The organism is Photobacterium japonica (genome assembly GCF_050337005.1).
GTDB classification, from domain to species: Bacteria; Pseudomonadota; Gammaproteobacteria; order Enterobacterales; family Vibrionaceae; genus Photobacterium; species Photobacterium japonica.
Map to the genome: position 1 here is coordinate 1 of NZ_JAKJSN010000019.1, position 57671 is coordinate 57671.

Below are 57671 nucleotides of genomic sequence, written 5' to 3' on the forward strand. Positions count from 1 at the left end.
GCATTTAACAGTATTGGCTATTTACCATAAAATAGGTAATTAACATCGTTATTGAAGCTCGGCTGCAAATGGTCAGTTTGCTTTGTGCTTCAATAACAACGGTTAATTACTCTGTTCGAGCTGGAACGATTGATCAATGTGGTTTGTATCATGTCGCAGTTGTATTTGGTGTTGGTCATCGACGTCGAAAACACTATGGCGTGAAAACAAAAAGCCCGAGATAAACTCGGGCTTTCGGTGTCGGCTTGGTTCTGGTTGGTGTGAATTAACCGCCAGCCAATTTCACTGTGTGGCCTTTTTTCTCAAGCGCGGCTTTGATGACATCACGCTTGTCGCCTTGAATTTCAATCGCGCCATCTTTTACAGAACCGCCACAGCCACAGACTTTCTTCAGTTCAGCGGCCAGCAGTTTAAGTTGGGTGTCTTCCATGTCTAGGCCAGTAACGATGCACACGCCTTTACCTTTACGGCCTTTGGTTTGACGCTGAATACGAACAATGCCATCACCTTGAGGACGCGCTGGCGCCACTTTTTCTTCTTTAATGCGGCCTGTTTCTGTTGAAAATACTAAGCGGCTATTATCGTTCATTGCAGAAATCTCGTTAATTTTCTTGGATCTGTGAGTCAGGCACGCTCTTCAAATGTCTCATTTTCCGATTCCCTGACCCAAAATTATCAATAAGTAATACTGTAACGGAAACGCACATGATTAGAAACGTGATATTTGACTTTGGCGCGGTATTGTTTGATTGGCAACCCAAAAATATCGTCAAACGTTTTACCTCTTCGCCGGATGAGCAAGCTCTGTTGCTCAGCGAAGTGCTGCAACACCCTGACTGGTTGTCGCTAGATCGTGGCACGATGTTGATGGCAGAAGTCATTCCTAAGTTCGCAGCCAGAACCCAGCTCACTGAAAACCGGATGCAAGATTTTATCGATCATGTCTTGGATAACCTGATTATGATTGATGAAACACGGGCTTTGATTGATCAATTAAATGATCGCGGCTTTAAGCTGTTCTACTTAACGAACATGAGCAGCGCCTTTTTTGAAAACTTGAATGAACGCCATCAACTTGAAACGCTGTTTGAAGGCGGCTTAGTCTCGGGTAAAGAGTTGGTGATCAAGCCGGAAACCGCCATCTTTGAAATCATGGTCGAGCGTTTTTCGATTGTGCCGGCACAGTCGCTGTTTATCGACGATCAAGCATTGAATATACAAGTGGCTAAAGAAGTCGGCTTTCAGGGATATGTGTTTAATGAGCCGGTTAAAAGTTGCGCGGAAATTCGTAATTTTCTCATTAATAACTAGTATTTCTAGATATGTCACAGCAATTCATCTAACGTTCAGTGCGATGCTGAGATACTGTCTCGTGTTTTCATTGAATCTGATGACTAGGAGTTTTCGTGAAGAAACTGTTCATCCCTGCCCTGTTTTTCCTTTCTTTATTTAACATCAATGTCGCGATGGCAGATTGCGATGGGGGTAAATCGATTGTCGGTCAAGTTGAAACCATTAAGGTGTATGAACTTGATATGGATTACTTAGCGCGTATCGATACAGGCGCTGCGACAACCTCCATCCATGCGAAAGACATTAAAGTGTTGGGTGAAGACAGCGACAGTGAGAATATGCGCGATCACCTTGGGCATATGGTTGAGTTTACGTCTTACAACGAGCAAGGCAAAGAAGCCAAGTTCAAAGGCAAGATTGTGAAAGTGAGTAAGATCCGAAATGCGCAAGGCGTTGAACGCCGGTACGCGGTGAAGATGGACCTCGGCTGGAACGGTGAACACAAAACGGTGAACGTTAACCTTCGCGATCGCAGCAAGTTAGAATACAAGCTGCTGATTGGCCGAAACTGGTTAAGCGGCAACTACCTGGTTGACGTCGATAAAGAAGACGATGCCGATTAATACAACAAGCTGTTGATACGCATCTATAAAAAACGCCTTCTAGGCGTTTTTTATTTTCGGATTGTTTATCCTAACGTGTTTGCTGTTTTGATAACGCGGCATCTAAATGTTTTTTTATGGCTTCTACGTTGCCTTTGAGTAAGCGCGTTCCTGCGATGACATACCATTGATTGTGTTCACCACTGTCATTGCGGATCTTGAATCCTTTATAGTCAACCACACGCGCCTGCTGTGGTTTTCTCGTGGTGGTCGTCACCAATTTTTCAGGGTGCATGAAGGTGTTCATGTCATACCACCAATCAATGCTTTTCTTAACGAGCGCGAGAGAATGCGTGATTGAACGCCCTTCAATCACAGCCGTCCAGCCATTTTCCGTATTGGTCACGTTCTCGATGTGGTGGCCTCTGTGAAATAGCCTCTTTTTCATCCTACACCTTGTTTGTCTCTTTTTGTTCAGGACTTATTGTTAATAATTTAATCATTAATGTCACACATTGTCTGTGAACAAGCATAAAAAACCGTTAATTGACTTCCGAATTTTATCATTTGTATTTGACCTATCAGTGTTTATGCTAGACTAAACTATAAATTATGATGCATTAGGATATAGGGATGACGAAGAAAATTTCACCCATCGAAGATGAACAACTGCGCGATATCAGCCTAAAGCAATTCAACAAACCGTTGCCGTCTTTTGATGCTATGGCTGAATTAACGCGTCATCAATATGCCAAAAATACGGTGATTTCATTCACCAATGATTGGAATGCATTTATCACATTTTGCCTCGACTGTAAGGTGCCCGCTTTACCCGCCAACGCGGATACAGTTCACCGTTACATTGAGAAGATGTCTGAGACGCGTAAACTAGCAAGCCTAAAACGTTACATTGTCACTATATCATTAGTGCACCGCTGCCACGGTTTGCCCGACCCTTGCGCAAAGACAGAAATCCGTTTGGCGATGAAAAAACAGCAATTTGAAAAGCACGATGATGCACAAAATGCCGCGGCTTTTCGAGATGAACATTTACAGACCTTGCTAGAAAGCTATGCCCTATCAACCAAAACCAAAGACGTCCGCGACATGGCAATCTGGGCGGTTATGTTTGAAGCCATGCTCAAACGCAGTGAATTAGCAGCACTCACCATTGACGATGTCGTTCTGCACCCGAACGGGTTGATCGATATCATCGTGGGACCGAATACCATCGCACTCAGTACGGTGGCATCAAAAGCGTTACAACGTTGGTTGGTTATCGGCATGATCCATGAGGGATTTGTTTATCGCCGCATCGATCGCCACGGTAATATAGGCAGTAATCCCCTCGACCACTCTTCGATTTACCGTGTTTTCCGCCGTGCCAGTGATGAACTCGGTATGGCAAAGGCGGATATTTTCTCCGGCCAATCCCCCCGCGTGGGCGCAGCGAAAGATCTTTCTGATGCAGGTTTGTCGATTGTAGAGATTCAAGAACAAGGTCGTTGGAAAAGCCCAGCGATGCCCGCGCAATATGTTGGCAACACGGATCGTCATGAGAAAGAAGTGGCGAAATATATCAAACCGACACCGTGGGAAAAGTAATTCCCCCTTCTTCTTGCGTGGGCTATTTGTTATTTGATAGCTCTGTTTTATATAGCGGATGGATGGTTATAGAATGACGACATATATTAAATTATAGTGCGTCAGGTTGTAACGAATATTACTCTAGCGGGGCATCATTCCAATGTGCGTCATACCCCTTTTCACGATCGATTGGCACCGTAATACGAGAAAAGAGCCCTTCCAGTGGCGCTAAATCACCAAAATACCCCGCCTGATTGGCATCGACCCATTCTTGCAAATGGATRCCTTCCCAGCAGATTTCATAACCGGCGTTAATGGCCAATATTTCAAAGAATATCCGTTGTACACGCCCGTTTCCTTCACGGAATGGGTGTATCACGTTCAATTCACAGTAGTAATGGGCGATACGTTGAATGAAATCTGCCAGCGGTAAGTCGTGTAAATGGCCTTCATTCGCAAGGGCGTCCAACAGCTTGGTGCTTTCTTTGTCGATATTCGTCCAGTGACAGAAACGGGTTTGCCCTTTTGTGATATCCACCTGACGGAGTTTTCCGGCCCAAAGGTAGAGATCTTGAAACAAGGTAAAGTGGATGGCTTGCAGATACGCCAATGTGACGTTATCAAATTGCGGGACAAAATGTTCAGCACGCACACGGGTAAAATCACGCTCTGCGACGTCCAGTTGTGCGTTATCCATGATGCCAAGCAGGTTAACTAACACATCACTGTTGGGATAACAGTCTGGATCTTGGTGAACATCGTATTTATCGGGCATAGTGTAATTTCAACTCTGCAATTTGTTCCGCTTCCGATAGGTTCTTGGGGTTATGCGTTGGTGTGGCCTCTACCCAATGAATCCCCTCCAGTCGCATACTCGCGATATAATTGCGACTTTGTAACCGTTTAAACCGTTGTTGCTTCTCTTCATTGGTCAGTGCGTTACCGTTTTTCATGCGACTGACACCCCCGTCGATACACAATGAAGCAAACTATACACAGTATAACGCTTCTGTTTTATTGGGATGAAAAAAAACCGAGACGCGCTCGGTTTTCTCAGGGTACTGACTTTTATTTCACTGCGGTTTTAATCGCGCTTTCAATGAAAGCCTTGAAATCGTGGCCGTGATGCTCCAGCATTTTCGGGAACATGGAAATCGGCGTCATACCTGGGAAGGTATTGATTTCATTTAGCAGAATCTCATTGTCTTCACTCAAGAAGAAGTCGATACGAGACAAGTCTTTCAGCTTCATGTGTACGAAGGCTTTGCGGGCGTATTCACGCATCGCGTTCACTTGCGCTTCTGTCACATTGCTTGCTTCTACAACGGTCGTTGAATGGCTTGCTGCGCTGTACTTTTCTTCGTAAGTGTAAAACTGATCGTCTGGGCACGTCACTTCACCCGGATTGGTGATCACCAATTCGTCACCGTACTGGTAAGCGGCAATTTCCAACTCACGCGGCTTAATCGCTTTTTCGATCAGCACTTGATCAGAATAACCGAAGGCGTCATTGACGGCTTTGGTCAGTTCGTCTTTATTAGTGACACGGTAACAACCAACCGAAGACCCTTGGCAAGCGGCCTTGATGAAGACGATGCCCCATTTCGCCAATGCCGCTTCTGCTTGTTCATGCGCAGCGTCGGTGTTTTCGCTTAAGAACACATACGGCGTATTCGGGATACCAAGTGCATCAAACCACAGTTTGGTGGTGATCTTGTTGAAGCAATTGGTGCTTGCTTCCGCACCGCAACCTAAGTATGGCAGTTTCGCCATATCAAGAAATGACTGCAGATCGCCCGTTTCACCAGGGAAACCATGCACACAGGGGATCACGTAATCAACCGTGAACTTGTCATCACCCACTTGTAGGGTGCGATCCAAATTCAACTGACACGGTTGGCTGTCAGCATTGAACCAACCATCGACCTTCATTTCAATGCGTGTGTAAGTGATGTCTTCGATCTGTTGGAGCTTTTGCTCAATGTAGTTTGCAGAAACGAGAGAAACTTCGTGTTCGGCGCTGCCGCCGCCACAGAGTAGTAATACGTGGATTGAGCTCATTATCATCCCTTGTTATCGTTACTGGCAACCTAGCCAGCAGCATTCTGGTGCAATTTTGTCCGGTACTGCCGATAGCAAAAATGGCGCGTAAGAGACAAAATAAATCTGCCCTAATAGTAATAAAAAAAAGGGCGCTATTGCACCTTATATCTCACTCAATAGTGATATCTTTTGCTTAAAAGGATCGAATAAGGCTAATTAACCAACAGCGATGCGTTTTTCACCCACCACGATACGCCAGCTGCATTGTCTTGCTTGTTAAACGCCCATTAAACAAAAGGCTTACAATGTGAATATTGATTCATTAAAGCAATCACATACCCACAATGCAAGCCAGTTGTTACACACTCATTAAATAATTATGCACTTTCAATAGCAAACTGATGCTTGGTTTTGTTTGCATATGCCACCAAAGACAGCATAACTGGCACCTCAACCAATACCCCTACAACCGTTGCTAATGCTGCGCCCGAATGAATGCCGAATAAACTAATGGCAACGGCGACGGCTAACTCAAAGAAATTAGAGGCACCGATCATCGCTCCTGGGGCTGCAACACGGTGTGGCTGCTTCGATTTACGCATCCAAATATAGGTAACGGCAAAAATCAAATACGTTTGAATCAGCAATGGAATAGCAATCAACACAATATCCACGGGGTTGCTGATGATTTTTTCGGCCTGGAAACCGAATAGTAGAATCACGGTCCCCACTAAACCCATGATTGACAGGGGCTTCATTGTTTTGGATAGCTTATCGAGCGTGGCTTGCTGTTTGTTAGCATCACGGTTTTTCACCAACATACGGGTTAACACGCCCGCAACCAGTGGAATAACCACAAACAAAGTGACCGATAGCAGTAAAGTATCCCATGGCACCATGACTTCGGTGACACCCAACAAAAAGGCAGCAATGGGCGCAAACGCCACGACCATGATCAGGTCATTCACGGCCACTTGCACCAAAGTGTAGTTCGCATCCCCTTTGGTCAGTTGGCTCCACACAAACACCATGGCGGTACACGGGGCAACACCCAACAAAATCATACCGGCAATGTATTCATCACCCAATGACGGCGAGATCCACGGCCCAAACAGGTAACGGATAAAGAAAACAGCCAACAATGCCATGGTAAACGGCTTAATCAACCAATTAACAACAATCGTGATCACGATGCCTTTCGGACGTTGATGTATTTTTTTGATGGCACCAAAGTCGATCTGCATCATCATCGGATAAATCATGAGCCAAATCAGCACCGCGATCACCATGTTGATTTGTGCGTATTGTAGGTTACCTAAAAACGTAAATACGTCTGGAAACATGACCCCACCGGCAAGGCCCAGTACCATGCCGATCCCGACCCACACGCTGAGATAACGCTCAAAAATGCCCATGTTGGCTCCTCTCTCATTCTGTTTTGTCTATTTGGGTATTGGTTATTCTATTTATTGATTCCTGCGGGGAACAAAAAGTCGATTAGCACCGCGGCATGAGTTGACGAGGATGGCACGCGGCCGAGCTATCATCATTACAACAGGCTTCTGTCATGTAGCCGATCAAATCCATCATCATGGGAATATTGGCACGATAGCGTTGGTATCGCCCTTGTTGCTCCACCGACACTAAATCAGCATGCAGCATCGCTTTCAGATGGAAAGAAAGTGCATTCGGGGCGACCTCTAACGCGGCAGCCATTTCCCCCGCCACGCGCCCTTCGTGGCCAGCTTTAACCAACAGGCGCCAAATCTCGAGGCGAACCCCTGAAGAAAGTGAATCAAATATACGTGTGGCTTGATCGCTGTTCATCATTAAAACATTCCGTATGGGTGAGCACGTCATTAATTCAATACTACAAGAAGTATTGAAATGATCAAGCCAAAAACAGGTATTTCTAGAAATTTAGAAACATCTGTATTTAGAGAATTAAAAATAGTAGACACAAAAAAAGCAGCCAGTGGCTGCTCATAATACGTGACAAGGTAACTACTTAGGCGATGTCAGTGTTAGCCGTTCAGTTGAGTTAGCTTGGGATACTGCGAGGTTTTGATTTGGCGTAAATCACGAATGAAAGGGCCAAAATTTTTGATGTCTTGCGGCAAAGCTTTCAATGCTTGGCGTGCGGCATCTTTGCTTTCGTACTGGCCAAACAACAAGGTGTACCACGGGGAACCGTTCAGGTCTTTTTCATTGACCCACACCGGTTGCTCGGCTGGTAGACGCTTTACATATTGGTTAAAGCCACGGTTGTGTGTACCCGCCAATACCTGAATGGTGTAACCATCAACGGCTTTCTTTGCGTATTTGTAGATAACTGGCTTTTCATCCGCTGGCGCGGTGATCACAACGGTTTCTTTCTCCTGAACCTGCTCAATCACCACAGATTCCGTGACAACCGGTTCCACTACGGCAACCGTGGTCGTTTCTTTTAACGGATCTTTTTCAAAAACAAACGAGGGCTCTGTTTGATATTGCTCTTGTGCTGAAGAGGTGACCCATTCGGTATTTCCAGATTCCGTTGCACACCCGGAAAGTATCGCTGCAGCAGCGAATACGGCGATTTTTTTCATTTTGACTCTGCCATATAAATTTTGCACACATAATGCCGTTGGTTTTTAACCCATTCAACCCTAAGTTTAAGATAGATCAATAACTCTCTGTCCTCTGTCACAGCAAAAGCGCGTAAAATACCCCCCTACATTTACATTCATGGAGCTATTCATGGCCGATCCTCATATTCAGTGCGAACTTGACGCGTTAGACAAACTGACTGTCATTCTCTACCGCTCTGCGCTTACCGCTTCGGCTGGTATCATGTCTATCGTGGCATGGGAACAACACGTAGCCACTCTAGGCTTAGTGATTGCCGCCCTGCTGGCAACAACCACCGTTCACATTTACGACAAACGCTTTCGTTGGTTAATTTTAGGCAGCGCCTTGTTTGCCACGGTGTGGCAATTGGTGGGCTTATGGCAACCACTGGCACTTGGCGCCGCCTTGTTTGCCTTTAGTGCGTTGTCGATTAAAGAGTATTTTTGTTTCCAAATTAAAGCATTGTTACTGACACCGCTTGCCTTAGCCGGCTTTTGGTTCTGTACCGTGTTCGGACAAGATCAAATCAGCATTGCGTTTAGCATGACAGGCGCGATTTTGCTGGCCGTGGCCGCCTTCTCTAAATGGCGTATGCCGCTGCATTACGACATTGGTGATAAATCTCGTTACCAAATCTAAACGCCAATCGATGCTAAGAGCGCTTTTAACGAGAAACCGTTTTACAGAAGGCGCTTTACAAGAAACGGGTTAACAAGGACGTTAACACGCCGCATTTCAATGCGACATGAAAGACACGCCACCATATCTTGCCGTTGATCACACCTCCTACACCTTAGTCAGACACCCGCTAACCGTTTCGATACACTCCTCTTTATCCGCATTTTTGCGAATCTCCCACTTGCCGCCAAGATAAGAGAGTTGTGCTATGGAAGGAATCGATAAGCTACTCAAACCGCAATCCATCACCGTGATTGGCGCTTCTGATAATCCGTCGCGTGCAGGCAATGTGGTGATCCGAAACTTGCTCTCTGGCTCGTTCCATGGGCCCATTATGCCCGTTACCCCTAAGTACGATGCCGTTGCCGGTGTGCTCGCCTATCCCACCATTGATAGCCTACCTCGGGTGCCGGATTTGGCCATTGTGTGTACTCATGCCTCACGCAATGTCGACATCATTGAACAACTGGGCAAGAAAGGCGTAAAAGTCGCGATTATATTAGCCGCGGGAATGACCCACATTATCCATGATGATGGCAGCACCGAAGAAGATCGCATGTTTGCTATGGCGCAACGCTATAACATGCGCATTGTCGGCCCCAATAGCATGGGCTTGATTTTACCTTGGCTGAACTTGAATGCGTCTTTCTCCCCCATTGCCGCCAACAAAGGCAACATCGCCTTTATCTCGCAGTCAGCGGCGGTATGCACCACGATCCTCGATTGGGCAAAAAATAAAAGCATTGGCTTTTCCACTTTCTTATCTATTGGGGATGCCTGTGACATCAACTTCGCAGAACTGCTGGATACCCTGTGCCGCGACAGTAAAACAGAAGCCATTCTGTTGTATATCGATTCCGTGAAAGATGCGCGACGCTTTATGTCTGCGGCCCGCGCCGCCGCCCGAAACCGCCGTATTTTGGTGGTAAAAAGTGGCCGCACGCAAGCCGGCAGTGCTGCTGCTATGCTGCATACTGGCGGCCCAGCGGGCTTAGATGCGGTTTACGATGCCGCTATTCGCCGTTCAGGGATGTTACGGGTGAATAATACGCACGAACTGTTTGCAGCAGTGGAAACACTGGCGCACTCTGTGCCCTTGCGTGGTGAACGCTTAGCCATTTTAACTAACGGCGGTGGCCCTGCCATTATGGCCGTGGATGCGTTATCCGATCGCGGTGGGAAACTGGCGACACTCAGTGACGATACCGTCACCAAACTCTCGGCCTTTTTGCCGTCATGCTGGTCACAGGCAAACCCCATCGACATCATTGGTGACGCGGATATTCAGCGTTACGAACAAGCGGTAAACGTGTTGCTCGACAGCGATGATTTCGATGCCTTATTAATTATGCACTCGCCATCCGCCATTGCGCCTGGCAACGCAACCGCACAACGACTGGCAGAAGTCATCAAACAGCATCCTCGCAGTCGAAAATTCAACATTCTGACCAACTGGGCAGGCGAAGATGAAGCAATACAATCACGAAAAATCTTCACCGAAGCGGGATATCCTGCCTACCGTACCCCTGAAAGTGCCGTGTCTGCGTTCATGCATTTGGTCGAATACCGCCGTAACCAAAAGCAGCTGATGGAAACGCCGGTGTCCTTTGGTGAGATCCAAGCCAACCCACGCCATGTGCATGACATCCTCAACCATTTGCTGGCGCAGGGAGTCCACCAGCTAGAGACCCATGAAATGCGTCCGGTGCTGGAAAGTTATGGGTTTACGACCTTGCCCACGTGGATTGCCAGCGATCCTGCAGAAGCGGCGCATATTGCTAATCAAATCGGGTATCCGGTGGCGGTTAAGTTGCGTTCGCCAGACATTCCGCACAAATCTGAAGTCCATGGGGTCATGTTGCATCTGCGCAGTGCCGATGAAGTCGCCAACAGCGCACAAGCGATTTTAGATCGCGTCTCTGTGGAATACCCAGGGGCAAAAGTGGATGGCTTGCTGGTTCAGCGCATGGCCAAACGGACCGGCGCACAAGAGTTACGGATTTCTGTGCATAATGATGCCATTTTTGGTCCCGTCATCTTATTGGGTGAAGACACGGCAGAATGGACTATCCATAAAGACGCCGCTGTTGCCATTCCGCCGTTGAATATGGCGCTGGCGCGTTACATGGTCATCAATGCAATTAAAACCGGTAAGATCCGTCAGCGCAACCGACCCGAAGGGTTAGATATTCACGCCCTGTGTAAGTTGCTAGTAAAAATGTCACAGCTAATCATTGATTGCCCCGAAATCAAAACCTTTGATATTCATCCATTGCTGGCCTCAGGCGATGAGATGACCGTGATTGATGCCTCAATGAGCATCAAAGAATTTAAAGGCAACAAAGCCGCGCGGTTGGCCATTCGTCCTTATCCAAAAGAATTTGAAGAACACGTAACGCTGAAAGATGGCCGTAAAATTTTGCTGCGTCCTATTCTGCCGGAAGATGAGCCATTGCATGCAGATTTCATTTCCCATGTGTCCGTCGATGATCTCTATAAGCGTTTCTTCTCGGATGTCGGCGAGTTGAATCACGAAGCGTTAGCGAATTTAACGCAGATTGATTATGACCGTGAGATGGCGTTCGTCGCCGTTGAGATGATCCTTGACGATCAAGGTCAGCCTGTGCCGTCGATCATCGGCGTGACGCGCGCGTTATCTGACCCGGATAATACAGAAGCAGAGTTTGCTATTTTAGTGCGATCGGATCTTAAAGGGATCGGGCTGGGTAGCATTTTAATGAATAAGATCATTCGTTACTGTCAGAAGACGGGCTTGAAGTACATAACCGGTATGACGATGCCCGCCAATCGCGGCATGATCATGTTAGCGCAAAAAGTCGGTTTTCAAATTGATATTCAAATGGAAGATGGCGTTGTCGAGATGCTGCTGCCGTTGCAATCGACGCACCAGTTGTAACTTCTATGCAATAGATCTCACTTCTTTTCAGCGTAATATATTATGATTCGGCCAAATCTTTTTAATTGATAGGGAATCATCATGATTAAAGCGCTTATTGCCGCGATTAATGGACGTAGAGAGATACACTTTAACTACAATGGGGTAAACCGAATTGCGCATCCGGTCGCAATCGGTGAATCTGATCAAGGGGATATTGTATTACGCTGCTATCAAGCGGAAGACAGCTTTGTACCATCAGCACAGGCGTGGGATGTTTGCCGTCTTGAAGACATATCATCGTTATGCGTCGATGATAACGTGTTCGCCAATGATCCTCCGGGTTATCGTCACAGCGATGAATCGGTAGAACAACACATGCGTAAAGTGTACGCGAGACTATGACTAGATCATGAATTAGGGATACCTCTACTCAGGAGCCGATACACGGATGGCTCCTGAGAAATCCCACCAGCCAAAGTTACTCACTGACGCGAATATCGCTATTTTTCCATAATGTTGGTAGTTGCTTAATACACCAGGTTTTCGCTTTCCCCATTTGCCCGCGATGCCACGCCATCACTATCTCGACTTCATTGGCCGGTTGTTGACCAATCATTGCCAGTTCTCCCCGTTCAATCGCGCTCTTCGCATAGGCATAAGGCAAGGTTGCGACACCCAGACCGGCTTTCAATGCCACCAGCTTGTCGTGCATACTCGATACCGTCAGTAAGGGTTGGTCATCAAGAATATTGTGTGTAATGGGCGGTAGACTGCGGGCGGTATCTGCCACGGCAATGCTGCGATATTGTTTACGTGTCGCCGGATCAAGCGGATTCGCCTCTTGATGGATAGGATGCGACGGATGGGCAACCCAAACCACATCAACGTAACCTATAGGCTGGGTTTTGACATCTTGCTGAGACAGCGTTTGAGAAGATGCCAGAATAATATCCGCCCGGTCTTGCGCCAAGGTTTCCCATGTACCGGCAAGCGCTTCTTCTTTTAATTTCAGTTTGGTTTTGCTTTGTTTCGCCAGCGATTCCACCAGCGGTAATAAACGATCAAGCGTGATCAGACTATCGTAAGCAATAGTGAGTTCCAGTTCCCAACCGTGTGCGAGCGCACTGGCATCTGCCACCATTTCATCCGCTGCGGCCAATAAGGCACGTCCGCGTTGCAGTAATAACTGACCCGCCTTAGTAAAAACGGCACGATGCCCTGAACGGTCGAAAATCACCAAATCCAAATCTTGTTCCAGCTTTTGCACCTGATAACTTAATGATGAAGGCGCTCTCCCCAATTCCTCTGCTGCAGCGGCAAAACTGCCTCGACGTTCTATGGCATCCAGAACCAAGAGGGCTTCAAAAGACAGTAACTTATTCACGCATTCTCCTAACAGCATTCGGCGATAACCGTTCAATCATAACGAAAAACGATACTCATTCAGTAAAAAACCTTTCTAACCCTGCGTTATCCCCGACTCATCGCCAAAAAGACACGTTAATTAGCCATAACACATCTTATTCACGCTACAGAATGAATATTCACAATATCTTGTACTACCCCGAGGATTTTCATACCAACATGATAACTTAATCATATAAATGACTACGTTATGCCATGCGAACAGAAAGATTCACGGGAAATTGATCTATGCCAATATTCCGTTTTAGACATTCCACTAGATTCATAGCATAAACGCTGAAACAGTCAAAAATATACAATACAACATCAACATAGCGCCACTTATCGTGATGTGTTGAATGTTCATCTTACCCATGGAAGGCTTCACGTTGCAGTGGATACGCTGTACGTAAGAAGTTGCAATAAGGAATGTTAAATGGAACACCTTTCGCAGTCACTCACGCAGACCATGACGTATATTAAACAGTGCACGTCGCAACTGATGGCCACCCACGGCGTTGCGCCTAATCAGATCTCTATGCAGCGTGTAACAAAAATTGCTTCGATTGAAGCGATTGAACTTGAGCATGCGGCAAAGCAAATCAACGCGATTCAAAAAGATCTGCTTCGCGCAATGCAAGCTCTTGAAACGAATCAGACCGACGTCGCTCACGCCGCGTTACGCCATGCCTTGGTGCAGTTGAATCATGAAAATCAGCACCAAACCGCCTTTCCCTATTCGCCGTTAGATGCCCAACATGCGCTAGCGAATGATCCGGCCTTGGCCGGTTAAGTGATACCCAAACACGCTCAATCCAAGCGATCTACCCGTTCGAACTGATATGCCCTTATTCATCTGAATTCTTATAACAATATGTAACCCACAAGGAATCTGCCGGATAGCGTACATTTTACTATGTCCTGTCTCTATCCGGCCTTTTTTTGCCGCTTTCAGTCACTAACGATTATGCTTAAAGATAAATACTCACTTATTTTTAAAGCCTTATCGGTTATGCATGGACAGTGACTCAACAGATATAAACGTAGCGCCGACGCCCGATAATCCTTCGATAAAGTCCACCCGTCGTCCCCCTAAACGCCGGAGGATCGCCTATGCGTTCATTTTGATGGGTATGTTGTGCCTTATTCCCGTCGTTGTCCTGCCTTTTTGGCTAGCCGCCATGGGGATACAACTTCATGCGTTGTCTGGCGTTTCATTGGGTAAGCAATCCCATATTCAATACCTCTCATTATCCATTCATGATTACACCGTGACCTTGCATGATCTGTCGTTAACCCATGCGATAGATGACAACGCGGCCATCTCTGGCGCTGCGTGGCAATTGCATGCGCCGCAGGTTGAGATTCAGTTACCGCTTTCGCTTAATCAGACGCTTGATCCGGTTAACGTAACATCGGTAACCCTCGCGGATGCCTCGATAACGCTGGTTAACCTGAATGCACCCTATGTCTTCAATGGTCATGCCCAACAGATAGTGCTGGGCTTATCAGGTCCAAATGAAACTAAACAAAATGAGGCTGAACAAAGCGAGCCGCACTATGACCAGATCCTGAAGGATGTCGACCTGGTGCTAACGACCGATCCCTTCGTGACACTGACGGGGACAATAAAGGGCGGACAACTTGATCTGTTCTTTCCACAAGATACCGCGCATAACCGCTATCCGATTGCCGTGCAAGCCGGACAGTTTTCGCTCAGCTGGCAAGCCCATGACACACCGCTTGCCGTGCACCTGACTCGCATTGAGCCGCAATGGCCGACCGTGATCCGTGATTTCGCACAATATGGCGAAGATATCACGCTACGCATGAATATCGAACAGCCCATCGCGACCATGAAGATCACGGCTAAATCGCTGGTGCTGGATCAACCCGTGCACCTGCCGACCTTCATCGAAACACCAGATACCCGCCATCAAGGAATACATCTCGGTCAAACCATTGCGCATCTCGCACAGCTTCCGTTGCGAAAAGTGAAAGTCGCACACTTCACTTATGGGCATTTACTGTTGCAATCCAAGGTGGTGATTGAAACGCCGCATTTTCGCATGAACAAACCTGATCGTAAGGCGCGCTTACACATTAAAGGGAGAGCGTTATGGCCCAATCCCTATCGCATCAATGTGCTGGTGAAACATCGTGATGCCGAGCAGGCGCATATCGCGGGGTCAGCCACCGGTCCAAAAGGCAATACGGTGCACTGTGAGGCGGAGGTTAGTTTTACCAGCCCATTGCCAAAACAGCTGTCATGCAACGCCGACATCAAACAAACCAAAGACATTACCGATAAATTTCAACTCGCAGCGATGCCGAATGTGATCCTCAATGCGCCCGTCACGCTAACGGCAACGCAAACAGCCATCACACAAGACACAGTCATTAAAGAAGCGCAGTATACGTTGCAGTTCTCACTACCCGCCCATATGCAGTTACACCTACCCACGGCCATCGTGCCTGATGCGTTATTTCGCCGCTCTCTGTCAGGCAACAACCAGAACCAAGCCAACGTTCAAAGCCGATCCAATACGCCGTCTCGGTTTGCTATCAAGACGGATAGAACCTTAGCCTTTACCGTGCACTATCAGCAGGATCACGTCCAACCCCAGCAAGGGCGACTCACGATCGACTTGAATCCTGTTCCTGAAGCACTCACCGTGTCGACCTTATTGGCCCAGCCCAGCACACAATCAAGCCATGATCCACACACTCAAACAGGCGACCAAGCCGATAACCTTCTAGGCATCAACATCACAGCATTGCACTGTAACATGCCGATCAATCATACCCTTGATGACAAACCGCCGCAGTGTCACTTGAAATCGACGATTCATGGGCAACTACGGGCCCTGTATCCAAGTCCTACCACGTCATTAGACAACATAACGCTAGATACCATGCTGAAAGGCTATTGGACGCCTCAAGGGCTGCATGCGGAATGGCACAATACCCGTTTGCAGATTGCACAGGCCAACATCAAGCAAGGGGGACGCTGGGTAGAAGCCAAAGCCGATAATATCCAGATCGATGCCAAACATTGGCACTTGTCGGTGTTAACCGAGGCAAAGCCTAAGCAGGCCAAGGTATCAGTCACATTACCCCACCAGCCACTTACCCTCAAAGCCAAATTATCGGCTAAACAGATAATCAGTGATGGCGATGACTCAGACAAACAGATTAAAGCCATTCGCCGCACCACCACGAAAGCGCAACTTCCGGTGCAGCACTATACGGGTCAGCTTGCGATGACCTTGTCGGAACTGCAGTTCTCGCTCCTCACATCTGACAATACCTCGCTTACTTCACCGTCTAGCACGGCTACTAACAAGACAGCAAAAAAGAGACTGACGCCATTTACGCTGCGCAGTGCGTACCATCTCAAGCTGACACCCTCTCAAAACAAACAACGTTTACCCACCTTGCAGACGGAAGGGCAAACCACGCTGAATCACCGTCATGTGGATCTCGATGGAACACTGTATAGCCATCGTTATACGGGGCTTCGCCGTGCTGATTCGCGTAAGACTGATTCACACCGCACCGATTTACTGAGCTTCAGCGCCCGCTACAATTGGCAGCGCAACAACGCCGACATAACGTTACACCGTAATGATATTCACTTTTCGTCTAAGCAATCGCTGAAGAAATTCTACTTACCGCATCTACCGGTAAATTATGATCTGCATGCTGGCAAGATCAGTTTTGATGCGCGCATTCAGTATCGCCCGTCTGCCAAGCCCAATTGGCAAGCGCGGTTCGGGGTGTTTACCCATAATTTAAGTGGCTATGTGGATAACATACACTTTGCTGATCTGAATCTGGCAATGACCAGTGAAGTGACGCCACAAGGCCTGCGTTCGCTACAACCCATTGGGCTAAACGTCGGCTACCTGCATGCCGGGATCCTCTTGGAAAACCTGTATGCCAACCTCTCATTTGATACCTCACGTTCGGCTTATCGTTTATATCGTGCTAATGCCTATATGCTGGGGGGGAGCGTGAGCCTGCACGATGTAAGCAGCGACAGTGTCATGAACATCCCCCCAGCCCCCGTGATCGTACAAGGGATACACCTCGACCAGTTGGTCGCGTCACTTGAGGCGAACGATATTGTGATGACAGGGGTTGTAGATGGACGATTGCCTTTGTCATTTCAGGATGGGAGCCCTGTGATCGAACACGGTTCGCTCCATGCCCGTTACCCCGGCGGGATACTCAAATACAAAGAAGAGTCTGCAATCGCCAAAAACATTGAAGCGGCGGGTGAACAAAACTTACTGGTAGTGGGAAAGATTCTCAAAAATTATAACTACCACACGTTATCCGTTCATCTAGACTACTCTAAAGAAGGAGAATTGAGGACGAAGGCCGCATTCAAAGGGCACAATCCTGATGTATTAGCGGGTCGACAAGTCAACGTCAACCTGAGTCTCCAAGAAAATATTCCAGCACTTATAAAAACCATGAACATGATAGATTCATCAAAGCTGGAAGCCTTGTTTTTAAAGCAGATGGGTGTGGATGAGTAGCATTTTGCGCTTGTATTTGACATTGATAACGATATCGCTGGGTATGGACATGCTGACCACGGGGTGTAACCCCCCTGTCGTACGCGCATGGCGTGCTCATTGAAGGTTGTAGCTCATGGATATTCAACTTAAGCTGTCTTACATACCGACTTACCTCACGGCGTACCTGCCGGTGCTCTGGCTGTTACTGCTTCTGCTCAGTAGCAACTTAATGGGGTGTACACCGACGGTTCAGGTCACCGCATCGGATAAACCGATTGAAGTAAACTTAAATATAAAAATAGAACATGAGATTCGAATCAAAGTCGATAAGGAAATTGACGAGTTATTCAGCGACGATGACGTCTTCTAACTGGGCAAGGAGTTTGCCATGAAACGCTTACTGCTATTTTTCATTGCCGTGTTCATGTCTTGCAGCGCGTTTGCGCTTGATCTCCAACAAGCCAAAAGCCAAGGCTTGGTGGGTGAAGCCAGCACAGGCTTGATTGCCCCGATAACAGCCAGCCCCTCTCAAACGGTGCGCGCCTTAGTGTCTGACGTGAACCAACGTCGCAACGCCAAGTTCAAACAAATTGCCGTCTCTCATGGGTTAAGCGTGAGAGAAGTCGGCCATCTTGCCTATAAAAAAGCGGTAGAACGGACCGTTCGCGGCCATTACTATCAAGACCCTTCAGGAAAATGGGTGAAGAAATAGTGATGAAGAATTAGCGAAGCTGATATAGCACACCCCCGTCAATCATCCCTACCGCCCTTTCTTGTTTCCCTGCCTCCCTTGTGTTAAATGTCTCTCCGCCCAGCATTCAATGCTGCTTTAACCCCTTTCAGATTTTCTTAACCCTAGCTTCAATATATTCAACTCTGACTTAACTATCATTGGCCCTATAATTGCTGTCCTTTTACTTCCCTTTTGTCTACTGATGAAACGATGACGACACGACATTCTCTTTTTACGTCGATTTTTCACCCTGCGCGGAAAACCGATTGGTTGTTTTACGGCGTTGCACTCCTATGTTTATTGCCTTTTATCAGCTCGCCAATTGCATTGGTATTGGGATTTAGCCTTGCCACGCTCGGGCTTGTTCCTACCCAATTTAACCTCGCGGCTTTAACCAAAAAACTGCTCTCTTATTCCATTATCGGTTTAGGCTTTGGGATCCACCTAGATCAAGCCATCAGCGCCAGCAAAGAAGGCTTTGGTTTGATCGTCGCTTCCATCTTTTGCACCTTGATACTGGGATTTGTATTAACACGGCTGCTAAAGATCGAACAAAAAACCGGTCACCTGATCGCATCAGGTACCGCGATTTGTGGCGGCAGCGCCATCGCAGCCGTCGCACCAGCGATCAATGCCCGTGACGATCAAACCTCTATCGCGCTGGGTACCGTGTTTGTGCTTAATGCGATCGCGTTATTTGTGTTCCCGATCATCGGTCACTTTTTTGAAATGAGCCAACACGCTTTCGGGACATGGGCGGCGATTGCCATTCATGATACCTCTTCCGTTGTCGGTGCTGCGGGCGCTTACGGTGATGAAGCGTTAAAAACAGCGACGACCCTGAAACTGGCGCGTGCGTTGTGGATCATCCCCATTGCCTTTTTGAGTGCCGTCTTGTTCAAGGGCGATAACAAGAAAATCAGCGTTCCATTTTTTATTCTTTTTTACTGCGTGGCTATTTTGATTGCACACTTCTTGCCCGATCTACAGTTGTTCTATGACATGGTCTTTGCTGCATCCAAACGTCTGTTAGTAGTGTGCTTGTTCCTCATCGGTTCAGGGATCACCATCCAGAAAATGCGCGCGGCCGGTTTTCAACCATTACTCTTGGGGGTCATGCTGTGGTTTAGCATTGGCGGGGGGTCACTCGCCTACATTTTGTGGCAGAGCTAAAACTCACGCCAACGCGAGAGACTGATGCAAAAACCAGCTCATAAAGCATATCGTTGAAACAAAGGAACCAGGCCACGTGCCTGGTTTTTTATTTAGGTAATGGCAATGACGTGATAAGGGATTACATTTTATATTTTGCGGAATCAGACGAATGGCATGATGGCGAAACCGGTTGCCCCGTCGCGCGTCGTACACCAACGATCAATAGAATCAAAAAGGCGGTAAAATCTAAAATCGCACTCGTTATCCCCGATGTCATCAATGATGCCACCAGCATACTGATCACAATGGCTATCCATAATAGCATACGTATTCCTCCCCCTGATTGAACGCTTTCTTTTCGTTTTGCTTTATGTCTTTTATGATTATTAACGAAATGCACAGCGTCAGAAATTCGCTTTCTCTCTATGACAGAGAGTTTAGTTATAACGGGATAAATGTGTTTTATCGATTCGTTATAATAGAGGGGCTTTCAGGCAATAAAAAAGCGGAAACACTCCGCTTTTTTATTGAATAGAAGTATAGAAACGCGTGTTGACCGAGGGGATGAATACCGCTTATTCCTCCCAGCCATATTTACGCACAAACATGGTGTAAGCCGCTAAAGAGTCATCATGCAATAAAAGATCATTTTCATCCGCATTTGGAACCACGGTCAGCGACTTTTTAATACCCGGTAACGCGTTATACAGATTCTGCGGTAACTCAACCGGTACCATGTCATCGTCTTCCGCCGCAAGCAGCAGCACAGGACCGTCAAAGGCTGTCAGCAATTCATAGTTATCTAACTGCTCTAACGAATCAGACATCGATACGTTGTGCTTAAAGGCTTCGGGTAACCAACTCTTCGGTAACCACGGGAAGCGATTTTTAACCGCAGTCAGTTCCTCAACGGTGGTCACCGCCCCTTCAAGGACCACGGCATTCACATTCAATTGCTGCTCTTTCGCGATTTCCGCCACCAAGAAACTGCTCATCGCCGTACCGTGTACAATCATGAACTCATTCTTGTAATTTTTCTTACTGTACTCAAACACGGATTTTGCATCTTGCTTCAATTGCGTCAGTGACGGCCATGTTCCGTGGCTGTCGATGCCCCGGTTTTTAAACATGATGACATTCAAGCCTAAGAAGGCAAATTGCCCCATAATATCAACGTCATTTTCGCCATCACGGAATGGTGAACCACCGAAGTAGATCACGGTGTTCTGACTGTCTTCTACCGTTAAGCGCACACCTTTACTGATGAAGCCATCGGGGTGAATGATACTCAAAGGATCCAGTTCATGCTTGCTCGGTTTATACCAGTCTGCGGTTTGGTATTTTTCCACATGCAATGGATGGCTAATTTTATGTGTTAATAAATCATCCGTTTGTACGGTTGAACTACAACCAAACAATACCAACATCAGCGCCCCGGATATCGCACCGCGACGTAAAGCAGAAAAAACCATGAGTGGAAAACCTAAGTGATTGAGTAATATCTATTAATATTACGTAGTTCATCGACTCAACTCACCTATCAATCTCTTTTTTCGCGACTGAAACCCACTAATTGCCGGCCTTGTTGCATACTTTATCATTAACACGTCATTGACGTATTACGTAATAGCAAAAGGCGGTTATCTGCGTTTAAACCGTAAAAACCAAACAATTATTTAAATTGCGCACGAAAGACAGAAGGAGTGATCCCTTTTACCGTTTTAAAGTGGCGGTTAAAGTTAGATAAATTATTAAAGCCACTGCGCTCAGCAATGATAGAGACAGGTAATTGGCTATTCACCAGTAACTCACACGACTTTCCTACTCTAAAGCGTTTGAGGTGATCGGAGAAACTTTCTTGAAAGTGCCGTTCAAACAAGCGATAAGCCGAGCTTTCACTCATATGAAGATGTTGACACAAATCGCGGATTTTGATCGGTTTCGCGTAATGCTTTTCAATGTATTTTCGTGCGTGATCAACCCGTTTTATCGATTCATCATCGTCGCTGATTTTTTGAAAACCATAAGAGTTCACCGACAAGGTCGTCGCTTGTTGATCGTCCGATAGCACCGTCAGGGTGCGTAACACCTGAAGCAATTGATGGTGAGGGTCTAAGCGATCAATCTGACCGAGTAGTTGAAAGACATGCTCTGCCGTCTGCTCGCTGAACTGTAACCCATACGCAGAACGCTGAAGCAGGCATTTCAGCACATTCAATTCAGGCATGGCATATTGCAGCGCTTCAATCCATTGATGGCGAAACCATAAGATGATCGAATAATGGCCCTGTTCTACCTCACCATTAATTGCGCCGGTGAGCATGTGCGGTAACCCCGGCCCATACAGTAACAAACTGTTGTGCCTTATCTGTCCGACGTCATCCCCCGCAAAGTAACGCGCATTCAACACACTATTAGGATCTCGATAAAGCACGAGTTCATATTCTGCATGATAGTGCCATGAGCATGTAAACGCTTCCTTTTTCACTTTGCAATGGTACTGCTTAACCATCCAATTAAAATCAGCATTGTTGAGTACATTTTCTATCGATGGTTTCATTGATCTTCCTCCCTGTTCATCCAGAGCAAGGTATCGATATAATCAATCTCTGTCAAAAGTGAACACATGATTGATAGAAAAGTATCAGTAGTCGGTGGAATCGCATCAATCAACCCGATCAGAATTGGATAGACTAACGCTGTTTTCACGTGTCTGGCCAGACGTCGTTTCAGGTATCTAGGAAGTATCAAGGAATAAGCATGTTTAAAAACAAAACAGCGTGGCTATTTATTTTCACGGCGTTCGTATCGGGCTTATGCGGTTCATTTTTCTATCCGCTGTCGAGCTTATTCATCATCGAAGCATTGGGAGCCAGCCCTGCTATGCTGAGTATATACATGGTACTCAGTGTCTGTGCATCTGTGGTCGTATCACAATATATTGCCATTCAATCTGATAAAAACTGGCGCCGTAAAACTATCTTATTAACCGCACTCTCCTGTTATTTGATCACCGTGGTCAGTTTTTCGGTGATCCGTGATTACTACCTGGCCGTAACCGTGGCCATGGTGTTTGGCAGTGTCAGTGGGGCGATATTTGGTCAACTGTTTGCGCTTGGACGAGAATTTGCTGATCGTCACTTGGAAGACAGCACCTCATTTCTGGGCATCATGCGAGCAGGCATTGCGATTGCTTGGGTTTTTGGCCCACCGTTGGCCTTTATGCTCAAAAGCGCATTTGGCTTCAGTGCCTCTTTTCTGGTCGCAGGGCTTGTCACTGCATTAACCATCGTCATCACACTCATTTGCATTCCAGGTTCGACACAAAATCCAGCCCAGACGAAGAGTGATGGTATAGACGACCAACAAACAGCGCCAACGAATACAGCACTCGACACATCAGAGTCCGTCCAGCAACGTGTATTGAATAAGCGCATCGTGATCTTTTCTGTCGCGGTGGTCTTGATGTTTGCGGCCAGCAACCTCTACATAACGGTGATGCCGTTGTACTTATCACAGGAATTGATGATCGGCACACAGTGGGTAGGTATATTGTTTGGTCTCGCCGCCTTTTGTGAAATCCCCATTATGATGAATGCCGGTAAACTGGCACACCGCTTTGGCACGTTACGGGTATTGAATGTCGGACTCATCAGTGGCTGCCTGTTCTATATCGGGATGATTAATCTCTCCGACTTAGGTAGCTTCATGGCACTGCAAATCTTCAACGGTATTTTCATTGGCCTGACCGCCACACTCGGCATGGTCGCGATGCAAGACATGATGAAGCACCGATTAGGGACGGCCTCAACGCTGTTCTCTAGCCTATTGCAAATCAGTACCCTGATGGCCAGTTTGTCCATTGGCGTGGTCGGCGAACTGTTCAGCTATTTTGGCGCCTTTTATGTCAGCTTGACCAGCGTCTCGATGGCTTTCATCATCCTGACCTATTTAATCGTCTCTGACCGTAAAGCAGAACGAAACGCTATCACGTCTTCGGCTTGTTAACGCTCAGGGCGGGTTGCCCCTCCTTTTTCCGATAAATGCGCCAGCCCCGCACAATACAGAGTAAAAGGACCATCCATCATATCGAGGCTCAATGCCTCGGCCTCTGGGTTGCAATAATGTGCATGGGCAAAACCGTGCAAATAGTCCACCAGCAAATGTAACGCATCCTTGGCTTGAGCCTCACTCAACGCCAAGGGTGCGATGATGTGTTCAAAACGCGCAATGAACACGTTGGCCGGCCCGCCATCCGGTAAACTTAAAAACGTGTCGAGCAAACCGGGATACGTCGTCAGCAACGTGAGATAACTGCGACATAATGCATGCAATTGTGTTTGCCACTGTTCAACCGACGCACAGGCAATGTCTTGCTGAATGTCGGGTTGGTCTATCGCTTCAATCAACGACACACAAATCGCCACTTGTAACGCCTGTTTGTTTTTGAAGTAGTGGTAAATCGCCATCGCATCCACATCCAGCGCACTAGCCAATTGGCGAATACTCGGCATTTTCCCCTGCGGCTGCATCAGGTCTTTCGCCGTTGCTAAAATATGTTCTGCACTTAATGGTGCCTGCTTACCACTCGGCCGTCCCCGCTTTTTATCCTTGACAGACATTTCTCCACCTCGCTACACTTTGATAAATTCTACAGTGTAGAATTTTGTATTAATCACCTGACGAATGCAAGTCCGTTCAATCTTTGGAGTTAAGATGTCTAACATTGTTTTTATTGCGACGAGCTTAGATGGCTACATTGCCGATCAACACGGCAGCATTGACTGGTTGCATGCCATTCCCAATCCAGACGGTATCGACATGGGGTTTGGTGCGCTGATGGATCGCGTCGATGCGCTTGTGATGGGACGAAATACGTTTGATATCGTCATGAGCTTTGGTTGCGACTGGCCGTACACGAAGCCAGTGTGCGTGTTGAGCAATACAATGACATCTGTACCTGCGGGGTACGAAGACAAAATCTTTCTGATGAAAGGCGATGTGCCTGAGATTTTACCAGTATTGCATGACAAGGGTTTTCATGATCTTTACATTGACGGTGGCGTGACGGTTCAGCATTTTTTGCAAGCCGACATGATTGACGAATTGATCATCACAACGATTCCCGTCCTGTTAGGTGGCGGTTCACCGCTGTTTAGTGAACTCGCTTCCCCTCTGCATTTTAGCTTAGAGAAAAGCGAAACCTTCTTGAATGCTATCGTGCAGAACCACTTTGTTCGTCAACGTTAATACCGTATTGATCAGATACCAAACACAAAAAGGGCTACCGAAGTAGCCCTTTTGTTTTTTTGCCGTTAGCATCCTGATCGGTTGTTCAAGATAGCCGTCGGTTCACTTACACTTCTGGTGCAGGCTCAACAGGTGGTGTTGGCTCTAGCGGAGGCGTAGGTTCTACAGGTGGCTCAGGAAGCACCGGATCAACCACTTCTTCATCTTCTGGGTCACGCAATTGTAGGAACCAGTAATCAGCATTGTAGTGATCTTCAGGGCTTACGATGAACGTATCGCCCAAGTGGTAGAACTTGGTACCGTTATCAACCTTCTTAGGCAGTTGATACATGTACTTGTTGCTCTCCCAGACACCATGCTCATCACGAATCGCTGTACCTTGGTTGAATACTGCAAACACCTCATTAGGCACATTCACATTTTCAATCAGGAACTGGTTACCGTCCATCATGCGCGTTTTCGGACTGTGGTTACCAATCAGTGTTTCACCGTTTTTGTTGAAACGCTGATAGCTAACACGCTGCTCAATGATGCCTTCAATTTCAACATCAACGATTTCAGCCACGTCAAATACGTTTTCGCGCGCGCCATTCACGATACGGGCCGCACTGAAGACCACGTGGCCATCCGGTTTACGCGCCGCTACACCGTACACATCACTGGTGGAGGTCACGACACCATCCGTAAACAGGTGAACTTTTGGCAATTCAGCCACGGAATCCCATAGCCAGTAACCAATACCGTCCCATGACCCTTTACGTGCAATCATACAGCCAGCCGCTGAATCACGCAGGTTATCCGCCGCCGCAAGGCTGAAAGTATCAACGCTGCGACAGTAGAACTCTGCATCACCCGGAATGGTCAATTCTTGCGTCACAATCGCGTGCGTTTCTAAATCAAACTCACTGAGCATCGGTGCAACGTAACCGCTAGACGACGAGTCCATGTTTTTCGTGTTCAACACAGTAATTTTCTGTGTGTTAGACGGTGTTTGAATGCGTGCGCCTTCCATTTCACCTTTTATTGTCCATGCTTCGGTAGCAAAGTCATACACGTAAGCCGTGGCGGTATTGGTATAGCTATAGCTACGAATAGACACAAAATCACCGTTTGGTGAGAACGCAAAGCTATCGGAAGAGAAGTTAAACTCATCGTCCGGATAACCCGTACCTGTCATATTGACAGCCGTTAACGTCCCATCGGCAAGGTTGTAACGGTAGTTAACAGTATCACCACTGTGTGGATTATCGCTGTCCGTTGACGTTACCAACAATACATAGCCGTTGCTTTCATGGATAATTTGGTTGTTCGCCAACTCTTTATCTGACGCCGCCATAACAAACACAGGCGTAGACTCACCTGCCGCTGTCACTTGCGTCACATACAGACCGTCTTGCTCTGCGCCTTCAACCGTCCAGAAACGATAAAGGACATTGCCGCTCTGAATCGCTTGTACCATGGTCGCTGAATCACCCGCCGGTGCTTGCGCGGTGACACGGTGCCACTGGTACACGTCGTCGTTTTCTAGCACGTTAACGTTAATTTGTACCTTGCGCTTGCTGTCGTAAGCGGTGTCAATCGCACCAATTTCTACAAGGATATTTTGCAGTGCAGGTGGGACGTCATCAATCGACAAGACATCTTGACCTGCACGCACACCGTGGATCAAGTCGGCTTCTTTATCCATTTCAGCAATCTGGATACCAGACGCATCTTGCAGCTCGCGCAAGCCATAGGCTTCGAAATCGGTTTCATCGGCTGATGCTTCAAATACGTGCTGAACACCGTTTGAACGCGTAAAGGTGAAGCCGTAACCGATAGACTCGCCTTCTTTCACGACTAACATGCCATCTTCAAAGCGTGGCGTTGATGACACGATGCGCGGTGCAATCACGTGAATGGTATCTTCTAGCGTCACACCATTGTACGTCGCCGTCACTTGCGCCGTGCCTTCCAAGACGCCCACGGCAACGCCGTTTTCATCAATGGTCAGGTACTCTGGGTTTAAACTTGCCCATACAATCTCATCCGTAATCGCAGTCACGCTGCCATCATTGAATTCCGCATTCAGGCTAAGTTGCACGGTTTCTTCTCGTGAAATCGTACCATTTGGCAGGTTAATGCTGACATTGACCAGTTTCGCTACAACCGTAAATACTTGCTCGGCTGCGATCTCACCCAATGATGCAGAAAGTGTTGCCACACCCACACCTTTTGCCAAGAACTGACCGTTTTCTAGCGATTCCAATACCGCTGCATTGCTAGATACCCACTCAACCTGATCGCTCACATCCAAGGCAAAACCATTTTGGTTCACACCTTCTGCAATGACCGACACATAATCATTGAGGAATTGCTCAGTGCTGTCTGAGGCTAAACGCAATGATGCGAGAACCGCTTCCGCCGCATTGAAGGTCACCGACGAGGTAGCACCTTGATAATGGGCTGTCAGTTCAACTTCACCCGCTTTAACAATTTGTGGTAGACCATCGATAACGACAATGGCATCGGCAGGCGACGCCGTCCATGACACAGACGGTGTCACGTTGGTGTTACTTTCGTCAGACCACACCGCGTTAACCACGGGCGAAAGCTTATCGCCTACAGCAACCGTTTCACCAATGTCCGTCAGTGTAATGGATTCAAGCAACGCTTCTGCGCTTGAAACAAACGTGACTTGCGTGCTGGTGCCGTTAAATTCAGCCGTTAGCGTAATGGTGCCCAATGCGGCAACGCGCAACTGGCTATCTACCGCTTCTAGTGCATTCGCAGGGCTGACGCTAAAGGTTGAAAGTGCACTGATATCCGTGCTGGTTTCATTCGACCACACGGCTTGTACCGATGGCGTGAAGACATCACCCAAACGCACACGGCTTGGCACACCCGTGATCACCATATTTTCAATCACAGGCAATACCGTTCCTGGCATCACCACGTAATCGTACTGTGATTGCCACGCAGGCAGATCACGGAAACGGTAAGATTCTTGATCGATAAACCAAGTATCAGCAAATAATGCATCCCATGCCGTCTGGTAAGGCGTGATATTTTGTGTATACCACTCTTCCCAATTCGCATCGGCTAATAATGCACGCAACCAAACAGTGCTGTTATCAAATCCCGCCATCGATGCAGAGTGATCAATGACAGATTTCAAACCGACACCGTGACGCACGACCAATAGTTCTGCTACATCACGATCGACAGCTTGATAATTATTCCACTCTTTCTTGGTGACATAATTATCATTGTTAGCATCCGCTAAGACATATTCAACCGTAGAGAAGTTTGAAATAAGCGTTTTGTTATTTTCGCTAGCAAAAGCCTCTGCCAGGCTAATACCTGCGTATTGATACAAAATAATATCATTACGTGTGGCATGATAAGTGACCGGTTGATCTTTAATTTGATCAAAGTCTGTTTCAGAGATAGAGGCATTAACGGAATATTGGCCGTTGTCGTCTGTATCAACCGTGGCCAACAGGTTGGTACCTGCGTAAATCGCCACTGTCGTGTTTGCCATGGATCCATTATAGACAACACCGCTGAAGGTAATGTCATTAAATGTTTCTGTCGTTTTATCCACAACATCATCATTATCTGAACCACATGCCGTCAACATAACAATAAGCGGAACACTCATCAAAGTATGCTTATACATTTATTCTCCTTGATATATATGCATAACAAAATTACAACGCGCCATTTCACCCTATTGTTCTCGTTCAAACGCCCTTTCTTTTTAAACGCTTGTTATTGTGAAACAGGGTTTAGCGCAAATTAGCCAACTTAAAATAAGTCAATAAAATAGAAGTCAATCAATAAGCAAAGCAGTCTAGCTAGGCGATAGATTTATTATCCCTTTCTATTTACGGCGCAGAATAACGACCACGCATGACTAACTCAAGGTGTAAAATAACACGCAGAAAATAAGACAATATTGTCCGACCATGAATCTGACAAGAAGGACAGCAAGTAATGACCACTTAAATTACAAATATATTTAACACATTATAATTAACCGAAAATCATCACCTTATAAAAACAATCAAATCAACAGTGGTTCTCGTCGTCTCGCGACCCTGCAACTGCCCATATACTCACTTACCTGCGTGTTTTGAATTCACTCGCATTGAATTTTATAAATATGGCGTCACCCGTGATGATGTTGATAGAAGTATTTGGTTGCTTTTTTAGGCTTAGATCACCCTAAGTAAGAGATATGCTGTTTGTCAGATACATAAAATTCCTCGTATTGCATGAAAAACACACATCTTGTTGAGTTAAAATTTGCTCAAAATTGACGCAGTGTCTACAGGTAAACCATCTCACTTACCCCACGTCAAGCCATCACTGATTTAACTGTATATATATACAGCCCTCTATTTTGACGCTAACATAGTGCGCGTTGACCATACACCATCGCGTAATAACGTTGAAATACATAGGCAGTGCGAATATATGACGATTTTTTAAGCACCATGTGCTGCCAATTTCGGCGAACACGCACCGATATACTATTTAAGAGCATCAATCTTACCGCTTAATGATAGACTTAATAACTATAGGCAACACATCAACCGGCATGAGTGAACGATCTCTTTCCCTCTACTCATGCCAGGCGGTTTGTAGATACATGCGGTTTTAGATAACACTTTGCATATATCCGTTTTTACATAACAAACACCCGTTTCACCGTTTTCATTTAGGAGTTTTCATGCAAAAGATTTTTGCATTGGTTGGCCTGCTACTGTTAGCCGGTTGTTCAACAACAGAAACCATTCACACTGACAGCCAGTGCATTGGGGCCATGACGACACAAGAAGCGTATGGCCACCTTAATCCCAACCATTTCACCGTGCAGGTGCTCGCGCTGAAAGAAGAGCGCCAAGCCGATGTGAAGCAATATATTCACGGTATTCAGGGGCAAGACCCGATCTGGGTAAACTGGAAACGTAGCCAAGGTTACAACTGGTACGCCGTGATTTATGGGGACTTTGAAACGAAAGACCAAGCCAAAATGATGATTGAACAATTGCCTGCCGACGTTCGCCAGCAAGGGCCGTTCATTCGCAGCTTTGCCGACGTACAGGCTGATAAACAAACGGATGTCTTCCGTTTGCGTTAATGCTCAAACACTGTTGCCAACCACACCTGCATGACATGGGTAATACCCAAAGTCACACATGACTAATACATGGCTGATAACAGAACGAATAAACGGTGCCCTTGGGCACCGTTTTTGTTCGGTCAAAGAAAGTAGCATCACGCTGTGATAATAATAGGCGCGTCTTGCGGCTCCCTATTGGTATTGCCGGCATCCGGTGGTGTCGCCCCCGTTGGCATGTCCAGCTGACGTAATGCGCGGATCAAAATCACCAACAGCATTAAGCCCGTTGCACCAAGACCAATGCCCAATCCCGCCCAAATACCACGTAATCCCATGCTATGCATCAAGAACCATGCCGACGGTAAGCCTATCATCCAGTAACCAATCGCGGTGGTGATTGTCGGCGCTTTTACCACTTTCATCCCACGTAAAATACTGATGGCAGCAATTTGCCAAGCATCTACCACAAAGCACATGGCAACCATCACCATCACGCCCGGCAATGCGCTGACCAAGTCAGACGCTAACGCATCCCCTTTCACGCTGAATACCGTGGTTAAAAACTCAGGATCCACACTCACGGCCAAACCGATCAGTGCACTCGTGGCCGTAACCAGAATCAAACCGAGCTTGGCATAGTGCTTCACTAACGCGGGTTCTTTACGCCCGACGTGCTGACTCACCAAGATAGAAGCCGCTTGCGAGAAGCCAAACGCAATGTTCCAAGATAAATTCAGACACTGTAACGCAATTTGGTGAATCGCTAATGACACCGCACCCAAGGTACCCGCCAACAACGCCGCACTGGAAAACAAGGCATGTTCTAGCATGGTAGCAATCATGATCGGCACCCCAATCGCAAGCAGCGGTGTGAGTATCCCCAGCTTATATTCATGCCAATTTAAAAAAGGCTGATATGGGCGGTATTTGGGGCGACTGAATACCCAAAAACCGTAACCTACCATCACTGTTGCACTGGCCAGTGCCGTACCGTAGCCCAATCCGGCCAACCCCATGTCCAACTGGAATGCAAAGCAATAACTCAGCGGCACGTTAAGGACAACCGTGATCAGGGACATCACCATCACTGAACGGGTATCACCAAACGCACTGACGAGGCTACGCAGTACCAGCAGCATCAATGTCGGCAACATGGTCCATTTTAAGGCATCCACATATTCCATCGCCATGGTCACGGCTTGCGGGTCTTGATTGGCGGCGTGCAATAAATGTGGCATTAAATAGAATAAAGGTTGCAACGCGACGGTCAGGATCACGGCCAACAGGACACCGCTTTTCAGCGAGGTGCTGATTTCAGCCTGCCCCCCTTGTGGATCACTTTCGGCTTTGCCATACGCAATGGCAATCAAGTTGGCGACACAACCTACGGTACTCCCCGCCACCATGAAGATGATGGAATACACCGCGGCCCCTAATCCGCCACCGGCAATCGACAGAATGCTCAACTTGGCCATCATCCAGACATCAGTAAACACTAATAATTGGCCGACCAGCTGAGAAACAATGAGTGGTACAGCTAAGCTGATCAACTTTTTCATTTTTCACCTTGCGAAAACTGGGCATTATCACCCCAAATTTTATTCCGCTAATGTAGGCGTATTCAGCATGTCTTTCAAACAACATTTATAGTATCTTTGCATTCCTAAAACTCATGCTAAGAACGACTGAATTGGAATTGTACGAGCCCGCCATGAAAAGAAGACACAGTTTATTACCCCCGTCGCTCAATGGCTTGAAGGTCTTTGAATCGGCAGCACGTCATTTAAGCTTCACCTTGGCAGCCAATGAACTAAATGTCACCCAAAGTGCCGTCAGTAGACAGATCCGTCAGCTGGAAAATCATCTCGGTTTTGCCTTATTTATTCGTCATCACCGCGCATTAGAACTGTCGAATGAGGGGAAGGAAATTGCGCTGATCTTGACCCGTCAATATTCCGAGTTAAACCACCAAATTCAGCAATTGAAGGCACAACAAACCCAAACGCTGCGCGTCAAAGTGGCCATGAGCTTTGCGGTACGCTGGTTGATCCCTCGATTGCATTCGTTTAAAGAACGCTATCCCGAGTTAGACATTGTGGTGTCATCCAGCATGGGGCATAACAGTGAAGAGTTACGGTTGGAAGATGATGATTATGATGTCGCTATCTACAACATGAAAACGGATCAAAAAAGCCGCTATCAGCAGCATTTCATTCGTAAGGAATACTTAGCACCGGTGTATTCGCAGCTATTGACCCACAGCCACAAAATCCTGTCCGTTGATGAATTGCTGACCTATCCCCGTTTGCACCCAACGCCGGATCAAAGTGATTGGAAAACGTGGTTGTCGTGTAATCAACGAAAAGAAGCGGTTAACCACCGTGGCATCACGTTCAACACGCTCGATATGGCGCTGACCTCCTGTTTTGCAGGTCAAGGCGTCACCATGACGGATTTGATGCTGGTGGTGCATGAGCTCAATGAAGCGTATTTACATTTGCCGCAGCACGCGACCATTATCGCCAATACGTGCTGGCAATATTACTATCATTCCACCATTCAAAGTGACGCCGTCACACAGTTTGTCGATTGGATGATGGCAGAGCAGGAACGGGATAAAACCGCGCTGTTTGCCCTTGCAGACCAACGCGGCTGGCGCATAATCGAGTAAACGGGTACGGGAGAAAACCGTGACGCCGTCACGTTATGCTTTGAGTGCCGAAATCAGCGCGGGGAGCACGTCAAACAAGTCGCCCACCAGCCCATAATCAGCAATCTCAAAAATCGGCGCCTCGGGATCGCTATTAATGGCGACAATCACCTTGGCGTCTTTCATGCCGGCCACATGCTGAATTGCGCCAGAGATCCCTACCGCGATATACAGATCCGGTGCGACAATTTTACCGGTCTGCCCAACTTGTTTATCGTTCGCCACAAAGCCCGCATCCACCGCTGCACGAGACGCCCCCACCGCACCACCCAGCTGATCAGCCAATTGCTCAATCAATGCAAATTGTTCTTTACTGCCTACGCCTCGCCCGCCTGACACCACCACCCGTGCCGCTGACAGTTCAGGCCGTTCGCTGACTGCAGAAACCTTATCGATGAACGTGGTCGTGGTATTAGCAATCGCCGTATCCACCGTCACACGTTCGATACCCTCGACCGGTGCATCTACCAGGCTCACCGCATCAAACGCGGCGCTACGCACCGTGATCACCTTGATGGGATCCGACGATTGAACACGCGCCAATGCATTACCGGCATAAATGGGCCGCACCACCGTATCATCCCGTTCAATCGCAATCACATCAGACAGCATACCGACATCCAATAGCGCCGCCACACGGGGCAATACATTTTTCCCCAACGTAGTCGCTGCCATCAAAATATGCGAGTAACTGTGTGACAGCGTCACAACAAGTGCAGACACGTTTTCTGCCAGTTGATGGGCATACTCAATGCTGTCCGCGACCAAAATCCGTCTAATCGTAGGAATATGCCGCGCTTGTTCGGCGACCGCTTCACAATGTTCCCCGATAATCAGCACGTCGATATCATGCTTGTTACCACACGTTGCCAGATTCTTGGCCGCTGACAAGGCTTTTAAGCTATCCACCGACATGTGTGTATTGTCATGTTCTGCAACCATCAATATCGCCATTAGATCACCTTTTCCTTGTTCTTCAACACATCGACCAACGCATCGACAGAAGCGACCTTTTCACCCGCCGTACGCGTAGGGGGTGTCATGATCTCAAGCACGCTTTGTGACGTGGTCACAGAAACACCCAGCGCTTCAGGTGTGATCACCGCAAGCGGTTTGGCTTTGGCTTTCATGATATTGGGTAAGGTGGCATAGCGCGGGACATTCAAACGCAGATCGGTACTCAAAATAGCCGGTAGCGACAGTGATAAGGTTTCCAAGCCACCATCCACTTCTCTCACTATTTCAACCTCTCTCCCTCTTTCAACCTGATCAGCTGAAGATTGCTTAACCTTCAATTGAGAGATAAACGTCCCTTGCGCGTACTGAGTCAGTGCCGATAGCATTTGTGCGACTTGGTTATTATCACTATCAATCGCTTGCTTACCCAGCAGGACCAATTGTGGAGATTCTTGTGCAACCACCGCCTGCAACAACTTCGCAACGGTCAAAGGTTCCAGTTCTGGCAGGGTGTCGATATGAATGGCTCGGTCTGCCCCCAAAGCAAGCGCCCCACGCAACTGCTCTTGGCACGTTTGCTCACCGGCACTCACGACAATAACCTCGGTGGCATGGCCAGCTTCTTTTAAACGTATGGCTTCTTCCACCGCTATTTCACAAAAGGGATTGATGGCCATTTTAACATTGGCGGTTTCAACCCCGGAGCCATCTTTTTTTACTCTGACTTTTACATAGGGATCGATGACGCGTTTTATCGCAACAAGTACTTTCACACGCTTCTCCTTGTGAATCTTCGCACATCACTTTGAGCCTAGTTGAGTTTACGTTTACGTCAACTGGACTATATTTTAACCATAGCGATCAATGAGGTTCGCACGATGGGAGGCAATCATGGATTCAGCATCAACCCGAGAAAGTATGGCCTTTGATGTTGTCATTGTCGGTGCTGGTCCGGCAGGTTTATCTGCGGCATGCCGGTTAAAACAATTGGCCAATGAACACGATCAACCACTCAGCGTCTGTGTCGTTGAAAAAGGGTCAGAGGTCGGTGCGCACATTCTTTCTGGTGCACTGTTTGAACATCGCGCATTGGATGAATTATTTCCTGACTGGGAGCGCATGGATGCCCCCTTGCACCTTGCCGTTTACGAAGAAGTTTTCTGCTATCTGACTAATCAATACAACGCACTGACGTTAGAGCCGCCCTTTCTGCCCAACAGCCTCGACAACATCGGTAACTTCATTATCAGTCTGGCGAACTTGTGCCGCTGGTTGGCTCAGCAGGCCGAAGCATTAGGGGTCGCGATCTTCCCCGGCTTCCCCGCCAGCAACATTTTGTACGATCAAAAAGGCATGGTTTGCGGCGTAGCCACGCAAGACATGGGACGGGATAAACACGGCCAACCCAAAGCCGGATTTACTGAAGGTGTTGATCTGCATGCGAAATACACCATTTTCGCAGAAGGTGCGCGTGGGCACTTAGGCAAAAAACTGATCAAAGAATTTCATTTAGACAGCGGCAAACAACCGCAGCATTATGCGCTGGGTTTGAAAGAGTTGTGGGAAGTGCCCAAAGAACAACACTCCCCAGGGCGTGTCGTGCACGGTGTCGGCTGGCCGCTCAGTGATTCCGACACCCACGGCGGCAGTTTTTTATACCATTTAGATAATCAGCAAGTGGCGGTCGGCTTAATCGTAGACCTCAATTACCACCATCCCTACCTCAGTCCCTTTGATGAATTTCAGCAAATGAAACATCACCCGTTGTTTGCCGAATGCCTCACAGGGGGAACGCGCATAGCCTACGGTGCACGTGCCATTGCTAAAGGGGGATTATCATCGCTACCGCGCCAGCAATTTCCTGGGGGCGTCTTGATCGGTTGCGATGCGGGGACACTCAACATGGCAAAAATTAAAGGCTGCCACACCGCAATGAAATCAGGCATGTTAGCGGCAGAGGCGGTCTTTGAAGAACTCGCTCATGGCCGCGTACAAACGATTCCCAGTTACGATCGCTGGTTTAAAGACTCTTGGCTGTATGAAGAATTACATCTCACCCGTAACTTTGGTGCCGAAATCCACAAGTTCGGTAATGTGTTCGGGGGCGCAATGGCGACCTTGGAGCAAAATTGGTTAAGTAAATGGTTTCGCTGGACCCTAAAAGACAATAAGCCGGATCACGCGTGCCTACAGCCTATTTCACGCCACCAGCCCATCCCTTACCCCAAACCCGATGGCATCCTCAGCTTTGATAAACTGTCATCGGTGTATTTGTCCGGCACCCAGCATGAAGAAAATCAGCCGTGCCATTTATTGCTGAGCGACCCGCGCTTGCCCATCACATCACATCTGCATCAATTCGATGAACCCAGCCAGCGGTATTGCCCTGCGGGGGTGTATGAAGTGGTCAATGTCGATGGGGAGAAAAAATTTCAGATCAATGCCGCTAACTGTATTCATTGCAAAACATGTGACATTAAAGATCCATCACAGAACATTACATGGGTGACGCCTGAAGGCGGTGGTGGCCCGTGCTATCCCAATATGTAGCGGGATTAACACGCAAACACGAAACACAGAATACAAAAAGGGAGCAGCCATGCTGCTCCCTTTTCATTCACATTCATCACCGTTCTCAATGAACGCTGATGACATTACTGATGACGTTATTTAAACCAGCGATCTTCACGCCACTCAGCGTGCTGCTCCTGAGACAAAAAGCTCCACGCAACAATACGGGTTTGCTTCTGACCTTGTGCCATGTCGATAGTTTTCACTTCTACCGCACCCACTTGCTTCAGTTGGGTGTAGATCGCTGGCAGGTTATCTTTCTTTGATACCAAGGTTGTAAACCACAAGCACTGACCCGCAAAATCAACACTTTGCTTAATCATACGGCGAATAAACGCCACTTCGCCGCCTGGGCACCACAGTTCCGCTTTCTGGCCACCAAAATTAAGGGCTGATGATGACTGTTTATCAGCCGCCAAGGCTTGTTGATCAAGACGTTGCGCCCCTTTACCTTTGCCTGGCTTGGTGAAGGCATTTTTCTTCTGGGCATTCACCGCCAAGTTTTTCACTTTGCGCTCGTTCCCCGCCATTGCCTCTTCCAAAGACGCATGGAACGGTGGGTTACACACGGTGAAATCAAACACATCATCACGATTAATCATACCGGTGAAAATGTGGTCAGGATTCTTCTGCAAACGACACTGAACATTTCCTGCCAATGAAGGATTGGAATCAACAATGAATTTCGCAAATTTTACCGAGATCGGATCAATGTCTGAGGCCACAAAACGCCAGCCATAGGCACGATGACCGACAATCGGGTACACGCAGTTTGCGCCAGCGCCAATATCCAATCCACGCACTTGCTTGCCGGTGGGTACCGCACCCTCGTTAGAAGACGCTAACAAATCGGCCAAGTGGTGAATGTAATCGGCACGCCCCGGGATCGGCGGACACAGGAATCCCGCAGGAATATCCCAAAATTGCACTTGGTAATAGTGATTCAGCAACGCACGGTTCAGCGTTTTCACGGCTTCAGGATTGTTGAAATCAACTGAGCGGTCACCAAAGCGGTTTTCTGCCACAAAAGGCGCCAACGCCGGACAGCTTTTGATCAGCGCATCGAAGTCATAACGATCACGGTGTGGATTACGCGGGTGGAGCCCTTTCTTCGCAGTGGTTGCTGATTGCTTATTTGTCATTGCTTCATCACTATTATCAAAACGCTGCCCCAACAACAGGCAGCAAAACGACCGCTATCTTACTCGACTCACGGGCTTTATTCAGTACAAAAATCCGTCGGTTAACGTCAACGAGCAATAAGGCCTCTTTTGCCACGATGGCGCGGTACAGACAGGACGTTGATAAATCATCCTACCCCCTCGCTAATGCTTGATTTTTCATCATTATCGCCAGATTAATGCCACACAGGTCTTCCTTTCTTAACAAAAAACCGTCTTTTTTAAGCACTTGTATTTACTATTTAATATAACAAGTTAACAATAAATCCCTATGGAAGATAAATGATTCGGGAAAATTATCATGATATACATAAAGCGCATGCTTACTGTCTGGATGCTCATGATTAGCCTACCGATCGCCGCAGGCCAAGGTCAGTCGATTGCTTTTTATTATAATCACATCGACTCCGTCCGTGAGTTAATGAATTATGACCGTGTGATCGTCACACCCGATCTCATCACGGCGAAACAGATACGCACCCTACATCAAGCCAACACCCGAGTGTTCGCCTATCTCAGTGCCGGCGAATACGACGGTGAAAGCTTGCCTGCGTCTTTGCAAACACACTCACCGCTAAAAAACGCGAACTGGAACAGCCATGTCATGGATGTGACCGCACCCGCGTGGCGAGACTATCTTCTCACCCAAACACAACGCATCATGAGCAAGGGCTTTGACGGCATTTTTCTCGATACCCTTGATAGCTACACGTTGTTTGCCAAAACCCCTGACGCAATCAACACACAGCAAACCGGCTTAGCCGCGTTATTAACCGCCCTGCATCAAGCGCCATCACACCCCACGTTGATCTTCAATCGTGGGTTTGAGGTGCTATCGCAACTGAATTTTAAGCCTAATGCGGTTGTGGCTGAATCGCTGTATCACAGTTACGACCCGACGAAAAAACGCTACCACAACGTATCTGCGTCCGATCGCGCTTGGCTGACCGCTCGCTTGGAGGAAGTCAAAGCGCTGGGCATTGAAGCCATTGTGATTGACTACATTCCTGCCTCTGAACGCCCCAAGCAAGAAAAAGCCGCCAAGCAATTAATCAAAGATGGTTACACCCCGTATGTCAGCGATGGGATGCTGTATGAATTCGGTGTCAGCACAGTGGTCCCCATCGCAAAACGGGTACTGGGCTTTTATGATGGCCAACTCGACACCTTTACAACGTCACAGTGTCACAGAATGTTGGCCATGCCGATCGAATACGCGGGGTATGTCCCCGAATGTAAAGACATCCGCACCACTCACTTTGCGCAGATAGACCTAAGCCGCTACGCCGGTATTGCCCTTTGGTTGGAAGAAAAAACCTATCAGCAGGTGCCTGCCGTTCAACAATGGCTCGCGACGGTATTAGGGCAACGCCCCGTGTTGTTCATTAATGCCCTGCCCAACGACCAAGGGTTGCTGGATAAAATGGGGATTAAATCTGCGGGCGATCTCAGCGGTACCATCACCCAAAAAACCGGACACGATTGGACCAAGCGTCACTATCCAGCCTCATTCAGCCGCTTTGAGCCTCATCAAGCCTATGCGCCCAACGGACTCGGCGTCACCGCGTTGATCACGTTTGCTGATGACAGCGGGAAAACCGCGACAACCCTGTTTAAAGCCCCATGGGGCGGTGCCATTTTATCGCCATTCCCAGTATTAAGTTTGGCCAATGATACCGAAACATGGATTGTTGACCCGTTTCGTCTATTGGATGAAACCCTGCGCCTGCCGCCGATTCCCGCCGCCGATGCCACCACCGAATCCGGACTACGAATATTAACCGCGCACATTGATGGCGATGGCTTCCCATCGAAGGGTTGGTTTCCGGGGAAACCCTATACGGCGAAAGTGTTACTGGATCATATTTTCAGCCACTACGCCCTACCACAAACGGTGTCCATCATTGAAGGTGAGATTGGCAAACGCGGGCTGTATCCCGCACAAAGCCCCGCCATGGAGCAAATCGCCAGAGACATTTTCAAATTACCCAACGTGGAGATCGCTTCCCATACCTTTAGTCACCCGTTTTTTTGGGATCACTCGATCTCTGTGAAGAAAAAGCAATACGGTGACCATTTACCGATCCCCGGTTATACCGTTGACTATGACAATGAAATCATCACGACCGCGAATTACATCAATAGAGAATTAGCCCCCAAAGGTAAAAAGGTCGAATTGATCCTGTGGTCAGGCAAAGCCGACCCAACAGAACAAATTCTAAAAATTGCAGAAAATGCCAACCTATTGAACGTCAATGGCGGCAACACCTATGTGGTCAGAGGCAACAACAATTTCACGCAAGTCTCCGCCACCATCGTGTGGTACCCCGATGCGGTGCAAGTGTATGCCCCCGTGTTAAACGAAAACCTCTATACTAATTTATGGACGGAGCATCATGACGGATATGGTCGCGCCGTTGAAACCTTTGATATATTAGGCAGCCCTCGCCGTCTGAAAACCATTTCCATTTATTACCACATGTACTCGGGAGCCTATCCGGCATCGGTCAAAGGCCTGAAACACGTTTACGATTGGGCACTCAAGCAAGATGCGACACCGCTTTACCTGAGTGAATACGCCAAACGAGCGCGTACCCTTTATGAAACAGGCGTTGCCAAAACACTGGATGGGGAGTGGTTAATTACATCTTCAGGCATCAAGAGCATTCGATTACCCGAATCGTTAGGGTATCCCGCGAACGAAAGCCAGATTGCAGGCTGGAATTCAGGCCCCGACGGTCGTTATCTCATTCTGACATCACCACGCACACAGCTGCGTACGACACCTCAACCAACAGCGGGCATTCGCCTACAAAGCGCCAATGGCCAACTGGTAAAATGGCAGCAGCAAGGCGACACCATCACGTGGGCCGTGAAGACCCATATGCCACTGAAGATGACGATTGCAGGCGTCCGTCAGTGCCGTCGCCAATCAGGTGACAACGTCACGATAAAGCACAACCGTCAACACGCTGAGCATCCATCAAAACAACCGTCGTCATCAGCAACGATTACAACACAAAAAACAGGATTGGTATCGGGGACGTTACGCTGCGCAGCAAGCTGAACCGGCTACTCGGGGCACCCACTGGAATCATCAATTGATAAGAACAGGCAAGGTTATGGATAATAAAGCTCACCAAAAGCCAAGGATAAGGTTACTCAATAAGCTGACGCTTGTTGTGTTAACTGTTACGTCCCTGTGGGCGCTTTGGCTGGTTGCGCCAACAAAATCCATGTTGATCCAATTGATTGCTCGCTCCTCGTCACCCGAAGTGTCGCTGGCATTTTTGAAACAGTTGTACTTACGTGATCCACAAAACCGTGATGTGGTAAAACAAATCGTCCAAAGTTATACCCAGCTGGGCGATCTTGATGAAGCAAGTGCGCTCATCCAAAGCATTTTGGTGGCAAACGATGGTCAACAAGATTGGAAAGCACTGGAAACCTACCTCACGTTATTGCTCGAACAATCCTATCAATCAGATCCTGTCATTAAACAAGCGGCGATCACCCAATTGTTAGCCCTGTTCGATAAGATAGAGACTATTCCAGAAGCCGATGTCGCCAGATTATACGCCGATACCGCCATTGCTTTCTCGCGCCCAGACAAAGGCCTGCATTACCTTAAGCCGCATATTCACAGTGGGGAAACCAGTTATCAGGAACTGATCAACCTTGCACTGCAAAGTCAGGATTACACCAGTGCAATCGATCTTCAAATCAACGCCTTCCTTGAAAACCAAACCCAAGAAAACGCCAATGCGCTGTTTGATTTGTTCACCTCCACTTACCAACCCACACGCAGCCAAGCTTTTTTAGACAGCTACACAGGCCAATTGAGCCAACAACCGGCATTCCTTGAGGCCGCCATTGCCCATTCTGAGCAACTGGGGAATCTGGATACAGCGCTGCACCTGTCGCAAACCTTGCTAAGCATAGCGCCCACCGCAACGCGTTATGCCACCACCGCCAACATGGCGTTGCGTCTGGGTGACTTAGCGCTCGCCAGCGAGTTACAGCAAGCGGCGATTAAAACCGACCCGAGCAATGCCAATATAGCGGTGCTGCACGACCTTTATCGCTGGCAAGGCAATATCGCCGGCGCCCAAGGCATGAGTATTCAACTGCTGAACAAAGGGCAAGCCAGCACATTGCAATTACGGGCTGGGGTAGATGAATCACGCGCGCTCGGTGACATTTATTACGAAGGGTTGTTCTATAACACCATTGCCCAACGTGGTGCCATTCAACCCAACGAGTACAAGGCATGGCTCAACGCCATTGAAAAAGCCGAAGGAACGGAAGTGGCATTAACCAGCTTAACGTCTCTCGCAGCCAAGCGCCCTAACGACAGTACCTTGATCAGCAACAAGGCCCGATTATACAGCTACCAAAGTCATCACCATGCGGTGATCAATGAATGGCATAAACTGATCCGTTTGCGTCAACCCACGTTCGAAGAGGCCACCCGCACGGCCAACGCCTATATCATGAGTAATCAGCCACAACTGGCATTGCAAGCCTTGGTCACACCCAATCGTTGGTTTACTGCAGATAATGATTATATCGAAGCCGTTTCCAGTTTAGCGTGGGACACCAGCAACCGCGCCTTATCCACCCGCAGTCAAGATACCTTGGTCGCCCGAGCAAGCGGCAATCTGGATATTTACCGCTATATCAACCTAATGTCACCGATTACCGCCGAACGACAAGCAAAGCTACTGTCGCTGTACCAACGTACCGGTAATACGGCGCTATTGCTGTCCGTTATTCGTGCTCGCGCGGTCACCGAGGACTATACCGAACTGGCCAGTTTGTTGCGCATTGCCGATGCCGACCCGTCGCTCACCGACAACATTGAAATGTTAGCGGTACAAGCCCAATTGGCACTTCATCAGCAACAACCGGATGAAGCACACTCCCTCTTTTCGCGCATTCTACAGCTAGCGCCGGCGAATCCCTCTGCGGTCAGCAACTTACTCTGGCTGGCCATGGCACAAAATGATGACGCCGCCATCCAAACGTTATATGAGACCTACAGTAAGCCACTGTCAGGCAATCCTGACCTTTGGTTAGCCTTTGCCAGCGCCTCACAAGCGCTTAACCGTCACCACGAAGCAAGCGCATGGTACAAAGCTATATTGAAGAACAATGCTGAGGCCGATACCTCCGTGATTCTCAATTACGCCGCCTTACTCGAACAACAAGGCCAAGCAGAAAAAGCGTATCAACTCCGACGTTATCTGCTCAATGAAAAACGCGATGCCCTGCTTGCGCTACCTGATGAAGGTGCCAGTTATCGCTCGTTGGTGGGGCTGTTTACTGACGCACGGTATGCCCGCGCCATGATCGAGAAAAAAGCACTTGCTGCGGCGGATGCCGCACCAAATACCACCGGTAGCGGTGCATTAACTGCAGAACTGTTCTCACAGTATTTGGCGGCAAACCAAGCAGATCGCATTCTGTTTTGGCAACACCGTACCGCGTTACAGCACTACACCCTGCCTGATTGGCAGCAACTATCACTGGCTTTACAACAAAAAGATAAAGCGAAAATCGAACACCTATTGGCGCACGCCTTAAAATTACCAGAAGCCGATAAAAACGTCGCGTTACAACTGGTTGGCCGCCATCAGGAAGCATGGCAGCAAGGCCAAACACGCATCGGCAACATGGCTGATAAACAGGCTGAAAACCAATTACGCCGCGCCCATGTCCTGCAACATCCGACAAAAACACACAGTATCCGTACCCAAGTGATGCAAATCAGCCAATGGGACATTACACGCTACAGTATGGATTACTACCGTCCTCACTTTGATGGCAATTGGCGTCTGGGCACAGATTGGCAGCAGGCTGATACGCCCGAGCAATTTGCCGGCAATCATATTGACGATGAATTCCGTCTACGGGGAACCTACCTCTATCAATTTGACGACAGTGATTTAACCGTTGGTCTTGATTTTGCTGATGGTTTGGGTGATAGCCGCATCGGAGCGTCAGTTGACTATGCCTTTACGATAGATGACTACTGGCAAGCGGGCGTGGTACTGGGGATAAATCAACACATTGAAGCCAGCGATTTGCTCACACTGGCAGGACAAGATAACCGCATCGGTATACGTGCAACCTACCAGCCGACAGCGCGCGAATCCTTATCCATGCAGCTTAATTATCACGACCTCTCTACTCGCTTTGGCGATGATATTGGCCAAGGTTGGGATATGAACCTGCGCGTCTCAGAACAACTGTTTTTCAATGACCCGGCGTGGCAGCTCTATGGCGACATCACACTTCAGCAGGTCAACCTGAATACTGCCCCGCTGGCAGGCATCAATGCATGGCATCAAGGACCACGCACCATTGTCAGCAGTGATTTTATCGAAGACAAATACCAGCGTATCGCATTGGGTCAGCGGGTATGGCACGGGGAACCGGGTACACCCGGCGCGACCGTCCCTTCACCCCGGTATTGGTTAGATACATCATTGGGCTTTAATAGCGTCAATTCAGATTTCGATTTTACTGTCAGCGCGGGATTAGGCTGGCGTCTGTTCGGTAATGATGAGCTTTATGTTACGTCTGATTGGCAAAGCCAAGATCGCAACGGCGAGGCGTCATTACGTCTGCGTTTGGGCTACTACTACAGTTTTTAAAAGGATCACCACCATGAAAAGAACCTTACTCCTCCTTAGTGCTTGTGTATTGTCAGCCTGCAGCAGTTATCAGGTGCCGGACAGCCCTGCGTTTTCCGCTGCCGAAACATGGGCCATCATGCCTATGGCAAACCATTCAAATACGCCGTTAGCCGCTGAAAAAGCAGAACAACTGCTGGCAACCCAACTGTACGCCAAAGGGATCAATACCGTGCGTTATCCCACCGTACAGGCAACCGATTTACAAAGCATTCTTGACGATGGCGCCAAACAACAGCAAGCACAAGCTTGGCTAGCAACGCAGCCGATTCAATATGTCATCACTGGCTCTGTCGAAGAGTGGCATTACAAAAGCGGTTTAGACGGTGAACCGGCTGTCGGCATCACGCTGGAAGTGAAATCAGCCCGTAATGGTCAAACCTATTGGCGTGCGTCAGGCAGTCGTGGGGGGTGGGGAAGAGAGAGTGTCAGCGGCACAGGTCAAATCGTGATTGAAGAATTATTAGACGGTCTCACCGTCACCCCTCGTCAAAACAACTAACCTATGTGTACACAGTGCATCATGATTCAGACATGGGTGAAAAACGGATAATTGCATATGCAGGAACTAAAAAAGAAATTGTTCAATGGCTTACGGCGGTCAGGCCAAGCCTGGCTGGAAACCGTTTTGGTCGCTATCATCGCCATTTTTATCTGGACGCAGTCAGATTCTTTGGGCCCAACCTCGACAGAGCATAACTTTTTCTGGCCCCTTTTCGGCCCTCTACTGATCGCCCTACGTTACGGTTTTGCCAAGGGATTCATCTGTGCCCTGCTCACGACGGCTGGCTTAGCGTCTATCATGAACATTACCGGCCACATTGACTATTATCCGCTATCCTTGGCCGTCGGTACCATCATGGTTGCCATGATTGCGGGGGAATTTCAGGATTACTGGCACAACATCAACCGTAAGCACCAACTTGATCAGCAATACATGCAGCAAAAAATCGACAGTTTCACCCAAAACTATCATCTCTTGAAAGTCTCACATGATCAGTTGGAACAACGTACCGCCGGACAAACGGTTAGCCTGCGTTCAAGTATTAGTGCCCTGCATAAAATTGCCACTCAGCACGCAGAACAACGGTTGGAATACCTTGGCCACCCTTTTCTCAACTTGCTGGCGGAAATCGGTGGGATTGAAGTGGCTGGTATATACAAAGTGCAAGACGGTGAGATCCAGCCCAAAGCGGAAGCCACATTGGGTGATCACCACAAATTGGTCCCGACCGATCCCATGCTACTCGACATGCTGAAAACAAAAAAAGTGTTGTCACCGGCAAAACTGGAGGCGAAACAAACTCACCAATCACGTTATCAATTGTGTATTCCTTTGCTAGACACCTTTGGCAACCTGCAAGCCGCTGTTGTCGCGGAAAGCGCTAAATTTTTCATGTTAACTCCGGCCAATGTGGCCTTGCTTTCATTAGTTTCAAACCATGCTGCTGATTTATTGAGTAACATGATTATCACACCCATTTTGGCCCCCCACCAAAATGATATGTTCGTCCGATACCTCAAACATGCGCGACACAACAAACGCAATTATGGGGCTGACAGCTCCTTGGTGGTCTGTGTCGACAGCCAGAATAAACACCAACACATTATCGATTCCGTCATCAATTATCGTCGTGGGGCAGACGTATACTGGTCATGCCGCACCCAACGCGGTCAACATGGCTTGGCGGTTTTACTGCCTCTGACCACCTTGTATGACGCACAGCACTATATTCGTCGCTTAGAAGAATTACTGCACACCCAACTCGGGGAAGACATCGGCGATATCGACATTATCGGGCCACTCTCTCTGTCAAAAGACAAACAAGAAATCAAAAAATTGATGAATGAACTCGGAGCCTATAATGAAACTGTGGTTGACACTTCAAACGATCACCTTTGAGTTAGCCAGTTTCTATTTGGTGTATGCTCAACCGATGACATTGGAACGCTGGGGCGCATTTGCGACAACCCACGCACTGGCCTGTGCCAGTTTCACGGGGGTTTGCTGGTTATTACTGCCCAAGCATTACAAATCACCCGTCATACCTGCCGTGAGTTTTTTGTTCCTGTTTAATTATTTTCTCCCCCTGATTGGCATGATAGGCACAACCTGTTCGTTGCTGGTGGCACTGTACTTACCCCGCCCACAATCACAAGTCACCTGGCAAGAGTGTGAAAAAGCGCCCCTACCACAAAACCCCGGAGAAGTGCTTCACACCCAATTTGGCACGGGCGCACTGCGTGAAATACTGTTGCACAATACCGATGCGGAACGCCGTTCTTTAGCGGTTACCGCCATTCGTCAACTGCCTCGCCAACATGCCGTTCCCCTTTTGCAGTTGGCCCTGAAAGATCTGACCGATGACGTTCGACTGCTCGCCTATGCTTCGCTGGAAGGCATTGAAACAAATATCAACGAATCTATCTCGGTACTAAAGACACAATATGAACGTGAATCCAGTGCTGTCAAAGCGCATGAACTGGCACAACAATACTGGGAGTTGTGTTATTTAGGCATCGCCGAAGGCATTTTACGTCAACACTATCTGCAAGAAGCCGAACAGTGGTTGGCTCAGTCATTGTGTTTACAGCAAACAGCGTCTGCCAACCTGTTGTTGGGCCGTGTTCTGCTCGAATTAAACCGCGCAGAAGAAGCCATGGTGGCCTTAGACGCGGCATTAAAAGGCGGGCTACTGTTACGACAAGTTGCACCGTACTTAGCGGAAGCGGCCTACCTCAGCGGTGATTACGACACCGCCAAAGAATACATTGCGTATTTCCCTGAGCAGAAAGGAGAACGCCTCAGTCAAATCAAGGAGTTGTGGGGATGAACAACAAACGATTAATACACCACAACGAAGAAGTGGATATTTGCTTATTATTGGAAGGCACCTACCCGTATGTTCGTGGGGGCGTGTCCAGCTGGGTGCACCAAATCATCAGTGGCTTACCAGAGTATACCTTCCACCTTATTTTTCTCGGAGGGCACCCTGATTTTTATGACAAACCGGCCTATGAATTTCCGGATAATGTCGTCGGCTTTGAAATGCACTACCTCTTATCGGATAAGGGACACCTAAAGCCTTCAGCACGCAGTGGGAAATCCAAACTGTTTTCCACGTGGGGACGCTTTCTCTCTTTCTTTGAAAAAAACAACGATCCGATCCCGGACGAGCTTTTGTTTGATGTTTCTGATTTTCTAGGCAAAGACGGTCAACTCACCCTCAGTGACTTTCTCTATAGCCGTGCCTCATGGGAAGTGATCACCGAACGCTATTTTGCTTCCGCCCATAAACAATCATTTGTGGATTACTTCTGGACGTACCGTAATATCTATCAACCCTTGTTTATCTTGTCCACGATTTCGCAGAACTTGCCCAACGCAAAAGCCTTTCACAGTGTCTCTACCGGTTATGCTGGCTTCCTTGGGGCGCTCGCCAAACAACGGATGCAACGTCCTTTTTTGCTCACTGAACACGGTATTTACACCAAAGAACGGAAAATTGATTTAGCGCAAGCATCATGGATCAAAGACACGCATAGTGCCATCGACATTTCCATGCATAAAGGCATGGATCACACCCGTAAAACGTGGATCACCTTCTTTGAGCAGCTCGGCCTTAGCGCTTATCATCAAGCCGACCAAATCGTAGCCTTGTTTGAAGGTAACCGACAACGCCAGCACAGTGATGGCGCCCCCAGCGATCGCACTCGGGTTATCGTTAACGGTATCAGCACTGAACGGTTTAATGCAGCTTATCAATTGCGTCCTGACGCCCCACCACTGGTCGTCGGGCTTGTTGGTCGTGTGGTACCGATTAAAGACATCAAGACGTTTATTCGTACCATTCGAGGAGCCGTCGAAGTGTTCCCGACACTGGAAGGCTGGATCATCGGCCCAACAGAAGAAGATCCCAGTTACGTTCGTGAGTGTGAATTACTCATCGACAGCCTAGGTTTGAAAAATAATGTCAAACTGCTCGGCAGTCAAAATGTCGTCGACATCATGCCCAAGCTAGGCGTCATGATGCTGACCTCGATCAGTGAAGCCCAACCCTTGGTATTGCTTGAGGCAATGGCGTCCGGCATACCTTGTATTGCCACGGAAGTGGGCGCATGCCGTGAAATCATTGACGGCGCTGCCGGTGACGATGCCGCGATAGGCTCTGCCGGCGAGATCATTCCCATTGCCAGCCCCAACGAAGGGGCGAAAGCTATCATCAAGGTACTCAGCGACAAAGAAGCCTGGCTACAGGCTGGTGATGTGGGTAAAGCACGGGTGATGAAGTATTACGATGAACCGATGATGTATGCGGCCTATCGCGACTTATACAAGGAGGCCACCCATGGCGGGGATTGGATTTGAAATAAGGAAGATTCTAAAACGTAACTCCTTATTATCGATGTTTGAAGCTTACGGATTGGCGGGGTTGATCAGCTCTGGGCCGTGGGTACTATCTATTTTAGCCTTGCTTGCCATTGGTTTGCTCAGTATCGGGATCGTTTTCCCAACGTATGTGATCGTCCAGTTTTTGGTGATCGTCACCTACCTCATGGCCGGATCGTTGATCATTAGTGGATTATTTCAGCTGCTTTTAACCCGCTATATCTCAGATCTGATTTTTGCCAAACAAGAACACAAAATCGTACCGAACTTATTAGGCTCCATGCTCGTTACCAGTACGATTGCCGCGCTGTTCGGGGTGGGTGTATTAGCCTTTTGTGAAACCATTGAAGCACCGGTTAAAATCGCTATCTTTGCATCCTTCGTGCTGCTCTGTAATCAGTGGTTAATCATCATATTCCTCAGCGGGATGAAAGAGTACTACCGTATCTTTTTCACGATGGCATTCAGTTACCTATTAATGGTGGTATTGAGCGTCGTTCTTCCTCCGTTTGGCTTACTGGGGTTGATGCTAATTTTTGCCAGTTGCCAAGCAATAATGACATTTGCCTTTCTTTACCACGTTATTCGTCACTTTCCTGCTAACCGACTCGTTGATTTTGAATTTCTTAACTACAAAAAAACGTTTTACTCGCTTATCTTCTGTGGCTTGCTGTACAACTTAGGCGTGTGGCTGGATAAGTTTGTTTTTTGGTCAAGAGAAGAAACGTCACATCAGGTTATTGATATATTCCGCGCTTCTTATATCTATGATTTGCCTATTTTTATCGCCTATCTTGCTATTGTACCCGGCATGGCGGTGTTCATGTTACGGATGGAAACTGATTTTGCCGATGCCTGTCTGAAATTCTATGACGCGGTACGTGAAGGGGCGACGCTTACCTCCATTCAATTGCTCAAAGATAAAATGGTGTTGGCGTGTCAGCAAAGTATCTATGAGATCTTCAAGGTACAAGGGATCACTCTCGCCCTGCTTATCTTGTGGGCGGAAGATATTCTGCTCGCCTTAAATATTGATTTGGCTTATTTGCATTTGTTGTACGTGGATTTGGTCGGGGTCAGCTTACAAGTATTGGTGATGTCTATTCTTAACGTCATGTATTACCTAGATAAACGCTATGCGGCCCTTGGGTTGACCGCCCTGATGGCGGTAGGCAACGTCACGCTGGCATTCATCAGTATCGACATGGGACCCGTGTTTTACGGCTATGGTTTCGCCGTCACCATGCTGGTGACCACCATTGTCGGTATGATCATGCTTGATAATCAGTTTGAAGATCTGGAATACCAGACCTTCATGCTGCAACGCTCATGACCACCGAGACAATCTTGTGCCGCTATCTTCTGTCTTTTACAGAAAAGGTTAGCACTATTCTTGGGGATGCCCTGACGACTCACCGTCAGGCTGTCCCTGCATCTTCACTTGCGCAGAGGAAGATGCCGGTGATGTCGCCCCTCCCCCCATGATGCCCGCCACTTTCTCCACCAAGTCGATTGGCATCGGGAACACAATGGTCGCCGTTCTGTCGTTTGCGATCTCTGTTAAGGTTTGCATATAACGTAACTGCAACGCATTGGGGGATTGGTTTAGCACTTCTGCGGCTTCGCGCAACTTTGCCGAAGCTTCTAACTCACCGGTTGCATGGATCACTTTTGCACGACGAGAACGCTCTGCCTCTGCCTGACGGGCCAATGCACGTACCATGCTCTCATCAAGATCAACATGTTTGATCTCCACATTGGCGATTTTGATCCCCCAATTATCGGTATGTTGATCCAGTATCACCTGAAGACCACGATTCAGTTCTTCTCGCGCTGAAAGCAACTCATCGAGTTCATGCTGGCCCAATACCGACCGTAACGTGGTTTGTGACAACTGGCTGGTCGCTTCGAGGTAATTTTCCACATTGTTGATCGCCATTTTAGGGTCAACGACCCGAAAATAGACCACCGCATTCACTTTCACGGACACATTATCCCGAGTGATCAAATCTTGCGTTGGCACATCCAACACGATGGTACGCAAATCTACCCGCACCATTTGCTGGACAATTGGCACAATGATGATCAACCCCGGTCCTTTCACTTCGTAAAATCGCCCCAATAAAAACACCACCGCACGTTCATATTCGCGCAGCACTTTAAACATACTGACAATCAAGGCCACTATCAGCACGATGATTGTTGCTATTGAATACGTAATCATGACATCAATCCTTATTCGCTCTTCTGTTCATGGCCAAGCGCCACATCGAGTGATAAGCCTTTAACCCGCATCACTATCACCCGTTGCCCTTTTTCTAATGACGACGCACATTGAGCCTGCCAAATCTCGCCATCCACCAATACCCGCCCCGCCCCCGGAAAACCACTGACCACGGTAGCTTCTTGCCCCAACAACACCTCAACCCCCGTCGTGACGGGTTTTCGCCGCGTGCGCAGCAACATCGTCAGCAACACGAAGGTAAACAGCGCAGACACCACGGTAAAGCCCACAATTAGCGGCACGGCAATTTGATACCCCGGTACTTCTGTGTCCATCAACATGATGGACCCCAGTGCGAACGCGACAATGCCGCCCAAGCCTAATATGCCAAAACTGGGGCTAAAGGCTTCGGCTACCATCAGTGCGATCCCCAATAGAATCAGCCCTAAGCCAGCATAACTGACAGGCAACATTTGCAGTGAGTACATCGCAAGCACTAAGCAAATCCCACCCAATACCCCCGGCAAGCCCACACCGGGGTTATAAAATTCCAATAGCAACCCATAAATCCCAATCAACATTAATATGTACGCCACATTGGGATTGGTGATCACAGCCAGCAATTTAAATCGCCAATCCTGTTCGCGTTCCACGTAGGACACATTATTGAGTGAGAGTGTGCTTTCAATACCGTTAATGGTGAGGGTGCGGCCATTGCTTTGCGCAATCAAACTGTCGAGATCCGGCGCCATGAAATCAATCACGTTCAGTGACAGTGCGGTTTCTGCATCAATACTGGCGGCTTTTGTCACCGCTGTTTCAGCCCATTCTGCATTGCGATCATGCAACTTTGCCAGCCCGCGAATATAGGCACGCGCATCATTGATCACTTTCTTTTCCATGGCCGTTTTGGCTTTCACGCTGTCGTCATCGGTATTAGTTTTGTCAGAGGCTTCATCACTGTTGGTTTCAGAGGGGGTGTCGCGCGGGGCATCCTCTTTTTTCGGAGAGAAAGGATTGCTACTGCTGTCATCGGGCTCTTTATTGCCCGGTGAGGCTAATGACACTGGCGTGGCCGCCCCCAAATTGGTTCCTGGCGCCATCGCCGCAATGTGACTCGCTAATAAGATGTATGTTCCGGCACTGGCAGCGCGCGATCCTGCAGGGCCAACCCACGTTGCAACCGGCACAGGGGATGTCGTAATCGCACGAATAATATCGCGCATGGAGGTGTCCAACCCACCCGGCGTATCCATTTTCAGTACAATAAGCTGCGCGTTCTCATCATGTGCCAGCTGTATTTCTCTGGCAACGTAATCACTAATGGCCGGTCCTATTCCGCCTCTGACCTCGACGACCCACACGGTCTGCGCTTGTACAGACAAGCTAAAAAGCCAAAGACACAGGCCTGCCAAAAAAGACACACTTCGCATATCCCCTCCTGACTCTCTTTGAATAAGCCAGCCATCCACAACGGGACAAATTTTACAGGGGTCCCTTCAATGGCACAGGTTATCACGCTGATTTAAGCATAGCCTATTGCCTCCTCTCACTGGGTTTCATCGTGAAACGTCCGCGCATTATCCGTCCTATAAAACCACTCGTATCCGTCCAATACCTGCCAATACCGATAAATCGTCCATCATTGGCAATACAATTAACCGGATAAAATTCAAAGCCGTCTTATACTGATAGTGTTGTATCACCATGGATAAGCGAGGTGTTAATGCTGGGTATCGCGTCATATGTAACACGTGAGATGCATCATGCATGGCGTTTAGCTTTTCAATGGCTGCAACACACTTACTTTTTGCTGGTCATCGGATTACTGCTGCAAGGGCTAAGCCTGTCAGCCTATGCACAAAAAGCCCCCATACTGGTTGGCAGCTACAACTGCCCACCTTTTGTGATTGAGCACGAAGACAAAACCTATTCCGGCCTGAGTATTTTTTTGTGGGATAAGATTGCGGCCGAGTTGGGGCTTGAATACCAGATCACTAACCATGAATTAGAAGAATTGCTCAATGACGTCGCATCGACAACACTCAATATTGGTGTGTCGTGTATTTCCATCACACCAGAGCGTGAAGAGATCTTGGATTTTTCTCACTCCTTTTATGAAACCCATCTTGCAATAGCGGTGAAACAACAGGGCCATTTCGCAGCCATTAAAAATATATTCACCAATACCAAACTGCTGTTGGTGATCGGCTTTTTCTTTACAGCCGCCGCACTGGTTGGAGGGATCTACTTTCTGCTCGAACACCGCGTCAACGATAAGCTCTATTCCATGTCCTCTGGCAAGGCCAAACTGATTGAAGGGTTCATTCTCGGTTTGCTATTTATCACCAAAGGCCCCTTCAATTATTATGAATTCAAAACCCTGACAGGCCGTGTACTGACCGTTATGTTAGCCGTATTCACGACCTTCTTCATCGCCAGTATCACCGCGGTATTGGCCAGTACGTTTACACTTGGCCTCCTCAGTTCAGACATAAAAGGGCCGAACGATCTCGCCAGCATGAGCGTTGGGGCCAAACAAGCCTCCACATCCTCGCTGTTTTTAACCAACCACAGCATTGTCCACCGTGGCTATCACGATACCGAACAACTCCTTCAAGCTCTGGACAACGGTGATGTTGAAGCCATTGTGGCCGACGATGCGGTGTTGAAATACATGATCAAAAAAGCCAAAGAAAAAGGCGAGTTCGAGTCATTGAGTATTCTTCCCTATCAATTTGAAAAGCAAAATTATGGCTTAGTCATTGAGAATAACAGCCCTTACAGAGAACAGCTAAACCGTGCCTTACTCAAAATACGCCAAAGCCCTGAATGGCGACAGGCGCTTAACGAATACTTCGCCACGCGGTAAATCAAAGCAAGGCGTGCTGTTTTACGCATCACGGTGTGACAAATCGGCGTTGCAAATCGTCACGGGGAAAACTTGCTGACCTTACAATAAAACGCTGTTCGCAAAAGTTGCCATGATTTGCGTCGGCTAATTTTTAGGGACCTATACGCATTCTGCCTGATACGGTGTATACATGCCGTATTCGCCAATAGGATGAAATCATGAAACTAAAGTTAGCCGCAGCACTGATTGCCGCATGCGTCACCTACACAGCCAACGCCTGTACAGGTATTTCTCTTACCACTACGCAAGATGATTATATTCAAGCCCGTACTATCGAATGGGGTGAAAACGACCTGAACAGTAAACTGGTGATTTCCCCCCGCCAGCACACGTATACCTCCATCATGCCCGATCAGAAAAAAGGCCTGACTTGGCAATCAAAATACGGGTTTACTGGGATCTCAGTCAGTGATGACCGCTTCATCGCCGAAGGGGTCAATGAGGCAGGACTGTCTAGCGGCTTGTTCTATTTCAAAAACTACGGCTCGCTTAGCCAGTATGATCCTAAGCACACTGCTGATAACATCACCGACATGGACTTTGTGCGTTGGATGCTCTCGCAATTTAGCACCGTCGATGAAGTGGAACAGGCTATAGCCAACATCAAAATCGTACCGGTGTATATGGATGCAAAAGGCAACCCTTCCCCAACAGCACACTGGCGCGTTGCTGATAAGCTTGGCAACAATATCGTGATTGAAATCATGAACAACGGCCAAGTCAGCATTCATAAAAATACCGCGCAAGTGTTGACCAATGCGCCAGATTACCAATGGCACTTAACTAACCTGAACAACTACATCAATTTGCATCCAGGCGTCAGCCAAGGCCAAAAGTTCAGTGGCGTTAATGCGTTCTCATTGGGTGTCGGTTCGGGTGCACTGGGGATGCCTGGTGACATCACACCACCTTCACGTTTCGTTCGCGCGGCATTTTTCGTGAATACAGCCCCGGATCTACATAACGGAGATGAAGCTGTTTCGCAGGCTTTTCATATTCTCAATAACTTCGATTTGCCTATCGGCACCGAGTTTAATGAGAAGAAATACATCCCTGATTTACCCAGTGCCACCCAATGGACTTCCGTGATTGACCAGACTAACGGAAAGCTTTATTACAAAACCATGCGTGACAGCACCATCAAAAAAGTGGATCTCTCTAAGATCAATTTTAATGGCAGTAAAGAAGTGACCCGTCCGCTGGACAAAGGCAGTTTCCATGTTGAAGATGTCACGCCGGTACTCTAATTTTATTCTGTGATTGAATAAAGACGGGAATCAAACAGGCTTGCTGATGTTTAGTGAGCCTGTTATTAAAAAAGCCGTAATGTATATGACATAAAAAGCAGCTTCACGCAAAGAGTGAAACTGCACATCACTTTTAATCGTTTGATTGGAAGTTATTTATCTGTGGTAGTATTACAAATATCAGTATTCCATGGGCCGATTTCTCGAGCACCTCTGTCATCAATGAATACATACTTCACACCTAAGCCCGTACTTCTAATATGATCTAAAAATTGATCCGGCTGATTGCCACATAATGAAGTATAAACATCATCATTAAAATTCCCTCCAATATACCCGAAACCATCATCTAGCGTTTTAGAAACTTCTATATACGATTCACTCTCAACAAAGCGTATATTAATCAAAGAAGTCCCATGCCTATGTTCTTGCGGCAAATGTTGACTGGCATCATCAATCACAGCTTGGCTTAACTGTTTGGGTACATAAGTATAGCTTGAACCTACAGTACTCTGACACCCCGCAATTGGCAACAAACATACTACAAGTGCAATTGATTTCTTATTCATTATAAATCCCTATATTAACTACTCATATAATATGAGAATTATCCATTAAAACTGTCTTTTCACGGCGATGTACGTATTATTTCTCAAGCAACTCAATATAAAAAGCAACTTATCTACAACAATATATTCCCATTCAGAATGCTCGACATTCCGTGTAAAAATGTTCGTGACATTCATCACCTACATCACAGCGTAAATAATAATTAACTGTAGAATTTCACACTTCATTGTTTATATTACGCATGCCATTTTATCGCAAAAAGAATGCTCACTAATAGTAACTGTTAGAATTTGCTTTAAACATTAATGTTTAACATTCAATATTTAATGAAAATGTACCCATACTAACTCATAACGTTAAAGTTCACGTATCCCATTCATGTACTGATTTTCTGCTATACAGACTATAGAGCAATGACAAAAATCGTATTCCATAAATACGGAGATAAACGGCAATGAATCCCTATGGTAGAGTAAAGGAAGTAATGTGATGGCTGATCTCAGCTAACCAACGGGGCGTTGACTTTAGCCCCGTTGGTTAACGGTAATAACGTTAACGCCACTTTAGCAAGCGGCCTAACTTAGAGGGATGATAGGACCAACAGTGATCAAAGATTGTCATCAGCTCTGGGTTGCCGTATTTCGACAGACTGACGGCGTGAAAGCGGTTCTTGTGTTCTTTCAGTTTATTAATGCGTTTGAGCATTTCAGTGGGCTGTGACGGGGCGATAAAATCAGACAGTACAACCAAGTCCGCATTTTTGTATTTATCCCCCAGCATCAGATCAATAGATTGGTCCAATACGGGGCCCAAATCAGTCCCGCCATGAAAACTGTATGACAAGAAGTTCAAGACTTCTCTTAATCCATCTTGCTTGGTGAGTTCATAGGTAATTTGCTGGGTAGAGAACATGATGACATAGCAATCGCGATCTTCCGCGAGAGCAATTTGCATCAACCCGTAGGCTAACGCTTTGGCGCATTGTTCTGGAAACCCGTTCATGGAACCGGACGCATCAATACACACGATGAACGGGCCTTTGTCCTGCTCGACTTGCTTGGTTTGACGCTTATAGGCTTTCACTCGACGCAGTTTGCGTTGCGCCCCTTGCATGCGGTAATTCATCAGACGCTTATCGACCAAGTGCTTATAAAATACCACTTCCAATTCAGGGTATGCCAAGAACATGGCTTCGTTGGGCAGCAGTTTCGACAGATCATCACTTTCATGAATGCCGACAATATCATCAGTGACATTGTCACATCGCTCTTCCACCATTTTAAGATCTTCGGCACGTACTCGCTCTTTATTCGGGTCGTCGATTTCATTCGCCATGCGACCGAGCTTTTCTGCAATGTCTTGCAAGCCGTTATTTTTCTTCAGGAAGGTCGCCATTGCCTTTAGCGTATTCACGTCTGTTTTGGTCAGCTTGGCTTTTGCCATATCCCACAGACGTCCGGCTTTTTTCTCGTCCCCGGCCTCCGTCACCCCGTCCATTTGTTTCATGGTTTCAATGCGTTGATAGAGATCGGACAACAGCTTTTCTTTGTGCTGCTCAAGCTCACAGAGTTGGGCTTCGGTCAGCGCCTGAGTTAGGTACTGATACCACCGGTGACAAAAGAAGTGTTGAAACATCGGGTTATGTTTCTGATTTTCTTTTTCTACTAACGCTTTAGCTTTGAAATAAAACGCAGATTGGCCTTCGAGTTGCTTCACCACCTGATCAACATGATCGCTAAAGTATGCCTGTTCCCACTGACAGGCTTCCTGATAGAGGGCGATTTCACGTTGAAATTGGTCTTCAACACTCACCTTGGTGATCCGCTGTTGTACTTGTCCACGCCATTTATTCACTTGCCGCTTCATGGCGGACTTAATACCGGGGTTCGATTCTGCCGCCATGATGATTTGCGGCTGCATCATGAGGTCGTGAATTGCATTGTCGATAATACCAGACTCACTCAGCATCAACGCTAAGTTCATACCTTCAGAAATGGGCATAAGGGTTATGACTCCTCAGGCAAAATATTCGGACAATTGAGTAATGCGAAACGCATTTTTCTCAATCATGACTTTCAGGTCATGCACCGCGTCCGTGGCAAGCGACAAACTGTGTTCAATTTGTTCCGGCAATTGCGGATCAATAAAATTATGGGGTAGCGCCCCGTGGAAACTGCTACGCGACATTTTTAAGTTATGCTCAGCATCTACCGCTTTTTCAGATGCGCGTTCAGCGTCTTTTAACCAATGTGCCTGTTGAGCTGCGGTGATCCCATGATCACCCGCAATACCCACTAATACTGCACGGTTTGCAAT

Annotated in this window: 48 protein-coding genes (1 of these 48 running past the window's edge); 25 read left to right on the forward strand and 23 right to left on the reverse strand. The window is 47.7% G+C overall.

Translation table 11 applies throughout. From position 1 onward, the window contains the following. Positions 1-265: 265 nt before the first annotated feature. On the reverse strand, positions 266-589 hold the full coding sequence (yciH, locus tag L4C36_RS08435) for a stress response translation initiation inhibitor YciH (RefSeq protein WP_428477359.1): 324 nt from the start codon (positions 587-589) through the stop codon (positions 266-268). A 116-nt stretch (positions 590-705) separates the two neighbouring features. Between yciH and L4C36_RS08440 the strand changes: the two genes are divergently transcribed. Next, a complete protein-coding gene (locus L4C36_RS08440) occupies positions 706-1311 on the forward strand; it encodes an HAD family hydrolase (RefSeq protein WP_428477360.1) in 606 nt (201 codons plus the stop codon). A 95-nt stretch (positions 1312-1406) separates the two neighbouring features. Then, positions 1407-1916 (forward strand): ATP-dependent zinc protease family protein, encoded by a 510-nt coding sequence (locus tag L4C36_RS08445; RefSeq protein ID WP_428477361.1) that lies wholly within the window; start codon positions 1407-1409, stop codon positions 1914-1916. Positions 1917-1986: 70 nt separating this feature from the next. Here the strand turns inward: L4C36_RS08445 and L4C36_RS08450 are convergent, their stop codons facing one another. Then, positions 1987-2343: a DUF3319 domain-containing protein gene (locus L4C36_RS08450; RefSeq protein ID WP_428477362.1), complete on the reverse strand. Its 357-nt coding sequence runs from the start codon at positions 2341-2343 to the stop codon at positions 1987-1989. 185 nt (positions 2344-2528) lie between these two features. Here L4C36_RS08450 and L4C36_RS08455 point away from each other — a divergent pair, with 185 nt between their 5' ends. Further along, the gene (locus L4C36_RS08455) at positions 2529-3500 is read left to right on the forward strand and encodes a tyrosine-type recombinase/integrase (protein WP_428477363.1); all 972 of its coding nucleotides are present in this window, start codon (positions 2529-2531) and stop codon (positions 3498-3500) included. A 118-nt stretch (positions 3501-3618) separates the two neighbouring features. Here L4C36_RS08455 and L4C36_RS08460 read toward each other — a convergent pair whose 3' ends face one another. The 6 genes from L4C36_RS08460 to L4C36_RS08485 form a co-directional block, all read right to left on the reverse strand. Further along, a complete protein-coding gene (locus L4C36_RS08460; protein ID WP_428477364.1) occupies positions 3619-4257 on the reverse strand; it encodes a putative adenosine monophosphate-protein transferase Fic in 639 nt (212 codons plus the stop codon). Then, complete coding sequence (locus tag L4C36_RS08465) at positions 4247-4435, reverse strand: YhfG family protein (RefSeq protein ID WP_428477365.1); 189 nt, start codon at positions 4433-4435, stop codon at positions 4247-4249. Before L4C36_RS08465 ends, L4C36_RS08460 begins: the two co-directional genes overlap by 11 nt. A 115-nt stretch (positions 4436-4550) precedes the next feature. After that, positions 4551-5543 (reverse strand): D-alanine--D-alanine ligase, encoded by a 993-nt coding sequence (locus L4C36_RS08470; RefSeq protein ID WP_428477366.1) that lies wholly within the window; start codon positions 5541-5543, stop codon positions 4551-4553. Between the two features lie 359 nt (positions 5544-5902). Continuing rightward, the gene (gene arsB / locus L4C36_RS08475) at positions 5903-6940 is read right to left on the reverse strand and encodes an ACR3 family arsenite efflux transporter (protein ID WP_428477367.1); all 1038 of its coding nucleotides are present in this window, start codon (positions 6938-6940) and stop codon (positions 5903-5905) included. Positions 6941-7022: 82 nt separating this feature from the next. Continuing rightward, entirely contained in the window at positions 7023-7355 is a 333-nt protein-coding gene (locus L4C36_RS08480; RefSeq protein ID WP_428477368.1) for an ArsR/SmtB family transcription factor, read from the reverse strand. A gap of 194 nt (positions 7356-7549) precedes the next feature. After that, on the reverse strand, positions 7550-8113 hold the full coding sequence (locus L4C36_RS08485) for an SPOR domain-containing protein (protein ID WP_428477369.1): 564 nt from the start codon (positions 8111-8113) through the stop codon (positions 7550-7552). A 151-nt stretch (positions 8114-8264) separates the two neighbouring features. Between L4C36_RS08485 and L4C36_RS08490 the strand changes: the two genes are divergently transcribed. The 3 genes from L4C36_RS08490 (at position 8265) to L4C36_RS08500 (ending at position 12114) form a co-directional block, all read left to right on the forward strand. After that, positions 8265-8774: a DUF2301 domain-containing membrane protein gene (locus L4C36_RS08490; protein WP_428477370.1), complete on the forward strand. Its 510-nt coding sequence runs from the start codon at positions 8265-8267 to the stop codon at positions 8772-8774. Positions 8775-9021: 247 nt separating this feature from the next. Then, positions 9022-11730, forward strand: coding sequence for a bifunctional acetate--CoA ligase family protein/GNAT family N-acetyltransferase (locus L4C36_RS08495; protein WP_428477371.1), 2709 nt, complete (start codon positions 9022-9024; stop codon positions 11728-11730). Positions 11731-11811: 81 nt separating this feature from the next. Then, positions 11812-12114 (forward strand): hypothetical protein, encoded by a 303-nt coding sequence (locus L4C36_RS08500; RefSeq protein ID WP_428477372.1) that lies wholly within the window; start codon positions 11812-11814, stop codon positions 12112-12114. 76 nt (positions 12115-12190) lie between these two features. Here L4C36_RS08500 and L4C36_RS08505 read toward each other — a convergent pair whose 3' ends face one another. Beyond that, positions 12191-13096, reverse strand: coding sequence for a LysR family transcriptional regulator (locus L4C36_RS08505; protein WP_428477373.1), 906 nt, complete (start codon positions 13094-13096; stop codon positions 12191-12193). 456 nt (positions 13097-13552) lie between these two features. Between L4C36_RS08505 and L4C36_RS08510 the strand changes: the two genes are divergently transcribed. From L4C36_RS08510 to L4C36_RS08530, 5 genes are all read left to right on the forward strand, one after another. Continuing rightward, positions 13553-13909, forward strand: a complete 357-nt coding sequence (locus L4C36_RS08510) for a hypothetical protein (protein ID WP_428477374.1) — start codon at positions 13553-13555, stop codon at positions 13907-13909. A gap of 340 nt (positions 13910-14249) precedes the next feature. Further along, positions 14250-17663, forward strand: coding sequence for an intermembrane phospholipid transport protein YdbH family protein (locus tag L4C36_RS08515; protein WP_489685890.1), 3414 nt, complete (start codon positions 14250-14252; stop codon positions 17661-17663). A gap of 115 nt (positions 17664-17778) precedes the next feature. Then, positions 17779-18015, forward strand: coding sequence for a YnbE family lipoprotein (locus tag L4C36_RS08520; protein WP_428477376.1), 237 nt, complete (start codon positions 17779-17781; stop codon positions 18013-18015). An 18-nt stretch (positions 18016-18033) separates the two neighbouring features. Continuing rightward, positions 18034-18357: a YdbL family probable chaperone protein gene (locus L4C36_RS08525; RefSeq protein WP_428477377.1), complete on the forward strand. Its 324-nt coding sequence runs from the start codon at positions 18034-18036 to the stop codon at positions 18355-18357. A gap of 231 nt (positions 18358-18588) precedes the next feature. Continuing rightward, positions 18589-19551 (forward strand): YeiH family protein, encoded by a 963-nt coding sequence (locus L4C36_RS08530; protein WP_428477378.1) that lies wholly within the window; start codon positions 18589-18591, stop codon positions 19549-19551. A 121-nt stretch (positions 19552-19672) separates the two neighbouring features. Here L4C36_RS08530 and L4C36_RS08535 read toward each other — a convergent pair whose 3' ends face one another. From L4C36_RS08535 to L4C36_RS08545, 3 genes are all read right to left on the reverse strand, one after another. Next, positions 19673-19858 (reverse strand): hypothetical protein, encoded by a 186-nt coding sequence (locus L4C36_RS08535; RefSeq protein WP_428477379.1) that lies wholly within the window; start codon positions 19856-19858, stop codon positions 19673-19675. A gap of 250 nt (positions 19859-20108) precedes the next feature. Further along, positions 20109-21005, reverse strand: coding sequence for an alpha/beta hydrolase (locus L4C36_RS08540; RefSeq protein WP_428477380.1), 897 nt, complete (start codon positions 21003-21005; stop codon positions 20109-20111). A gap of 200 nt (positions 21006-21205) precedes the next feature. Then, the gene (locus L4C36_RS08545; RefSeq protein ID WP_428477381.1) at positions 21206-22093 is read right to left on the reverse strand and encodes a helix-turn-helix domain-containing protein; all 888 of its coding nucleotides are present in this window, start codon (positions 22091-22093) and stop codon (positions 21206-21208) included. Positions 22094-22293: 200 nt separating this feature from the next. Here L4C36_RS08545 and L4C36_RS08550 point away from each other — a divergent pair, with 200 nt between their 5' ends. Beyond that, a complete protein-coding gene (locus L4C36_RS08550) occupies positions 22294-23541 on the forward strand; it encodes a sugar efflux transporter (protein WP_428477382.1) in 1248 nt (415 codons plus the stop codon). On the opposite strand, the gene L4C36_RS08555 is transcribed toward L4C36_RS08550, so the two are convergent. Continuing rightward, positions 23538-24155 carry a TetR/AcrR family transcriptional regulator gene (locus tag L4C36_RS08555; RefSeq protein ID WP_428477383.1) on the reverse strand — a complete coding sequence of 206 codons (618 nt, stop codon included), beginning with the start codon at positions 24153-24155 and terminating at the stop codon, positions 23538-23540. The two genes, L4C36_RS08550 and L4C36_RS08555, sit on opposite strands and share 4 nt — an antisense overlap. Positions 24156-24249: 94 nt before the next feature. On the opposite strand from L4C36_RS08555, the gene L4C36_RS08560 reads away from it, so the two are divergent. Then, the gene (locus L4C36_RS08560; RefSeq protein ID WP_428477384.1) at positions 24250-24783 is read left to right on the forward strand and encodes a dihydrofolate reductase family protein; all 534 of its coding nucleotides are present in this window, start codon (positions 24250-24252) and stop codon (positions 24781-24783) included. 106 nt (positions 24784-24889) lie between these two features. On the opposite strand, the gene L4C36_RS08565 is transcribed toward L4C36_RS08560, so the two are convergent. After that, entirely contained in the window at positions 24890-28444 is a 3555-nt protein-coding gene (locus tag L4C36_RS08565; protein ID WP_428477385.1) for an Ig-like domain-containing protein, read from the reverse strand. A 1056-nt stretch (positions 28445-29500) separates the two neighbouring features. Between L4C36_RS08565 and L4C36_RS08570 the strand changes: the two genes are divergently transcribed. Then, positions 29501-29911: an SPOR domain-containing protein gene (locus L4C36_RS08570; protein WP_428477386.1), complete on the forward strand. Its 411-nt coding sequence runs from the start codon at positions 29501-29503 to the stop codon at positions 29909-29911. 137 nt (positions 29912-30048) lie between these two features. Here L4C36_RS08570 and L4C36_RS08575 read toward each other — a convergent pair whose 3' ends face one another. Beyond that, the gene (locus tag L4C36_RS08575; RefSeq protein ID WP_428477387.1) at positions 30049-31452 is read right to left on the reverse strand and encodes an MATE family efflux transporter; all 1404 of its coding nucleotides are present in this window, start codon (positions 31450-31452) and stop codon (positions 30049-30051) included. Positions 31453-31604: 152 nt separating this feature from the next. Between L4C36_RS08575 and L4C36_RS08580 the strand changes: the two genes are divergently transcribed. Continuing rightward, positions 31605-32564 (forward strand): LysR substrate-binding domain-containing protein, encoded by a 960-nt coding sequence (locus L4C36_RS08580; RefSeq protein WP_428477388.1) that lies wholly within the window; start codon positions 31605-31607, stop codon positions 32562-32564. 33 nt (positions 32565-32597) lie between these two features. On the opposite strand, the gene L4C36_RS08585 is transcribed toward L4C36_RS08580, so the two are convergent. Together L4C36_RS08585 and L4C36_RS08590 are read right to left on the reverse strand one after the other, a co-directional pair. Then, entirely contained in the window at positions 32598-33557 is a 960-nt protein-coding gene (locus tag L4C36_RS08585) for an electron transfer flavoprotein subunit alpha/FixB family protein (RefSeq protein ID WP_428477389.1), read from the reverse strand. Continuing rightward, positions 33557-34333: an electron transfer flavoprotein subunit beta/FixA family protein gene (locus L4C36_RS08590; protein WP_428477390.1), complete on the reverse strand. Its 777-nt coding sequence runs from the start codon at positions 34331-34333 to the stop codon at positions 33557-33559. Before L4C36_RS08590 ends, L4C36_RS08585 begins: the two co-directional genes overlap by 1 nt. Positions 34334-34478: 145 nt before the next feature. Between L4C36_RS08590 and L4C36_RS08595 the strand changes: the two genes are divergently transcribed. After that, positions 34479-36110 carry an electron transfer flavoprotein-ubiquinone oxidoreductase gene (locus L4C36_RS08595; RefSeq protein ID WP_428477449.1) on the forward strand — a complete coding sequence of 544 codons (1632 nt, stop codon included), beginning with the start codon at positions 34479-34481 and terminating at the stop codon, positions 36108-36110. 116 nt (positions 36111-36226) lie between these two features. Here the strand turns inward: L4C36_RS08595 and rlmF are convergent, their stop codons facing one another. Then, a complete protein-coding gene (rlmF, locus tag L4C36_RS08600; protein ID WP_428477391.1) occupies positions 36227-37273 on the reverse strand; it encodes a 23S rRNA (adenine(1618)-N(6))-methyltransferase RlmF in 1047 nt (348 codons plus the stop codon). A 340-nt stretch (positions 37274-37613) separates the two neighbouring features. Here rlmF and L4C36_RS08605 point away from each other — a divergent pair, with 340 nt between their 5' ends. From L4C36_RS08605 to pelG, 7 genes are read left to right on the forward strand one after another with little or no spacing between them, the layout of a single operon-like run. Next, on the forward strand, positions 37614-40379 hold the full coding sequence (locus tag L4C36_RS08605; RefSeq protein WP_428477392.1) for a bifunctional glycoside hydrolase/polysaccharide deacetylase family protein: 2766 nt from the start codon (positions 37614-37616) through the stop codon (positions 40377-40379). Between the two features lie 55 nt (positions 40380-40434). Continuing rightward, positions 40435-43971, forward strand: coding sequence for a tetratricopeptide repeat protein (locus L4C36_RS08610; RefSeq protein WP_428477393.1), 3537 nt, complete (start codon positions 40435-40437; stop codon positions 43969-43971). Between the two features lie 13 nt (positions 43972-43984). Next, entirely contained in the window at positions 43985-44512 is a 528-nt protein-coding gene (locus tag L4C36_RS08615; RefSeq protein ID WP_428477394.1) for a hypothetical protein, read from the forward strand. Positions 44513-44569: 57 nt separating this feature from the next. Next, on the forward strand, positions 44570-45913 hold the full coding sequence (locus L4C36_RS08620; protein ID WP_428477395.1) for a PelD GGDEF domain-containing protein: 1344 nt from the start codon (positions 44570-44572) through the stop codon (positions 45911-45913). Next, on the forward strand, positions 45876-46844 hold the full coding sequence (locus tag L4C36_RS08625; RefSeq protein WP_428477396.1) for a HEAT repeat domain-containing protein: 969 nt from the start codon (positions 45876-45878) through the stop codon (positions 46842-46844). The genes L4C36_RS08620 and L4C36_RS08625 overlap by 38 nt, the downstream gene beginning before the upstream one ends. Further along, the gene (gene pelF, locus L4C36_RS08630; protein ID WP_428477397.1) at positions 46841-48379 is read left to right on the forward strand and encodes a GT4 family glycosyltransferase PelF; all 1539 of its coding nucleotides are present in this window, start codon (positions 46841-46843) and stop codon (positions 48377-48379) included. Before L4C36_RS08625 ends, pelF begins: the two co-directional genes overlap by 4 nt. Then, entirely contained in the window at positions 48360-49733 is a 1374-nt protein-coding gene (gene pelG / locus L4C36_RS08635) for an exopolysaccharide Pel transporter PelG (protein WP_428477398.1), read from the forward strand. The genes pelF and pelG overlap by 20 nt, the downstream gene beginning before the upstream one ends. A gap of 54 nt (positions 49734-49787) precedes the next feature. On the opposite strand, the gene L4C36_RS08640 is transcribed toward pelG, so the two are convergent. Both L4C36_RS08640 and L4C36_RS08645 read right to left on the reverse strand, forming a co-directional pair. Continuing rightward, positions 49788-50624: a slipin family protein gene (locus L4C36_RS08640; protein ID WP_428477399.1), complete on the reverse strand. Its 837-nt coding sequence runs from the start codon at positions 50622-50624 to the stop codon at positions 49788-49790. 11 nt (positions 50625-50635) lie between these two features. Further along, the gene (locus L4C36_RS08645; RefSeq protein WP_428477400.1) at positions 50636-52057 is read right to left on the reverse strand and encodes an NfeD family protein; all 1422 of its coding nucleotides are present in this window, start codon (positions 52055-52057) and stop codon (positions 50636-50638) included. 326 nt (positions 52058-52383) lie between these two features. Between L4C36_RS08645 and L4C36_RS08650 the strand changes: the two genes are divergently transcribed. After that, on the forward strand, positions 52384-53496 hold the full coding sequence (locus L4C36_RS08650) for a substrate-binding periplasmic protein (RefSeq protein ID WP_428477401.1): 1113 nt from the start codon (positions 52384-52386) through the stop codon (positions 53494-53496). 200 nt (positions 53497-53696) lie between these two features. Further along, a complete protein-coding gene (locus L4C36_RS08655) occupies positions 53697-54785 on the forward strand; it encodes a linear amide C-N hydrolase (protein WP_428477402.1) in 1089 nt (362 codons plus the stop codon). Between the two features lie 152 nt (positions 54786-54937). Here the strand turns inward: L4C36_RS08655 and L4C36_RS08660 are convergent, their stop codons facing one another. The 3 genes from L4C36_RS08660 to L4C36_RS08670 all read right to left on the reverse strand — a co-directional run. Next, positions 54938-55354, reverse strand: coding sequence for a hypothetical protein (locus tag L4C36_RS08660; RefSeq protein ID WP_428477403.1), 417 nt, complete (start codon positions 55352-55354; stop codon positions 54938-54940). 553 nt (positions 55355-55907) lie between these two features. After that, positions 55908-57356 (reverse strand): ATPase RavA stimulator ViaA, encoded by a 1449-nt coding sequence (gene viaA, locus L4C36_RS08665; RefSeq protein WP_428477404.1) that lies wholly within the window; start codon positions 57354-57356, stop codon positions 55908-55910. A 15-nt stretch (positions 57357-57371) separates the two neighbouring features. Continuing rightward, on the reverse strand, positions 57372-57671 hold the 3' end of the coding sequence (locus L4C36_RS08670; protein ID WP_428477405.1) for an ATPase RavA domain-containing protein. It continues 1356 nt past the right edge of the window; the window shows 300 of its 1656 coding nt (coding positions 1357-1656); its start codon lies off the right edge, out of view; the stop codon is at positions 57372-57374.

Bases quoted from the DNA above. Each gene is read 5' to 3' on its own strand.
- yciH (WP_428477359.1), bottom strand. From the start codon at position 589: ATGAACGATAATAGCCGCTTAGTATTTTCAACAGAAACAGGCCGCATT.
- L4C36_RS08440 (WP_428477360.1), top strand. From the start codon at position 706: ATGATTAGAAACGTGATATTTGACTTTGGCGCGGTATTGTTTGATTGG.
- L4C36_RS08450 (WP_428477362.1), bottom strand. From the start codon at position 2,343: ATGAAAAAGAGGCTATTTCACAGAGGCCACCACATCGAGAACGTGACC.
- L4C36_RS08455 (WP_428477363.1), top strand. From the start codon at position 2,529: ATGACGAAGAAAATTTCACCCATCGAAGATGAACAACTGCGCGATATC.
- L4C36_RS08465 (WP_428477365.1), bottom strand. From the start codon at position 4,435: ATGAAAAACGGTAACGCACTGACCAATGAAGAGAAGCAACAACGGTTT.
- L4C36_RS08470 (WP_428477366.1), bottom strand. From the start codon at position 5,543: ATGAGCTCAATCCACGTATTACTACTCTGTGGCGGCGGCAGCGCCGAA.
- arsB (WP_428477367.1), bottom strand. From the start codon at position 6,940: ATGGGCATTTTTGAGCGTTATCTCAGCGTGTGGGTCGGGATCGGCATG.
- L4C36_RS08480 (WP_428477368.1), bottom strand. From the start codon at position 7,355: ATGATGAACAGCGATCAAGCCACACGTATATTTGATTCACTTTCTTCA.
- L4C36_RS08485 (WP_428477369.1), bottom strand. From the start codon at position 8,113: ATGAAAAAAATCGCCGTATTCGCTGCTGCAGCGATACTTTCCGGGTGT.
- L4C36_RS08490 (WP_428477370.1), top strand. From the start codon at position 8,265: ATGGCCGATCCTCATATTCAGTGCGAACTTGACGCGTTAGACAAACTG.
- L4C36_RS08495 (WP_428477371.1), top strand. From the start codon at position 9,022: ATGGAAGGAATCGATAAGCTACTCAAACCGCAATCCATCACCGTGATT.
- L4C36_RS08500 (WP_428477372.1), top strand. From the start codon at position 11,812: ATGATTAAAGCGCTTATTGCCGCGATTAATGGACGTAGAGAGATACAC.
- L4C36_RS08510 (WP_428477374.1), top strand. From the start codon at position 13,553: ATGGAACACCTTTCGCAGTCACTCACGCAGACCATGACGTATATTAAA.
- L4C36_RS08515 (WP_489685890.1), top strand. From the start codon at position 14,250: ATGTTGTGCCTTATTCCCGTCGTTGTCCTGCCTTTTTGGCTAGCCGCC.
- L4C36_RS08520 (WP_428477376.1), top strand. From the start codon at position 17,779: ATGGATATTCAACTTAAGCTGTCTTACATACCGACTTACCTCACGGCG.
- L4C36_RS08525 (WP_428477377.1), top strand. From the start codon at position 18,034: ATGAAACGCTTACTGCTATTTTTCATTGCCGTGTTCATGTCTTGCAGC.
- L4C36_RS08530 (WP_428477378.1), top strand. From the start codon at position 18,589: ATGACGACACGACATTCTCTTTTTACGTCGATTTTTCACCCTGCGCGG.
- L4C36_RS08535 (WP_428477379.1), bottom strand. From the start codon at position 19,858: ATGCTATTATGGATAGCCATTGTGATCAGTATGCTGGTGGCATCATTG.
- L4C36_RS08540 (WP_428477380.1), bottom strand. From the start codon at position 21,005: ATGGTTTTTTCTGCTTTACGTCGCGGTGCGATATCCGGGGCGCTGATG.
- L4C36_RS08545 (WP_428477381.1), bottom strand. From the start codon at position 22,093: ATGAAACCATCGATAGAAAATGTACTCAACAATGCTGATTTTAATTGG.
- L4C36_RS08550 (WP_428477382.1), top strand. From the start codon at position 22,294: ATGTTTAAAAACAAAACAGCGTGGCTATTTATTTTCACGGCGTTCGTA.
- L4C36_RS08555 (WP_428477383.1), bottom strand. From the start codon at position 24,155: ATGTCTGTCAAGGATAAAAAGCGGGGACGGCCGAGTGGTAAGCAGGCA.
- L4C36_RS08560 (WP_428477384.1), top strand. From the start codon at position 24,250: ATGTCTAACATTGTTTTTATTGCGACGAGCTTAGATGGCTACATTGCC.
- L4C36_RS08565 (WP_428477385.1), bottom strand. From the start codon at position 28,444: ATGTATAAGCATACTTTGATGAGTGTTCCGCTTATTGTTATGTTGACG.
- L4C36_RS08570 (WP_428477386.1), top strand. From the start codon at position 29,501: ATGCAAAAGATTTTTGCATTGGTTGGCCTGCTACTGTTAGCCGGTTGT.
- L4C36_RS08575 (WP_428477387.1), bottom strand. From the start codon at position 31,452: ATGAAAAAGTTGATCAGCTTAGCTGTACCACTCATTGTTTCTCAGCTG.
- L4C36_RS08580 (WP_428477388.1), top strand. From the start codon at position 31,605: ATGAAAAGAAGACACAGTTTATTACCCCCGTCGCTCAATGGCTTGAAG.
- L4C36_RS08585 (WP_428477389.1), bottom strand. From the start codon at position 33,557: ATGGCGATATTGATGGTTGCAGAACATGACAATACACACATGTCGGTG.
- L4C36_RS08595 (WP_428477449.1), top strand. From the start codon at position 34,479: ATGGCCTTTGATGTTGTCATTGTCGGTGCTGGTCCGGCAGGTTTATCT.
- rlmF (WP_428477391.1), bottom strand. From the start codon at position 37,273: ATGACAAATAAGCAATCAGCAACCACTGCGAAGAAAGGGCTCCACCCG.
- L4C36_RS08605 (WP_428477392.1), top strand. From the start codon at position 37,614: ATGATATACATAAAGCGCATGCTTACTGTCTGGATGCTCATGATTAGC.
- L4C36_RS08610 (WP_428477393.1), top strand. From the start codon at position 40,435: ATGGATAATAAAGCTCACCAAAAGCCAAGGATAAGGTTACTCAATAAG.
- L4C36_RS08615 (WP_428477394.1), top strand. From the start codon at position 43,985: ATGAAAAGAACCTTACTCCTCCTTAGTGCTTGTGTATTGTCAGCCTGC.
- L4C36_RS08620 (WP_428477395.1), top strand. From the start codon at position 44,570: ATGCAGGAACTAAAAAAGAAATTGTTCAATGGCTTACGGCGGTCAGGC.
- L4C36_RS08625 (WP_428477396.1), top strand. From the start codon at position 45,876: ATGAAACTGTGGTTGACACTTCAAACGATCACCTTTGAGTTAGCCAGT.
- pelF (WP_428477397.1), top strand. From the start codon at position 46,841: ATGAACAACAAACGATTAATACACCACAACGAAGAAGTGGATATTTGC.
- pelG (WP_428477398.1), top strand. From the start codon at position 48,360: ATGGCGGGGATTGGATTTGAAATAAGGAAGATTCTAAAACGTAACTCC.
- L4C36_RS08640 (WP_428477399.1), bottom strand. From the start codon at position 50,624: ATGATTACGTATTCAATAGCAACAATCATCGTGCTGATAGTGGCCTTG.
- L4C36_RS08645 (WP_428477400.1), bottom strand. From the start codon at position 52,057: ATGCGAAGTGTGTCTTTTTTGGCAGGCCTGTGTCTTTGGCTTTTTAGC.
- L4C36_RS08650 (WP_428477401.1), top strand. From the start codon at position 52,384: ATGCATCATGCATGGCGTTTAGCTTTTCAATGGCTGCAACACACTTAC.
- L4C36_RS08655 (WP_428477402.1), top strand. From the start codon at position 53,697: ATGAAACTAAAGTTAGCCGCAGCACTGATTGCCGCATGCGTCACCTAC.
- L4C36_RS08660 (WP_428477403.1), bottom strand. From the start codon at position 55,354: ATGAATAAGAAATCAATTGCACTTGTAGTATGTTTGTTGCCAATTGCG.
- viaA (WP_428477404.1), bottom strand. From the start codon at position 57,356: ATGCCCATTTCTGAAGGTATGAACTTAGCGTTGATGCTGAGTGAGTCT.